Origin of the sequence: Janthinobacterium sp. GW456P, from assembly GCF_002127655.1 — a bacterium.
GTDB lineage: Bacteria > Pseudomonadota > Gammaproteobacteria > Burkholderiales > Burkholderiaceae_D > Janthinobacterium.
In genome coordinates, this window is the sequence record NZ_NEHB01000029.1 from 1 (window position 1) to 57671 (window position 57671).

The window sequence follows — 57671 nt, forward strand, 5'->3', positions numbered from 1 at the left end:
GAAGTGGCGCGCGGCGCGCTGGCGCCGGTCCAGCGCCATGCCACCGGGCGCCGGCGCGCCTTGCAGCTGCTGGGCCTGATCGCGGCGGGCGGCGGCACGGCCCTGCTGGCGCACGAAGCGGGCCTGTGGCAAAGCACGGGCATGGGCATGGGCATGGGCATGGGCAGCGACTACCGCACCGCCGTGGGCGACACGCGCGCCATCGTGCTGGCCGATGGTACGCGCGTGGTACTGGACACGGCCAGCGCCATTGATGTGCGCTACAGCGCCGGCGAGCGGCGCATCGTGCTGCGCGCCGGCGCCATCCTCGTCACCAGCGCGCACGAACACGCGGCCGCGTACCGTCCGCTGCTGGTGGCAACGCCGCACGGCACGGCCACGGCGCTGGGCACGCGCTTTTCCGTGCGCCTCGACGATGACGCCAGCCAGGTCGCCGTGTTCCAGGGCGCCGTCGCGCTGCAGCCTGCCCGCACCAGGGCGGAATCGCTGCATCTGCAGGCGGGCCAGCGCGCCGGCTACACGCGCCATGCCGTGCAGGACGTCGGCCAGGTGGAAGACAGCGCCGACGCCTGGGCGCACGGCAGCCTGGTGGCCGAACGCATGCGCCTCGATGACTTGCTGGCGGAGCTGGCCCGCTACCGCCACGGCGTGCTGCGCTGCGACGAGTCCATCGGCGGCCTGCGCGTGACGGGCGTGTACTCGCTGCGCGACACGGACCGCTCGCTGGCCAACCTGGCCCTGAGCCTGCCCGTGCAATTGCGCTACCGCACGCGCTACTGGGTCAGCGTGGGGCCGCGCCAGGCGTCCTGAAAAATACCTGCAAAATAAGTGAAAAAAACTTGAGGGTTTTGGCTTGTCGTTCGGAATACGGGAAGAACGAATTTTTTCCCGCCACTTTCCAAGGATTTGCACCATGCCTGCTCGCCTGACCGCTGCCGCACCCAAGCTGCGCCCGTTTCCCCTTGCCGCCGCCATCCAGGCCCTGTTCCTCGCTGGCGCCGCCGTGGGCACCATGGCCGTCACGGCCCCTGCCGCCCACGCCCAGGCCGCCGGCAACGCGCAGGCGCAGCGCCAGTACGCCATTCCCGCCGGACCGCTGGAACGTGCGCTGACCAGTTTCGCCAGCGCGGCCGGCGTGGAACTGTCGGCCGATGCGACGCTCCTGCAGGGCAAGCGCAGCGGCGGCCTGGCGGGCAGCTACACGGTGCGCCAGGGCTTCGAGGAACTGCTGCGCGGCCAGGGCCTGCGCCTGGTGGCGGGCGCGAATGGCGCGTATGCGCTGCGCGCGGATGCCTCCGCGGCACAGACGCCTGCGCCGGCCCAGGCCAGCGCCACCCTGCCCGCGATCACCATCAGTGCCAGCAGCGAACGCGAGACGGCCACCGGCCCCGTGCGCGGCTATGTGGCGCGGCGCGCCGCCTCGGCCACCAAGACCGACACGGCGCTCAATGAAAATCCGCAATCCGTCTCGGTCGTCACGGCCGATGAAATCAGCGACCGCAATGCCGAATCGCTCGACGAAACCCTGCGCTACACGGCGGGCGTGACGCCGAACCAGCGCCCGCTGGGCAGCGACGATTCCTCGCTGCTGCGCGGCTTCACCATCGAGACGAACGGCATCCTGCAGGATGGCTTGCGCAATTCGGGCCGCACCTTTGGCGCCTCGATCGAACCGTATGGCCTGGAACGCCTGGAAGTGCTGCGCGGCCCCGCGTCCGTGCTGTACGGGCAGATTCCGCCCGGCGGCATGGTCAACGCCGTCAGCAAGCGTCCCAGCGCGGATGCCGTGCGCGAAGTGGGCGTGGAATACGGCAGCTACCAGCGCCGCCAGCTGAAAGCCGACGTGGGCGGCGCGCTCGACGCGCACGGCGCCTGGACCTACCGGGTCGTCATGCTGGGCCGCGAAGCCCAGACGCGGCTGGCCCACGACCGCGACAACCGGCTGTACTTCGCCCCCTCGCTCACGTGGCAGGCGGGACCGGCCACGCGTCTGACCCTGCTGGCGCGCCACGAGCAGGATAACCAGCAGTACGCGTTTCCCAACCAGCTGCTGCAGCCTGGCCCGCGCGGCCAGGTCGATCCGAAAATCAACCTGATGGGCGACGATAACCGCTTCAAGCGCAGCAATACCATGCTGGGCTACGAGTTCGAACACCAGTTCAACGACACCTGGTCGCTGCGCCAGAATCTGCGTTACACGCGCCTGGACAACGAGCGCACGGACATGTTCCCCCTGGGCTTGAACGGCGATGGCACGGTGGAGCGCTACTTCCGGCCCGTCGATACGGCATCGAAAAGCCTGTTCGCCGATACCCAGCTGCAGGCGCGCTTCGCCACGGGCGCCCTGGCGCACCAGGTGCTGCTGGGAGTGGACTACGCGAATATCCGCAATACCGACGACTACATTTACCAGGTCGGCTTCGTCGCGCCGCTCGACCTGTACCAGCCCGTGTACGACAAACAGCTGCGGAAGCCATCGAAAAATCCCACGCGCGCCTACGCGCCCTCGCGCCAGCTGGGCCTGTACGCGCAGGACCAGCTGAAATGGGACCACTGGGTGGTCACCGCCGGCGTGCGCCACGACAAGGCCACGCAATCGCAAACGACGACCAATGTGCTGACCGGTGCCGTGCGGCCCGACTATGCACAGTCGCCATCGGCCACCACGGGCCGCCTGGGCGCCGTCTACCTGTTCGACAGCGGCTGGGCGCCCTACGTCAGCTACGCCACCTCGTTCTCGCCCGAGCTGGGCAAGGCGGTCGGCGGCGGCGCCCTGACGCCCTCGCGCGGCAAGCAGCTGGAAGCGGGCGTGCGCTACGAACCCGTGGGCCGGCGCGCCAGCTACACGGCCGCCGTGTTCGATCTGGTGCGCGACAATGTCTCCACGTCCGCCATCGGCAATCCGGGCTTCCTGCTGCAGACGGGGCAGGTCAAGTCGCGCGGCGTGGAACTGGAAGCGCGCACGGAGCCGACTGACCGCCTGAGTCTGATCGCGCAATACACCTATCTCGATACGCGCATCGAGAAGAGCAATAACGGCGACCAGGGCTTGCAGCAGCCGGGCGCGCCGCGCCACAGCGCCTCGGCGTGGGCGCGCCAGTCGTTCAGCGCCGGCACGGGGCTGCCCGCGTATGCGGCGCTGGGCATGCGCTTTCTCGGCGCCATGCGCTCGAACTCCGACGGCGAGAACCTGAACATCCGCAATGGCGGCATCACGCAGTGGGATGCGGCGCTGGGCGTGTCGCGCGGACCGTGGCAGTTTTCCCTCAACGTCAACAATGTGCTGAACAAGCAGACCCTGTATGACTGCGGCTACCTGCCCGGCCTGTGCTACCGCAATGCCGAACGTACGGCCAACGCCAGCGCCATGTACCGCTTCTGATGCGCCCTGCATTGGCGGCGCTGCACCGCTACGCCGGCCTGCTGATGGCCGGCTTCCTCATCGTGGCCGGCGTCACGGGCAGCGCGCTGGCGTGGAAGGATGAACTGGAGGCGGCCATGCTGCCCGCCGTCTTCCGCGTGGCGCCGCCAACGCCCGGCGCCGCGCCGCTCGATCCGCTGCTGCTGCGCGAGTCCATCGCCGCGCGCTTTCCGCAGGCGCAGGTCAGCTACGCGCCGCTATCGGCGCCGCCCGGCCACAGCATGGTGTTCTACCTGCGCCCGGCGGCCGGCGCGGTGCCGGCCGATAATGAAGTCTTCGTCGATCCCTACACGGGCGCGATCCTGGGCCAGCGCGCCTGGGGCGACATACGCCAGGGCGCCATCAACCTGCTGCCCTTCATCGAGCGCCTGCATTACGCGCTGGCGCTGGGCGACACGGGCTTGCTGATTTTCGGCCTGATCGCCATCGTCTGGACCATCGACTGCTTCATCGGCGCCACCCTGACCTTCCCCGCGCGCCTGAAAAAACGCTCGCCGACCAGCAAACCATGGCTGCTGCGCTGGCGCCCGTCGTGGCTGCTGCGCCGCCATGGCGGCAGCTATAAGCTGGTATTCGACCTGCACCGCGCGGGCGGCCTGTGGCTGTGGCCCATGCTGCTGGTCTTCGCCTGGAGCGGCGTCGCCTTCAATCTGTATGGCGCGTATGCGGCCGTGATGCGGCCGCTGTTCCCCCATCAGCCAGCCGAGGAAGTGGTGGCGCGGCACACGCCATCGACGGCGCCGCACATGGACTGGCACGCCGCGCGCACGCAAGCGCGCGTGCTGATGGCGCAGCTGGCGCGCAGCGAGCACTTTGCCATCCTCGAGGAAAACGCGCTGGCCTACGAACGCGAACTGGGCGTGTACAGTTATAAAGTGCGCAGCAGCCGCGACGTGCGCGCGCAATATGGCTTGACCACCGTGTACTTCGATGCGGCCAGCGGCACGCAGCTGGCCGCCTGGCTGCCCACAGGCGCTGCCAGCGGCGACAGCATCCGCAGCTGGATCAGCGCCCTGCACATGGCATCGATGTGGGGCTGGCCCTATAAACTGTTCGTCTGCATCCTGGGCGTGCTGGTGGCCGGCCTGAGCGTGACGGGCGTGCTGGTCTGGCGGCGCAAGCGCCTGGGACAAGCCAAGGCCAGGGCGTTAAGCCACTAGTCAGGGAAAACCGATGAACGCCTGCGGCACGGCCTGCGTCAACCACACGCCATTGGCCGACACATAAAACACGTGACCCCGCGCCTGCATGGCGGCAGCATCGACCGTCAGCACGACGGGCTTGCCGTGGCGCGCCCCCACGGCCACGGCCGTTTCGCGGTTGCTGGACAAGTGCACGTGATTGCGCGACCCGGGCAGCAGGCCGGCCGCGCGGATGGCCTCGACGAAGCGGCTGGCCGTGCCGTGGTACAGCATGGCGGGCGGCATGGCGGGCGGCAGATCGATATCGACGGCGGGCAGCGAGTGCCCCTGGTTGGCGCGGATGCGCAAGCCGTCGTCGCTGATCGCATAGCGCGTCTTGCCGTCGCGCGCCACGACCTCGTTCAAATCTTCGCGGGAAAGGGAGCGGCCATGCCGGGCGGCCTGCGCCAGCAACTGGCCGATGTCGGCCCAGCCATTGGCATCGAGCGCGAGGCCGATCTTTTCAGGCGCGTGGCGCAAGATAAGGGAGAGGAATTTACTGGTTTGTACTAAGTTATCGGTCATGCCCCAGTTTACCGTTGTCAGAACACATACGACAAGGTCAACCGCGCGGAACGCGGCTCCACTGGATGAAAATGCCGGTCGTTCACCCCCTCTTGCGCCTCGCCGGGCAGGCGCGACGCATAATAGTAATCGATGTCGCTGGCGCGTTTGTTCAACAGGTTGAAGACGTCGAGCGACAGCCGCGTCCTGCGGTTGAGCTGGTAGGCGAGGCGCGCATACGCCAGCGTGGTCGAGGCCGAGCGCACGCTATTGTCCTCGATCAAGGGACGCGGGCCGAAATAGCGTAATTGAAAAGCGCCCGACCACGGCCCCCGGTCCGTCACGGTCACGCCAAACGACGCCACCTTGCCGATGGCGCCCGGAATATGGTTGCCGGCCGGATCGTTTTGCGTGTAGCGCGAGCGCGAGGCGGCCAGGTCCAGGTCGAATAGCAGCCACGGCGCGGCAACATAATGGTTGTTCCACTCGATGCCGTGGCGGCGGCTGGCGCGGCTGGGCTGCGTTTCGCCCGCGTCGCCGACGAACAGCAGTTCCGACGCGAGATCGAGGCGCCACACGGCCAGCGAGCTTTGCAGGCCCGGCAGCCATTCCGTGCGCGCACCCAGTTCCAGGCCCCTGGTCGGCACCAGGGGCGTGACGGGCGCCGATGGCGTGCCATCGGGCAAGCGCGTCTGCGTCGCGCCGCGCGCATCGTTGCTATGAAAACCCTTGCCGTAATTCACGAAAAACTCCGTCTTGCTCCATGGCCCGAGGATCAAGGACAACTTGGGCGATACCACGTGATCCTGCGCCGTGCCGCTGTTGCCGGCTATGCTGCTGGCGACATTGAAACGGTAGGCGTCGTAGCGCACGCCCGCCACGGAACGCAGCCAGGGCAGCCATTGCACCGTGTTTTCGCCGTACAGGCCGACGCTGGCCTCGCGCACCTTGTCTTCGCGCAGCGTGCCTTGCCGCACGCTGTCCACCGTGTTGTACAGGCCCACAGGCGACAGGCGGTCGTAGCGGGCCTGCACGCCCAGCTTGTTGCGCAGGGGAAGACCTGACAGCTGCGTGGTCCAGCTTTCACTGGCGTTGACACCGGCCACCGTGCGCCGCTCGCTTTGCTGGAACTGGTCGCCGGTGGCCGGATTGGCCAGGAAATACGTGAAATCGCTGTTCAGTTCCAGTTGCGAGCGGATCAGGTACGCGTCGAAGTCGAACAGCCGGTTCTCCGTGCGGCGGCGCATCGCATACGACAGGCTGGTGCGCGAGGTGTCGCCGCCATCGCTGGGCGCCAGCGAGCCGAAACGGCCGATCTGGCCCCCTTCCACGGCCCGCAGCGGCACCTGGTCCGTGGCATTCCAGCTGTTCTTGTAGGCCATGGCCGTCACGCTGAAGCCGTCATCTTGCGTGCCCTGGCTGTAGCGCAGCACGCCGCTATATTTACGCACGCGCTCCGGCACGTCCCAGGGGCCATTGTTGCGGTTCACTTCCAGCCCGTACAGCAAGGTGCCTTGTCCTGCACCAAAGGAATCGGCCACGACGGCGCGCACATAGCCATGCTGGCCGACCGACACGCTGGCCTGGCCTTGCGGCAATTTATCGGCCAGGCGGATGCGCGCGCTGCCTGCCGAGGCAAAATCGCCTTCGCCGGCGAAATACGGCCCCTTCTTGTAGTCGATGCGCTGCACCAGTTCGGGAATGAGGAAATTGAGGTCGGAATAGCCTTGTCCATGCGCATGCGTGCGCATGTTGACGGGCATGCCGTCGACGTAGGTGGCGAAATCCGTGCCATGGTCCAGGTTGAAGCCGCGCAGAAAATACTGGTTGGCCTTGCCGTCGCCGCTGTGCTGGGTGACGATCAGGCCCGGCACGAATTCCAGCAATTCGCCCGTACGCAAGGCGGGCCGGTTGACGATCAGCTCATTGGTGATGACGCCCTGGCTGGCCGCGTCCGAGGTGCCGACGGCGTTGTCGTAGTGGCCCGTCACGCGCACGATGCGCGACTCGTCAGCAGACGATGCGGCCTGCGGCGCAGCGGCCTTGCCGGCGCCGGAGAGCAGCAACAGCGCACAAGCTGCCAGCTGTTTGCGTTTTATCAATCGCATCGCGTCTCCCCTTTTTATGATGTCAGTACAGGCTCCTACGGGATATATACGCGCAGGCTGGCGGCCTGGATTCAGCCTTTTTCAAGGAGCGACCGTGGACCTGAGCGACGGCAGCGGCAAGGCGAGCAAAAGCGTCACCGCGGCCGTGCGCAAGCGCGACGTGCTGCCCTACATCCTGCTGTTCATCCTGCTCGCGGGCTTGCTGGCCGTACTGGCGGGCGCCCTGCTGCCGCCCTACTATCACGCCGTGCCGGCCCTGCTGTGGAGCCTGGGCTTTTGCGTCAGCGGCATGCTGCTGGGCTTTTTGTTCGGCATCCCGCGCACCCTGCCGTCGGGCACCGTCAACATGGCGCCGCCCGACGAAAGGGCCAATGGCAAGAGCCGCCCCGACGACGCGCCACCGGCAGGCGCCGAGGCGGCGGCCGGCACGCCCAGCAATACCCTGTTCCTGGGCACGCCCACGCCCATGGAAATCAATTCGAATCTGGTGGAAGTGTCGGACTGGCTGACGAAAATCATCGTCGGCGTGGGTTTGATCGAGCTCAAAAGCCTGCCCGGCAGCGCGCGCAGCATGGCCGCCTTCATCGCGCCCAGCCTGGCGACCGATACGGCCACGGCGATGGCGGTGGTGGGCGGCATCATGCTGTTCTTTTCCGTGCATGGCTTTTTGATCGGCTATTTGCTCACGCGCATTTACCTGTCCATCATGATCAAACGGGCCGACAGCCTCGTCAAGAACGAGTCCGTGCGGCTCGAAAGCGGCAAGGAAATCGAAGTGACGGAATTGAGCCGCTTGCAGCAAAAGTCGCTCGACGACATGCAGGAAGCCGTCACGCAACTGCTGCTGGCCCATCCGCCCGATGGCGGCGCCGCCGTCACGGCCTTGGCCGGCGTGCCGACGGCGCAAAAGCCTGCCAGCCTCGTGCTGTGGCTGGACGACCATCCGCGCAACAATACCTTGCTGGTGGAACAGCTGGAACGGGAAAACATCAAGGTGGACCAAGCGGTGTCGACGCGGCAGGCGCTGGCCATGCTGCAACAGAAACACTACGCGCTATTCATCACGGACATGGCGCGGGTGGAAAACGGCCGCAGGCTCAAGGATGCAGGCGTGCGCACGGTGCGCGAAGTGCGCCAGACCTTGCCGGACCTGCCCATCGTCGTGTATTGCAGCAAGGATACGGTTACCAGTTATGGCACGGAAGCGCAGGCGGCGGGCGCCCGCTTCATCACCACCTCGGGCACCAGCCTGCTGGCGGCAATCAACAAGTTATTGCATGAACAACGGGAGGATGGCACTCAGCCACCGTCGTAGGCGTAGCTGCCCACATGGTGCAGCGCGCTGCGCCGCGGATACGCCAGCTGATTCGGCGCAAACACGCAGACGACCGTATCGGCCAGCACGCCCTGCGCGTCCGCGCAGGCTTGCGCCAGCCAGCTGTCGCCATACGACATGCCATCGAGCAGCTCTGCCAGCGGCGCGGGCGAGGCCAGCAGCGCGCTCTCGATGCAGGCCGGTTCGTAGCACGTCAGGCCCGTTTCCATGAAGAATGGCGACGGCACAACATCGCCATCCTCCGTGTACGCGGGCGCCAGGTAAGCCTGCAGCGCTTCCCAGCTGGGAAAGCGGCCGCTGCAGGTGAAGACGTGGACCATGGGCAAGCTGTCAGGCACGCTTACAGCTTCTCCATCTTTTGCCGCACGGCCGGCGCCGTCGAGGCCGTCGGCGCCAGTTCCAGATAGGTTTTATAAGCCGCTTTCGCCTTGGCCGCATCGCCGGCCTTGGCATACGCGTCGCCCAGGTTCAGGTAGGCGATGGCGCGCGACGGGTCCATCTTGACCGTGTTTTCAAACCAGCGTGCCGCTTCGCGGTATTTTTCCTGCTTGTAGAAAACAAAACCCAGGTTGTTGGCCGCCAGTGCGAAATCGGGACGCAATTTCAGCGCTTCCGTAAATTGCGCTTCCGCTTGCGCATACTGTTTCTCCTTGTACAATTGCAAGCCGCGGTCGTTGGCCCGCTGCGCCAGCTGGCGCGTCGAGGTGGGCACGGCGCCCGGGGTGACGATCTTCTGCTCGCCGCCCTGCAAATCTTTCACCGTCACGCTGGCCGCTGCCGGCTTGGCGTCGAGCTTGCTGTTCAAGGCAATGGCTTCCGTCGACAGCTGCGTCGTGTTCGGGCTGAGGAATTCCGTCTCGCCCGGCAATTCGAAGACGAAATCGCCCCCTTCCGAACCGGGCAGGCTGCCGAACGCGGGCGTCTGGTTCGACACGCTGGAGACGGCCGGCGCCACATACGCCGCCAGTTCCGTCGCCGTGATGAGGCCGTCGCCGTTCAGGTCGCCCTTGCCCGCCAGGCCTTGCAGCAGAGTCCACGTGAACACGGAATGGCCGTTCGGTCCGCCATCGGCCACCAGCTGGTCGCCGCCGCCGGCCGTCAGCATTTGCCGGCCGATGCGCTTGGCGTTGTCGCGCAGGAAGGAACTGGAACCGGCGCCGCGCGTCAGGCCCAGGCCGCTGTAGCAGGCATCCATGACAAAGAACGCATGCTTGGCCGTGAGGGACTCGGCGATATTCTGGATTTCCGTCATCGGGATCGCATCCGTGGCAAACTGCGCCGGATCGGAATCGGCGGGCACGATGTAGCCGAGGTCGCGCCCCGAGCTGAGCTTGCGCGTGGCGCCGTGGCCCGCGAAGAAGACGAAGATGCGGTCATTCTTTTGCACGCCGCCATGGGCCAGCTTGTCGTGGAAGGCGGCCAGGATGTTGTTGCGCGTCGCTTCGCCATTTTTCAGGGTCACGACGCGTTCGGGCGCAAACGCGAACTTTTCGATCAGGGTTTCGCGGATGCCTTGCGCATCGCGCACCGCATATTGCAGTTTCGGCCATTTCGCATAATCATCGATGCCGATCACGACGGCCCAGGAATTGGCGTAACCCGTGGTGACGGGCACTTTTTCCGGCGCCGGGACCGTGCTTTTCGCCACCTGGAAACTCGTGCCATCCCAGCCTGCGAATTGATAGCCTTCGGCGATCAGCTTGTCGAGCACGGCCGGCAAGGCTTTCACCGTGCGTTCATGGATGTCGTGGAACAGGACGATGCCGCGACCCGCCTTGTCGACGGACGCCAGCACCCGGTTGGTGATCGAGCTGGGCACGGGGTCGGCCCAGTCCAGTGAGTCGATATTCCACATCACGGATTTCAAATGCGCATCGGCCAGCGCAGCCATGCCTTCGCTATTGCGCGCGCCATACGGAAAGCGGAACAGCGCGGCCCGCTCGGGGCTGATGGCCTTTAATAAAGTGTCGGTGCCGAGGATTTCGCCTTTCAGCTTGTCGCCCGTCTGCTTCGACAACTGTGCGTGGCTGAAACTGTGGTTGCCCACGGCATAGCCCTCTTTCATCAGCTTGCGGCTCACTTCCGCGCCCGCGCCCAGCTTGGCATGGCCTTGCGCATCGAGCGAACCGAGATTGCGGCCCACGTTGAAGAACACGGCCGGCACGCCATACTGTTTCAGGATGGCGCTGATTTCTTCCGTGTAGCGGCGGTGCGGGCCGTCGTCGAAGGTCAGCACGATGGTTTTCTTGGGCAAGCCCAGGCCGAAGATTTCCGCCTCATCTTTCTTGGGCACGGGCTTGGCTTCGGGCATGGCACCGGCCGGCGGCACCGTATAAGGCACGACGATACCGTTTTCCTTGAGGATCTGTTCACGGCTGTAGAGCTTTTTCAGCTGCGCCACGTAATCGTCCCAGCGTTCACGCTTGAGTTCGATGGCGCGCTGGCCCAGGTTGCCGAAGATTTGCCGGATTTCCTTCTCGTAATTGCGCTCAATCTCGCCCAGCGCGTCGAGGTCTTCGGAAATGCGCTTGTGCAGCTTGATCGCCGGCAAGGACGAATCCTTGGCCACGTCGGCCAGCATGCTTTGCAGCAGTTCGCGGAAAGCCAGGCGGTCCGCGTCGTACAGGCTGGGGTCGGATTCGATATACGTCAATAAACTGTCGAGCGCTTCGAAACGGCCCGGATTGGTCGGTGCCGTCAACTGATCCAGCGCCGCATCGAGCTTGGCGATGCGTTCCTGGTTTTCATGGAACAGCGCCTGCCCCACTTTACGGGCTTCGTCGCGTGCGGCTTCGGGCAAGCTTTGCTCGTCGGCCAGCAGCACGATAATCTTGCGGAAATTGCCCAGCAAGTCGCGGAACTGGCTGGCCACGGCGGCCGTATCGACGGTCGATTGCGGCGCGGCGGCCGGGCTGCCCGATGCGGGTGCGCCGGGCGTGGCGGTGGCGGCCGGTCGGGTGTAGCTATAAATGCCGGCCCCAGCGGCGAGAGCCACGACAACGGTGGCGGCGATCTTGATCGGCTTGGAAGTCACAGGCTTGTCATTCCCTTCACATACTATGCATACAATTCAGATGGCGCGGATGCGCAAGATGCATAATTGTAAAGCACGCTTGGCACTTGCTCAGCCCGCACGATGAATTTCGGCAATAATATCGCTGCACACCTTCATTGAACGTAAAAAAACAGGAAAGACGATGCACAAGAAACTCTGCGCTGCGGCGCTGATGCTGGGCGTGGCACTGATGCTGCTGCAATTGCGCGCGCATGCGGGCGACGACGTGGTCAATGTGGCGGGGCGCGTGTGCCTGCCGCACTGAGCCACGTCCCACGCTAGCACTACACCTTGGCCGGTTCCCAGTAATTGACCAGGCCCAGCTTTTTCAAGCCGGCCGCCACGAAACGCGGTTCCAGCAACTCTTCCGCCGTCAATGGGTGGCGGATCAGCTTTTGCTCCTGCGCAAACGCCAGCACCCGGCGGTAATGGCGGTAGACGGCGTCGTCGTACAGCGGCGACCAGCGCTCCTTCCACTGCAAGCCCGGATCGTCGTAGCTGCGCCGCACCACGCCGTCGGGCGTGCCGTTACGCGTGCCATCCTTGATGATCGCCTCGCGGTTGCTATCGAGCGCCGCCCAATGCTGGGCCCGCAGCCAGGCCGTGGCCACCAGTTCGGCGATATCGGGATGGGCTTGCGTAAAGTCGCGCCGCGCCCACAGTTCCGCCCGCATTTTTCTCTCCGACAAGCCCTTGCTGGACCAGATGATGCGGCCGATGCCCTTGTCTTCCAGCGGATAACCATTGATCATGAACAAGGCGTCGACGGCCCCCGTGGCCAGCGCGGCCGTGCCCGGTTGGAGGTCCATATTAATCAGGCGAAAATCCGTGGGCGACATGCGCTGGTCGGCGATCAGCTGGCGCAGGCCCAGTTCCCACGGCCGGCCCCGGTGCACGCTGATGCGCTTGCCCTTCAGCTCGGCCAATGAAGTGGCGCGCGAACCGGTGGGCACCAGCAGGAACTGGTCCGTGCCCCGCCCCGCCGGCACGATCACCTGCGTGCGCACGCCGCCCGCGTTCAGGATAACGGACGGCAAGTCGCCATACGCGGCCATGTCGATGCGCCCGCTGGCGAACGCCTCGTTCATGGTCGCGCCCGTGTCGCCCGTGACGGGCAGCCATTCCAGCCGCACGCCGCGCAGCCTGAGTTCGCGGGCCAGCCAGCCTTCCTGCTGCACGCGGTAAGCGATGCCGCCCAGTTCCGCCTTGCCGTTTTCCGCAAAGCCCGTCGAGGCGATGCGCAGGGCCGCCGGCGGCGCCCCCGTTCCTTTCGCCGCCGAGGCCGCTTTTCCCGCCAGGGGCAGCAAGGCCAGCCCGCCCATCACCGTGCGTCGCCGCATCGCATTCTCCTCATCATCGAACATGGCCACCGTTGACGTGCTTCCCGCTCAGGCTGCGCGGCGCGTTTGCGCCAGCGCCGCGTCGAATGGACGGGGATCGATCCAGGCGCGCACGTCGACCTTGCTGGGCAGGAAGTTCCAGCGGAACAAAAAGTCGCTGAAATCCTGCAAGCCCGCGACCGACGTTTCCGCCAAATCCGTGTCCAGGCGCAGATGGGCATCCTTGCCGTAGGCCACTTGGACCCAGTGCTCGCTGGCATTCGATTCGCGTGCCAGGAAGCGCCGCGTCTCGTCCGCATGACCGCGTGCCCACGCTTCGGCCCGCAGCACCTGCTCCACCAGGGTGACGGCCGAGCTGAAATGGTGGTCGAGCAGGTGCGCATCGACGCTCAGGGTGCGCGGCGTGCCGTTGTTGGCGCGGATCAAGGGTTCCGGATGGCTGCCCGTGTCGATCACCGTGTGCAAGCCGAACTGCTGCGCCAGCTGGGCAGCCGAGGCCCCTTTCAGGAAGATGGCGTCCACTTCGCCCCGCAGCAGCCCCAGCAATTCCGGGCTTTGCCCGCCGCGCCGTGCGCCGCTGAACAGATTCGTTGCCGCGCCCGGCTCCGGCGCCGTTTCGCTCTGGCCCGCCTGGATGACATAATCGACCAGTTCCACGTCGGCAACCGTCAAACCTTCCAGGCTCAGCGCGTTTTCCAGTCCGCGCAAGGCTTGCGCGCGCGCAAAGTCGATCTGCGCCCTGGCCCACAGGGGCAAGCCGAAGCGCCGGCCCTTCAAGTCGCGCACCGTCTCGATGCCGCTGTTTGGCAGGGTCAGGATCAGCTGCGTCTCGTCCGACCACGACAGGCCGATCACGCGCGTCTCGCGCCCCGCCGCGCGCGCCCACAGGGCCGGAATATTGCCGCCGTGGCGCACGGAGTTTTGCAAGGTGTGGTCGAAATGCGATTCGCGCACGGCTTCCTGCTCCGATTCGCGCAAGGAGCGCAAGCTGGTGCCGGCTGCGCGCAAGGCCTCTTCCAGCCAGCCTTGCTGCAGGGAAATACCCAAGCCCGTGGGGACGGGGCAGCGCGTGTACCACAGGGTGTCGAGTGCGTTGTTATTGCTCATCTTGTATCTCCAGAGTGGGTGGACCGGTCAAAAAGGAAACTACAGCGCCATCCTGCGCGCCCATTCATTGCCATCCCACAGGCTGCTGGGATCCACTTCCTGCGCCACGGGCGCGTGCGTGTCGTCGAGGTCGCTGAAATCCGCATGCAAGCCATCGCGGATGGCAACGAAACCCGACGACCCGCGCTGGCGCGGGTGAGCCAGCGGCACGTCCTGCACCCGGCGCACCGTGCCCGGCCGCGCATCCAGCACGACGATGCGGTCGGCCAGGTAGACGGCTTCATCAATGTCATGCGTGACCATCACCATGGTGATGCCCTCCTCCTGCCACAGGCGGCGCAATTCCTGCTGCAGACGCAAGCGGGTCAACGCGTCGAGCGCGCCGAGCGGCTCGTCCAGCAGCAGCACGTCGGGCCGCCCGACGAGCGCGCGCGCGATGGCCGCCCGTTGCGACATGCCGCCCGACAATTGATGCGGATAGGCATCCGCATAGCCGTCGAGGCCCACGCGCGTGATTTCCGCCGCCGCGCGCGCATCGCGCTCGGCCAGCGGTACACGGGTATTGCTGAACGCCACGGCCACGTTCTCCTGCACCGTCAGCCACGGAAACAAACGGTGATCCTGGAACACGAGGCCCCGGCGCAGATCCGTGCCGCGGATCGGCACGCCGTCGTGCAGCAGCAAGCCCGTGTAATCCGTATCGAGGCCCGCCAGCAGGCGCAGCAAGGTGGATTTACCGCAACCGGAGGCGCCCACGATGGCGACGAATTCGCCGGGCGCAATCGTCAGGGAAATATCATCGAGCACCGGCAGCGGCGCGCCTTTCAGCGAAAATGACTTGCTCACGTGCTGCACTTGCAAGCCGCCGCTCAGGTGCTGCTTTTGCGGTGACAAGGCCAAAGGGGAAACAACATCATTCATGGCGCACTCTCTGCGGTGGGGGATAGGGAAGGAATCGCGGCGGGCGGCGCCCGGCGCAGCCAGCGGCTGCCGTGGAAACAGAGCCAGGCGGCCAGCCAGGGAAATAGCCAGATCAAAAACACATTGCGCAAGCCCGTCACGTCCGCCAGATGGCCGGCCGCCAGTGCGCCGGCCGTGCCCCCGACCATGCCGAACAGGGTCAAATGGGCCGAGACCCTGGCCTTGTCGACGGGCGCGCGGGCGATATTGTCCGTATTGACAAGGTTATTCACGCCCAGGCCCAGGCCCAGCAGCACGGAGGCTGCCAGGTAGGCGATGCTGGACGGCCACAGGCCCAGAATCAGCAAGGCCGCCATGATGGCCAGGTGCGCGCCGCCATACCATTGCTCGCGATGACGGCTGGCCAGCACGAAACGCCCCAGTAACAGCAGCACGAGCACGCAGCTGAGTCCCTGCACGGCCATCAACCAGACGGAGTGGTGCGCAGGCCAGTGCAGCACGCGGATGGCCAGCAAGATGGAAAATACGCCCACGCTCGATGCCGTGAAGCTGGCGAGGATTTCAAACAGATACGTGCTGCGCACGATGGGCAGGCGCAGCAGTTCAAGCAGGCTGGCCGCAGCGGGCAGCGCCCCCTGTCCCCCCGGCTTGCGCGGTGCCGTATTGTCAGGCAGCACTTGCCAGCCCAGCACGGCGAGGATGGCGAACATCAGGGCGGAAATCAAAAAGCCCGCCTTCAAGCCCAACTGCGCGATCAGGTAATTGCCGCACAAGGGGCCCAGGAACTGCATACCGAGGATTAATGTTCCCTTGTACCAGCCCGCCTTGCCCTGCCCCAGTTCCGGCAGGCGCACGAGAAACACCGTGCTCATGGCCACGATGCGCAGCGAGATGCACAGCCCCACGAGAAACATCAGCAGGGCCACCCATTGCCAGCCGGGCAGCCACGGCAATACACAAAAGGCCAGCGCCAGGCTCAGGCTCACTCCCGCATACAAATGCTTCGGATTACCGCGCGACAAGATATAGCCGGCCGGTATGGTACCGAGCGCCATGGCCAGGGTTTCCGCGCTGCTGATCGCGGCCAGCTGGAAATTGCTCACGTGCAGGTGCAAGCCCAGCAAGGTGGCCAGCACCTTGTTCATGCCGATGGTCACGCCCGACAGCAGGGTCAAGCCGATAAAGCGCAGCAAGAAGGCGCGCAACTCCCCTTCACGGGCGCTGGCGGCAGCGTCTGGCTGGAATGGCGGGGATTTACTCACTGCTGCGCCCCTTCACCAGCAGACGCGCGAGCCGCGCAAACGCCACGTTCATCGCCTGCGCCAGCAAGGCGATCACGAGCACGGCCAGCAGCACGACGTCCATGCGGCCCGACACTTCGCCATTGAGCAACAATGCCCCCATGCCGGGGCCGGCCGCAAACAGCAGTTCGCCGCCCAGGCAAGCGAGCCAGGCAAACGCCAGCGCATGCGTGACACCGGTGACGATGGCCGGCATGGCGCCTGGCAACAGAATCTGGCGCAAGGTTTGCCAGCGCGTCAGGGTCAGCACCTGCCCCACTTCGCGCAAGCGCCCCTCCACCTGGCGCATGCCCGCATACGTGTTGAGCACGGTAGGATAAAAAGCGGCGATGGCGATCACCAGCAGCTTGGCGCCGTCGCCATTGCCCACCCACAAGCCCAGCAAGGGGATCAGCCCCAGCAAGGGGACTTGGCGGATGCTGTGGAACAGGGGGCCGATCAGGCGGTCCGCCAGCGGCGACTGCGCCATCAGCGCGCCCGTGACGATGCCGGCGCTGCCGCCCAGCAGCAAGCCGGCCAGGGTACGGCCCAGGCTGGCGCGCAGATGCACCCACAGTTCGCCCGTCAAGACCAGGTCGCGCAAGCTGTGCGCCAGATCGTCCAGCGACACGAAGATGTAGGCGGCCGCCGCGCCCTGGCTCGAGGCCCATTGCCAGGCGCCCAGCAAGGCCAGCGGCAACATCGCGCCCTTGATAATCTGCATTAACCGTTGCTTCATGAGTTCTCCCCACTCCGCTTCCAGCGCATCAGCCGTGCTTCCAGCGCATGGCAAGCCCGGTCCAGGGCGAAGCCGATCACGCCCGTCAGCACCACGCCCACCATCACCACATCGAGGCGGAACATTTGCCGGCCCATTTCCATCATCTGGCCCAGACCGCTGTCGGCGGCCAGCAATTCCGCGCCCACCAGGACCATCCACGAGCGCGACAGCGCGATGCGCATGCCCGTCAGCGCGGCCGGCACGATGGCGGGCAGGACGATCAAACGGATGCGCTGCCAGCGCGAAAAGCAATACACTTGCGCCACCTCAAAGTAGCGCTGCGACAAGTTGCGGATGGCGTCATGCACGGCCAGCGCGACGATGAAGAAACTGGCCTTGGCCACGATAAACACCTTGAAACTCTCGCCTATGCCGAACAGCAAGATAAACAGAGGAATCAGGGCGACGGTCGGCAGCTGGCGCAAGACATTGAACGTGGGGTCGACATAGCTGCGCAAGCCTGGCGACAGGCCCAGCACGACGCCGAACGCCAGGCCCGCGCCGGCGCCCAGGCCGAAACCGGCCAGCAGGCGGAACAGGCTGATGCCCAGGTGCTGGCCCAGTTCGCCGCTCGCGGCCAGATCGCGCGCCGTCAGCAGCACTTGCCACGGCGACATCAAGATGTGCGCAGGCATCCATTCGAAAGTGGTGGCGACGCTCCAGAGCAGCAGCAAGGCCAGCGGCGACGCCCACACGGACCAGCGCGAGCGCACAAAGCGCCGCAGCCAGGGAATGGACGCCGCATGCGCTGGCGCGGGAGAACGCGGCAAGGCGATAGCGAGGGAAGTCATGGCGTCCAGTACGTTTGCAGCTTCAGCTGCGCCAGCGCCTGGTTGACGAACTGGGGCGCGAACAGGCTGTCGACTTGCAGGGGCCGCCCGATCAGGCCCGCGCTCTTCGCATACGCCGCCTCGCCCAGGTAATGCTGGCGCAGGCTGGCCGTAAACAGTGGCGACCAGCGCGCCTGCCACGGCGTATGGTCGCCCGCCAGTTCGCGCCGCACCACGCTTTCCACCTGGCCCGCCGACGCCTCGGTGCGCACATACTCGTCTTCGCCGCCGGCGCCGGCGGCCCGGTGGTGCTCGCGCACATACGCCGTCACCACCAGCTGGGCCAGCTGCGGCCAGCGTTGCAGGAAGCCGCTGTCGGCCCACAGTTCGGCGCGCATCTTCCAATCCTGCGGCGGCGCCTTGCTGGACCAGATGATCTTGCCCACCTTTTTATCTTCCAGCAAAAAGGCGTCGCTGAGGGTAAAGAAGGCGTCCGCGCCGCCCGTGGCCACGGCCGCCGCGCCCGCCTGCGGGTTCAGGTTGAGGATTTTCACGTCGCGCAAGCTCATGCCGCTCGCTTCCAGCAGGCGGGCGAACGGGTATTCCCATGGCCGGCCCCGGTGCAGAGCGATCTTCTTGCCTTTCAAGTCCTTGATCGAGCGGGCCGTGGAGCCGTTCGGCACCACCAGATACGTGTTGCTGAAGCTGCCGCCCGGCAAGATCAGCCGCGTCTGCAAACCCGAGGCATTGGCGATGATCGATGGCAGGTCGCCATACTGAGCCAGGTCGATCGAATGGTTGGCAAACGCCTCGTTGACTTGCGTCGCCACGGAATTGGTGGTGACGGGCACCCATTCCAGCTTCACGCCCAGCTTGCCCAGTTCGGCCGCCAGCCAGCCTTGCGCGGCCACCTGGGCGGCCGAACCGGCAAACACGGTCTTGCCGGACGGCGCCGTGCGGGCCACGACGGCGATGCGCACGGCGGCCGGCAACGGCTCGGCGGCTGCCGCGATGGCTGGCGCCAGCAGGCTGGCCGCCACGGCGGCGGCGAGTAGCTTGCGCCAGCTCAAACGTAAGAATTTCAATGACATTGCGGGCCTGTTCTTGAAAGGGTTACACCAGGTCGGTGGCAGGAAGCAAGGAGAGCGCGCGCGCCGTGTCGATCAGCTTGCTCATCTTCCATTGCTGCAGCAGCACGCCGGGACCGAAATCGCGCGAACCGCCGATGGCTTCGGCCGCGATCTGGATCTGCGCGCCCTCTTCCAGCAGCAGGATGAACTCGGCCAGCTTCAGCAAGCCCTGCTTGCCCCACACGGTGGCGCCGCCGTTCGCTTCCAGGATCGCCGTGACATGCGTGTTGCGGGCGATTTCGCCGAGGATGAAATCGACTTCGGGCTGGCGGCGGTCGATATAGATGGGAATTTCGCGGATCAGCTGGAAGCGCTGCACGGGCACGTAGCGGATGGGCAGGGTGCGGTGCGTCTGCGCCCACGCGCCCAAGGAGGGCGAATGCACGTGCGAGATCGACGTGACCTCAGGCCGCTCGCGAAACAGTTTTAGGTAGCGCGCGCCGCCGTTGTTGGCGTCGCCGAGCAGCACCGTGCCGTCCAGCGCCAGCACGGCCGCCTTCAAGGGCTGGCCGCGGCGGAACGGACCGGGATCGTTGACCACCACGACCTTGTCGCCGCCAGGGGTGCGCTCGACGAAGCCCACCGTGCCATTGGCCGTCAGGCTGCCCGTCTCGCGCAAACCATCGAAGGCGATTTGCGCATCGCGCCGCACCTCTTCCACGAAGGCCAGTTCGGCCGCCGTCAGATCCTGCGCCTGTACTTGTTGTGCTGCCGCTTGTGCCACGTCCGTCATGTCATGCTCCATTCTTGAGGTTGAGGTAGGAATCAGTCATGCCTGTACTTTCGCAAGACGCGTGCCAGCGCCGGGGCCGCACAAATGGCGGAGCGCTGCTGCCTGCGCAACAGCGGCTGCTGGCGCGGCAGCAGCGTTGCGCGCGGCAGCTGTCGGCAAGCCAGCAAGCGGCGCGGGCACGGTTCCTGCACGGTTCCAGACTCCACCCACCACCAAGGAAATCCATGACCACCGCAACTTCCCCCGCCGTCGATACCGTCTGGTTCACCCGCTGCCCCGTGCCCACGGCCACGGGCCTGGCCTATAAACTGGGCTGGCTGGACGAGGAATTCGCCCGCGACGGGATCGCCTTGAAGACGCTGCAGGAAGTGGGCGGCGAACTGGCGCGCCACCATTACGACCACGGCTTGTCCACGCTCGTGCGCGAAGGCGGCAACCTGCTGGCCCTGCCCGCGCGCGCGCAAGGGGCGCCCACGCGCCTGATCGGCCTGACCTGGATCGATGAATGGCAAGCCATCCTCGTGCGCCCCGGTTCCGGCATCGCCACGCCCGCGCAGTTGCAGGGTAAGCGTCTGGCGCTGCCCGTGTTCCGCGCCGAAGACTTGCGCGAGAACCGGCGCGGGCGCAGTATCGCGCGCGGCATGAGCCTGGCCGGCTACAAGGGCGTGCTGGCGTCGGCCGGCCTCACCTTGGACGATGTGCAGCTGGTGGAAGTGGGGGCCGACGCCCAGGCATCGGCCGATCCGGGTGCGGGCCTGTGGCAAGGCATCGGCCCGCTCTTGCGCGGCGAAGTCGATGCCGTCTACGTGAAAGGCGCGGCGGCGGCCGAGGCGGCCCGCGCGGCGGGGCTGGAAGTGGGCATAGCCATCGACGCCCTGCCCGACCGGCGCTTCCGCGTGAATAACGGCACGCCGCGCCCGATCACCGTGCATGCAACCATGCTGGAGCAGCATTTCGAGTTGGTCGTGCGCTTCCTGACGCAGACCTTGCGCGCCGCCCACTGGGCGCGCAGCCACAAAGAAGATGTGCTGGCCATCCTGCAGGGCGAGACGCGGGCCGGCGCCGACGCCGTGGCCGAAGCCTACCGCGACGGTTTTCATTTGACGCTGGCGCCCGACCTGTCGGAAGAAAAAGTGGCGCTGTTCCGTCAGCAAAAGGATTTTCAATTGCAGCACGGCTTCCTCGACCGCGACGTCGATATCGACGGCTGGATCGACCGCCGGCCGTTGGAAGAGGCGCAGCGGCGGCTGGAGTCGCTGCTGCGGGTGGCGGCTTGATGCTGGCGTATTGGTATTGTCGGCTTACGCTGCGCTAAGCCGACCTACGGGAAAACGCAAAGGCCGGCGCATGTGCCGGCCTTTTACATCAGGCAGTCACGCTCAGAACTGCACCGTGTACAACGCCCCCACCGTGCGGCCCTGGCCGATGATGACGGTGTCGCCGTTGACGGCGCCGGGCACGAAGCTGGTGAGCGTATGGTTGCGGTAAACCTTGTCGGCCAGGTTGTTCGCATATGCGGTGATCCGCTGCTTGCCGCCCGGGAACACATACGACAGGCGCGCATTGGCCAGTGAGAAGCCGCCCTGGTTCAACAGGCCGCGCGCGTCGCTTTGCGGGTCCACATAATAGTACTGCTTCGACGTATAGCGTACGTCGCCGCTGAAGACCAGCTGCGCGCCATTGCCCAGCGGGTAGCGGTAGTCGGCCGCCAGCAGGGCCGTCACGTGCGGCGAGCGCACGAATTCGTTGCCGGAGCGGTCGCCGCCATTGTTCTGGATGGCGAAGTCGTCGAATTCCGTGCGCAGCAGGCCCAGGTTGGCGTTGACGTGCAGATTGTCCGTCGGCTGCGCCTCGATCTCGAATTCCGCGCCGTTCACGTGGGCGTTGCGCACGTTCTGCAGGTAATTCACGCTTTGCGTGGGGTCGCCGTTGTACACGCCCGTGATATTCACCTGCACGTTCTTGTAATCATAGTGAAAAACGTTGGCGTTGAAATTCAAACGCCCGTCCAGCCATTCGGACTTGATGCCCGCCTCGAACGAGTTCAGGGTTTCCGGCTTGACCGTGTTCAGCGCCCGCACGTCCGTGGCGCTCGTGTTGTAGCCGCCCGACTTGATGCCGTGCGCGTACTTCAAATAGCCGCGCAGGGTACGGCTGAAGCGGTATTCGGGCGTCACGTCATACGTCAGCGCGTTCCACGTGGTCGATGGATTCGACGTGAAGTTATTGTTGGCGACGGATGCGGCCGTGTAATTGCCGCCCTGGACCGTGTTCCACCAGTTGGCCGCGTCGCCAAACGCCACAGTGTTCGAGACGGCCTGCACGCGCCGCAAGTCGAGGTCCTTGGTTTCCGTGGTCCAGCGCAGGCCGAAGGTGGACCGCAGCTGCTCGCTGAAGTTGACGGTGGTGCTGCCGAAAATGGCCGCGCTGCGCGCCTTGTGCTGGTAGATGGTGCGGTTGTAGCCGACGGGCTGCGTGCTGCCCGCCAGCGCCGGCACGGTGCCGTTGGGCAGGCGCGCGCCGGCCGAATCGGCATCGATCTTTTCATTGAAGTAGAACAGCCCCGCCACCCAGCTCACGGCGCCGTTCTGCGGCGACGTCAATCGCAGCTCCTGCGACACTTGCCGGCTGCTGGCCTTGGCGCGGCTGCGGCCCACTTCCAGCGGCGTGTTGTCGCTGTCGCCCGTGGCCTCGTTCCTGAAATTTTCATAGCCGGTGATGGACGTGAGGGTCAGCTCGCCCAGCGCATATTCGAGGTTCAGCTGGGCGCCGCCCTGTTTCACGTCGCTGTCGGCCGGGGCGTTCGTGCTGACGTCGTCGGGATTCGTGCCGGGGACATAGCCGTTGCGGTACACGCCATTGGCGCCGTAGCTGGCCACGGTGGTGGTGGCGCCTCTGGTCGTGTAGTCGCGGTAATGGAGGTTCAGGTTCGCCGTCAGGTCGCGCCCGATCAGGGCCTTGAGCTGGCCGCGGATGGCGCTGTCCTTGAGTTTTCCATCGCGCTCGCCCGTAAACTGGTTGCGGAAGCGGCCCTTGTCCTGCTGCTCCGTGTGGAAGGACAAGCGCCCCGCCAGCACCTCGTCGACCAGCGCACCGCCGACGGCGCCTTCGGCCAGAGTGGTGTCGTAGCTGCCGTAATCGAGCTTGGCGTAGCCGCTGGACTTGAACGAGGGCTTGCGCGAAATGACGTTGATGGCGCCACCCGTCGTATTCTTGCCCCACAAGGTGCCTTGCGGGCCGCGCAGCACTTCCACACGGTCCAGGTCGAACAGGGGAAAGCCCGTGGCGCTGGAATTGCTGATGTAGACGTCATCGAGATAGAAGCCGACGGGATTCGGGAAATCCACCTGCTGCTGGCCCGCCCCGACGCCGCGTATCCACCAGCGCGGGCGGCCGTGCTGCTGCGTGCCGGCGGAGGCGTTCGGCACGTAATTGAGGATTTCACTGGCCGAGCGGCCGATACCCGTGTCGAGCAGCTCCTTGCCGCCCAACACCGTGATCGCGCTGGGCACCTTCTGTGCCGATTCCTCGCGCTTTTGCGCCGTCACCGTCACCGATTGCAGCGAGGCGCCCTCGCCGGCGCCATTCGCGTCGGCCGCGGCAATGACATCGGCGCCAGGCGTTTCCGCCTGGGCCAAACCTGGAACGAGCATCAGGCCGCCGATGGCGAAGGCCGAGCGCAGCGCGCGGCGCACTGGGGTCAGGTGGAAAGGAAATGGGGAAGAGTCGGCAGAGGCAGTCGAACGGCGCATGGGTGATTATCCTTGAGTAAAGTCAAAACGCGAGATGGTGATGACCAGGATTGCAAGGGGCATGCCCGCTGCCGCAGCGCAGAAAAATTGAACTTAAGTGCTTGATTTCAAAGGAAGACTATCATGATGATAGTGCTGTTGATTTGGCAGCAGCGGCGCTGCCGCGTGCTGCCTGCGCGACAGCAGGCGGTGGCGCTGCTGTCGCGGCAACAGGGGAAGGGATCAGGCGGCGCGCAGCAGTGCCGCCGTGTGGCCGCGCACGAGGGGCAGCACTTCCTCGCCCACCCTGTACGCTTCTTCCAGGTGCGGCGTGCTGGCCAGGATGAAGGCGTCGGCGCCCAGCTGCACCAGCTCGTCCAGGCGTTCGGCCACCTGCTGGTAGCTGCCGACGATGCCCTGCGTCTGCCCGCCGCGCAGCAGATTGAAGCCGGACCAGATATTCGGCGCCGTGATCAGGTCCTTGTAGCTGTTCAAGGTGGCCGGGCGGTTGCCCCGCTGGCGCGCCGCGCCCACGGAATCGCCGCCATCGGCGCCGAGGAACTGGCGCAGGGTGGCGGCATCGACGGCGTCAAAACCCTTGCGCACCTCGTCCCACGCCTCTTCTTCCGTGGCGCGGGCGACGATGTCGACGCGCACGGCGCACTTGATCTTGCGCCCCAGCAGCGCCGTCTTTTCCTGCACGCGGGCGAATTTCTCGCGCAGCTGCTCGAACGGTTCCAGCCACGTCAGGTAGTAATCAGCGTGCTTCGAGGCCGAACCAAGGGCCGCGTCGGACGAACCGGAAAAATAGATCTCGGGGAAGTCCTGCTCCGACAACGGCGTGGCCAGGCCCGCGTCTTCCACCTGGTAGAACTTGCCCTGGTAGGAAAACGGTCCGCCGCGCCACACGCCGCGCACCACGTCGAGAAATTCCGTCGTGCGCGTGTAGCGGTCGTCGTGGCCGGCCGCATCGCCCCACCACAGCTGCGCCGGACCGCCGCCGCCCGTGATGACGTTGTACAGGGCGCGGCCGCCCGTGGCCCGCTGCAGGCTGGCCGTCATGCGCGCGGCCACCACGGGATTCAGAAAGCCGGGCTGGAACGGGATCATGAAGCGGAAGGTGCGCGTTTCGCGCGCCAGCAGCGCGGAAATGGCCCACGGTTCGTCCGTCATGGGAAACGACGGAATCAGGCCGCCCTGAAAGCCCGATAGCTCGGCGGCGCGGGCGATCTCGGCCAGGTAGTCGATATACGTAAAACCGTCGGCGCCGCCGCCACCGAGGCCGGCCTGGCGCAGGTTGTCATTGCCGGGAAACCAGTCGCCGCGAAACGGCGTGCGGGCGCGGTGCGAACTCGGTTCGCCATGCGTGGGGATGCGCCAGAAAAAATCGATTGCCATGTGGGGTACTCCTTAGTAAGTTGGATTCAGGCCGCTTGCAGCTGGGCGCTCAACGCTGCCCGCACGCAAGGCAGCACGTGCTCGCCGATGCGGTAGGCTTCCTCGAAATGGGGGATGGCCGCCAGCACGAAGCTCGACACGCCCGCCTGCGCGTACGCTTCGAGCGCGGCGGCCACCTGCGCATGGCTGCCGACCAGGGCGCCGTGGGCGCCCGTCTGCGCTTGCGCAAAGCCGGGCCAGAACGCGGCAGTGCTGCCGTCGGACGGCAATTCGTCGGGTAGCCCCGCCCCGCTGCGGTAACGGCGAGCGTCGCGCAAGGCTTCGTCGAGCGTTTCACGGGCCAGTACGTCGATGCGCAGGCCCGCCGCCACGGCGCGGCCCAGCTGGCGCGCCTGCGTTTGCAGGCTGTCGATGGCGGGCCGCAAATCCGCCACGGGTGCCGCGTCGAACACGTGCACGTCGGCCTGGCGCGCCGACAGGGCCAGCGCTTCGGCGGTATCGCCGGTCAGATAGATGCTGTTGACACGATGGTTCGCCAGCGGCCCCTTGAAGCCGCCGTCCTGCACTTCGAAAAACTTGCCCTTGAAGCTGAACGGCGACGCGTTCTGCACGCCGCGCGCCACCGTGATGAATTCATCGATGCGGGGCAGGATATCGGCGTCCGGCGCCGCATCGCCCTGGCGCCGGCGCGCGGCCGCATCGCCGCCCTGCCCGATCTGCCACGCGAAGCGTCCGCCCGTGAAGCGCTGGAAGCTGACGGCGTTCTTCGCCGCGTACACGGCCGAACCCCAGGCGGCGTCGAATTCGGCGATCAGTTTCAGGTACCGCGTGCCGCGGGCCAGGTAGCCGGCGACGATCCAGCTTTCATCGCCCTGCGTATCGTGGTGTATCTGAATGCCGTCGAAGCCGGACAGGTCGGCCGCGCGGGCGATCTGGTGCAGGTAGTCGAAATAATTGAATGGCGGACGCGCGCCGCGCGGGTCGCTCACGCCCGCCTGCAGGGGACTGGGGGCGCCGGCGTTTCGCTCGCCCCGGCGCGTGACGCCGGGCGCCGCGTAACGGCCGTCGCCGCTGGTGGGCAATTGCCAGATGAATTCAATGGTCATGCATGGACTCCTGTCGTGGGTCGAAGAAAACACCGCTGCACATTGGCGCGGCGGCCTGCCCTTCCCTCCTCGCAGAAAGCATGCCATGCGCTGGAGCCCCATCGACGTCCGAAGCTGCTGCTTGCGCAGCAAGCGGCTGCACCCATCGCAGCAATGTGCTGCGCGCGCAGCAGCCATGAAAAAAGCCGGAGCCGCAGCGCTGCGGGTCCGGCTTCAGGATTGAAGATGCAGGACTAATCGATGGCGCCCGCCTTTTTCAAAAAGGTGCGCAGGATGTTGCGGCTCAGGTTCAGGTGTTTCGCCGTGCGTACCTGGTTGCGCTCATTGCGCTCCCACGCGGCGCGCACCAGTTCCTGCTGCATCGCTTCGAATTCCACGGCCTCGCCCGAGTCGAGCAAGGCTTGCCAGGCGCGGGCAAAGCGCTCGGCGGCCAATAAATCGTCCTGGCCGGCCGTGCCGTGGGCCGCGTAGGCGATGTCGGCGCCGCCGGCCCAGGCGTCCGGCACGGGCACAGGGGTGGATACCGGCGCCGGAGCGCGGTGCCAGCCAGACAAACTCAGGTCGTCGGCCCGCACCACGCCGCTGCGGCAGACGAGCAGCGCCCGGTGGATGACGTTTTCCAGTTCGCGGATATTGCCCGGCCATGGATAAGCGAGCAAGGCCTGCTGCGCATCGAGGTCCAGCTCCACCTCGCCCAGGTGCAGGCGCTGCGCATAGATGGCCATGAAGTGGCGCGTCAGCGGCATGATGTCGCCCGGGCGTTCGCGCAGGGGGCGCAGCGGCAGGCCGATCACCTGCAGACGGTAATACAGGTCTTCGCGGAAGCGCCCGGCCCGCACGGCTTCGGCCAGGTCGACATTCGTGGCGGCGATCAGGCGTACGTCGATGGGGATGGCGCGCCGCGCGCCCAGGCGCACCACTTCGCGCTCCTGCAGCACGCGCAGCAGCTTGACCTGCATCGCCAGCGGCAAGTCGCCGATTTCATCGAGGAACAGGGTGCCGCCGCTGGCCGTCTCGAACCAGCCCGGCTTGCCCTGCTGCGCGCCCGTAAACGCGCCTTTTTCATAGCCAAACAGTTCGCTCTCGACGAGGGTTTCGGAAAACGCGCCGCAGTTGATCGCCACAAAGGTCTGCTCGGCGCGCCCGCTCAAGCCGTGCACGTGGCGCGCGATCAGCTCTTTTCCCGTTCCCGTCTCGCCCGTGATCAGCACGGTCGCCTCGCTGGGGGCGATGCGTTCGATCAGTTCATGCAACTGGCGCGAACGGGGGTCGGCAAAGACAAAGGCCGTGGCGCGCACCAGCAAGCTCATTTGCTGCGGGTCGCGGAAGGCGACCAGCGCCTCGCTGTCGCCGTCATCGCCGGCGCCGCGGGCAAGGTGGGCGCTGCGCGCGAAATCGCTGCTGAAGTTGTGGGCTAAGAGTTCCATGGACCGACTATACCGCGCGCCATCTGCCGGCGTGAACGAATGGTGCCGCGCTAGCTTATCCGGATTTTGCATATGCGGAGCGCTGGCGCGGACTGCGTGACCAGCGTTTGACTAAGCCTGGTCCGGATCGAAATGCTTGCGCAAGCCTTGCCAGCATTCGAAATAATCGGGTTGCAGCAGGCCGCCGTCCAGCGCGAACGGCGTGGGCTTGAGGATGGTGCGCGTCTCGAACATGAAGGCCATCGTGTCGGCCACCTTCGCGGGCGTGGACGTGTCGCTATGCGAGGCTTTTTCGAAGGTCTGCGCATCGGGGCCGTGGCCGGACATGCAATTGTGCAGGCTGGCGCCGCCCGGCACGAAACCGGCCGCCTTGGCGTCGTACACGCCGTGGATCAAGCCCATGAATTCGCTGGCCACGTTGCGGTGGAACCAGGGCGGCCGGAACGTGTGTTCGGCAGCCAGCCAGCGGGGCGGGAAAATGGCGAAGTCGATGGCGCCGAACAGCGGATTTTCGCTCGGCGCCTGCAGCACGAGGAAGATCGACGGGTCCGGATGGTCGTAGCTGATCGAGCCGATGACATTAAAGCGGCGCAAATCGTATTTGTACGGCGCGTAATTGCCATGCCAGGCCACCACGTCCAGCGGCGAATGGTCGAGGGTGGTGCGCCACAGATGACCGCCGAACTTGGCCAGCAGTTCGCAATCGCCCTCGATATCCTCGTAGGCCGCGTGCGGCGTGAGGAAATCGCGGCTGTTGGCCAGGCCATTCGAACCGATGGGCCCCATGTCGGGCAGGCGGAATGCCGTGCCGAAGTTTTCGCAGACATAGCCGCGCGCCTTGCCGTCCGGCAGGGTGACGCGGAAGCGCACGCCGCGGGGAATCACGGCGATTTCCTGCGGCTCGAGCTCGACCAGCCCCAGTTCCGTGGCAATGGCCAGCCGCCCTTCCTGCGGCACGACCAGCAATTCGCCGTCGGCCGAATAAAAGAAGCGCTGCATGGAGCGGTTGGCCGCATACACGTGGATGGCGCAGCCGCTCATCGCTTCGGCGCTGCCGTTTCCCGCCATCGTTTGCCAGCCGTCGATGAAGTCCACCGGCGTGCCGGCATCGGGCAGCGGCAGCGGGTCCCAGCGCAGCTGGTTCGGCGGCGTGGGCGGCATGGCGTGGAAATCGCTGACGATGCGGGTGTTTTCAGCAAGGGTAAACGGTGGATGCTGGCTGGCGGGACGGATGCGGTACAGCCAGGAGCGGCGGTTCTGCGCGCGCGGCGCCGTGAAGGCCGTGCCCGACAGCTGCTCCGCGTACAGGCCCAGGGGCGAGCGCTGCGGCGAATTCTGCCCTTGCGGCAAGGCGCCGGCGATGGCTTCCGTGGCAAATTCGTTGCCGAAGCCGCTTTGGTAGCCGGCGCCTATCATGCGTTCTCCGCCAGGCCGTCGGCCGCGTCGCGCAGCAAGCCCTGCACCACGTCGGCCTTGCCGATGGCGCCCATGGCCAGCAAGGCGAAGCGGGCCAGGAACAAGGGCGAGCGCTGTTCGCCCAGGCCGCCCATGGTGTGGCACAGCTCGGTATAAAGATTGTCCAGTTCGATGTCGGTCATATTCTCTCCTTGTTACTGTGATTGGACGATGCCGGCTTGCGCCAACGCTGCCGCCACCTGCCCCGCCCGCACTTGCCGCCAGCGGCCCAGCACGTGGCCATCCGGACGCACGAGATAAAACGTGCCTGGCTGCGCGTCGAACAGCGAGCATACCTGCGCCGTGTGGTCCCAGGCGCTCCCTTGCGCGCCGCTGCGGGAAATCGCCACGGTGCTCAAGGGCAAGGTGTCGCCCAGCGCCAGCAGTTCCGCGGGCACGGCGCCATCCTCGCTGAAGTACAGCCCCGTGAAATGGCTATCGTCGCGCTTGAGCAAATCGGTAATATACCGCGCTTTTTGCGCGCCGTCGTGCGCCAGCGCCAGCGGACATTCGGGCAAGACCGTGCCGGGCGCGGGACCGGCGGCGAACGTGTCGCCATCGGCCGCATTCAAGGCCGACTGGGCATACGCGATGGCGCTGGTCTGGCGCGGGTTGATCAGCGAGCGCACATGCGCATGCTTGCCTGCCAGGCCCAGCACGGCCGTGCGCATCAGCTCGAAGGCGAACGTGGGCGGCGCCATGAATTCCGTGCTTTTCGTGCCGTGACGCAGGTTTTCACGGGCGGCGAACACGCGCTCGTCCGAATAGCTGTCGAGCAAGGCATGCGGCGCCTGCCCCTTGACGACATAGGCGAGCTTCCAGGCCAGATTGTCGGCGTCGTCGATGCCGGAATTGGCCCCGCGCACGCCGAAGATGGGCACCAGGTGGGCCGCATCGCCGGCGAACAGCACGCGGCCATGCCGGTATTTGTCCAGGGTCAGGGCATTCGCTTTATAAATGGTGATCCACACGGGATGCCAGGGGGCCGTTTCCCCCATCATGGCCAGCAGGCTGTCGACGCGCGGCGCCACGTTTTCCAGCAGCACGGCCGATTGCGCATCCTCGTCGTCGCGCAACTGGTAATCGATGCGCCAGATATCGTCGGGCTGCTTGTGCACCAGCACGGTCGAACCCGGGTTCGACGGCGGGTCAAAATACGCAAGGCGCTCCGTCGGGCGCTCGCTCTTCAGGTGGATGTCGACGATCACATAGCGCCCTTCATAGCTGGTGCCCTGCAATTTCAAGCCCAGCGCCTCGCGCACGGCGCTGCGCCCGCCATCGGCCGCCACCAGCCAGTCCGTGTCGATCCGGTAAGTGTCATCCGGCGTGGCCACCGTGACGGTGGCGCCGTCGGCGCGCTGCTGCACGCCCGTGACCCGGGTTTGCCAGCGGATATCGATCAGTTCCAGCAGGCGTTCGGCCGCATCGAGCAGGAATTGCTCGATATGGTATTGCGCCAGGTTGACCATGGGCGGCAGCTTCTGCTTGGCATCCTGCGGCATCGTGAAGTGCAGTACTTCCTCGTCGCGGTAAAAGCTGCGTCCGCCCGCCCACGGCAAGCCTTTGCTGATAAAACCGTCGAGCGCGCCCAGGCGTTCGATGATTTCCAGGCTGCGCCGCGAGATGCAGATGGCGCGGCTGCCCGTGCAGACGCCATCGTCCGCCTCGACCAGCACGGAGCGCACGCCGTGGCGCGCCAGGCCCAGCGCCGTTGCCAGGCCCACGGGGCCGCCGCCGACGATCAGGACGGGCACATGCTGCGTGCCGGCGCCAACAGCCTTGCCGGGCGGATACACCTTCGGCACATGGGGATAAGGGTGAAACGTGTCGCGCATGATGGTGTCCTTTCAAGAATGTGTTTTGCCGCCGCGCGCGATGGGCAGGGTCAGCACGATGGCCGCGCCGGCCACCAGCAGCACGCTCGCGTACAGCAAGCCCGTGGCAAAGCTGTGCGTGAAATCCTTCAGCCAGCCCACGACGACGGGGTTCAGGGCCGAGCCGATATTGCCCGTGGCATTGATGACGGCGATGCCGATGGCGCGCGCCCCCAGGCTCAGGGCCCGGTCCGGCGTGGTCCAGAAGACGGACATGGCCGTGTAGGCGCCCGTCGAAGCCATGCACACGCCCAGCAGTTGCAGCACGGGGTTGCCCGAGTACGCGGTCAACAGCCAGCCGCCGGCCGACAGCAGCATGGGCCAGACGATATGCCAGCGGCGCTCCTGCAGGCGGTCCGAGCGGCGGCCCCAGACGATCATGCCGATGACGGTGCACACCTGCGGTATCGCCGCCAGCAGACCGATTTGCGTGTTACTGGCGTTGCCACTAAAACTTTTCACGATCAGCGGCGTCCACACGGCCACCATCGCCAGGGTGTTGACCAGGCAGAAATAGGCGATGCCGAATTTCAATACCGTGGGCGACAGCATTTCCGCCAGCACCGAGGTTTTCTGTTGCTGCCCGATGTGCACTACGGCCGGCTTGTGCTCGGCCGCCAGCATGCGCGCCAGCACCTGCTGTTCCAGCTTGCCCAGCCAGTTTGCCTTGTTGGGCGAGTCATCGAGGTAGCCATACACCGCCAGGCCCAGCAGCACGGACGGCATGCCTTCGAGCAAGAACAGCCATTGCCAGCCCGTCAGGCCCCATTGGCCGTCCAGTCCCAGGATCAGGCCCGACAGGGCCGAACCGATGGCGGCCGTGACGGGCATGGCGATCATGAACAGGGCATTGGCGCGTGCCCGGTAGGCGCTGGGAAACCAGTACGTCAGGTACAGCAGCATGCCGGGCAGGAAGCCCGCCTCCGTCACGCCCACTAAAAAGCGCAGCGCATACAGGCTGGCCGGACCGCTGGCGAACAGGGTCGCCGTCGAGGCCAGGCCCCACGCGATCATCATGCTGCCGATCCACTTGCGCGCGCCGATGCGCGCCAGCACGATATTGCTGGGGATGCTGCAAGCGATATAGGCGATGTAGAACAGCGTGGTGGCAAAGCCGAACTGGGTGCCGGACAGGCCCAGGTCTTGCATCATGGTCAGGCCGGCAAAGCCGATGTTGATGCGGTCAAGAAAGGAAAACACGAACAGCAGGAATAGAAAACCCAGCAGGTGGCGCGATACCTTGCGCATCACCTGCTGTTCCAGCTGATGGGTGGCCGCGTCGGGGACGGGCGCGGAACTAAGGGGCGTAGCGGGGGTGGCCGCTTGGGCGATGGTCATGCTGGTCTCCATAAAGTGTCGCCCTCCCCTTGTGGTTTTTATTGGGTGAGAGCGGCCGGATGCTCCGGCTTGAAACACAGTATGCAGACGACGATGCCGGCGGCTGTCCCCATTTTGGGGACATTTCAGGGGCAAAACCGTCAAAAAGGCGGAGCCGTCCCTACGTCCAAGGGACTAGACAGGCGCCGGCCCCATGCACAGCGCAAACAGCTGGCGCTGGCTGGAAATGCCCAGGCGCTTGTAGGCGCGTTTCTGGTACGTCGTCACGCTGGACGGTTGCACGCCCATGATGTCGGCGATCTCGGCGGCCGTGAGGCCTTCGAGCACGCAGCGCAGCACGTCCAGTTCGCGCTTGCTCAGGGCGGGACAATGTTGGCGCAACCTTGCCAGCATCATCGGCGCGACGCCTTGCGCGGCCTGGCCATTCAAGCTGTAGTGATGCTTGACGGCATGGGCGAACAGCGGCGACAGGGTCTCGATGCCCGCCACTTCGCCGGGCAGGAACTGCCCCTGGCTGCTGTCGCGGTAGAAATTGACGGACAGCCAGATATCGCCGGCCGGCTGCAGCAGCAGCGATAGCCGGTCCGAGACATTCGGTTTCTGATAGCAGGCAGCGCGGTAGCCGGGGTGGTCGATCTCGTCGCTGGCTTGCTGGTGCAGCACGATGGAGGGATCGATCTTCCGCCCCGGCGCCGGCGCGATCACGCGCTGGTTGCCATCGAGCGCATAGTAGTGGCGCGCGTAGCTGTCCGCGATATCTTGCAGGAAGCGTCCGCCGCGCCGGTCGGCCACAGCCACCGTCCGGGGGCGGTTGCCGAATTCATAGGCAAAGATCGTGCACTGGGCAATGGGCGCGACCGTGCTGACCGTCTTCAGGATGGCCCCGGCGACGGCATTCACGTCGGCATGGCCGATGGCAGCCATCAGCTCCAGGGTACGCCCGAAGTCCAGCTGCCCTTCCGCCTGCCGCCGCTCCACGCGCCAGTAACGCATGCCGAGCTCTTTACTGCGCGCGCTGCGGCAAGACCCAGTCCGGCCGGATGTAATGGCAGGTGTAGCCGTGCGGCAAGCGCTGCAGATAATCCTGGTGCTCCGGCTCCGCTTCCCAGAACGGGCCGGCCGGAGCCACTTCCGTCACCACCTTGCCGGGCCACAGGCCGGACGCGTCGACGTCGCGGATGGTCTCTTCGGCCACGCGCTTTTGCGCGTCGTTCGTGTAGAAGATGGCCGAACGGTAGCTCGTGCCGCGGTCGTTGCCCTGGCGGTTTTCCGTGCTGGGATCGTGGATCTGGAAGAAGAATTCCAGGATCTTGCGGTAGCTGATGACCTTTGGGTCGAAGATGATCTCGATCGCTTCCGCATGCGTGCCGTGGTTGCGGTAGGTGGCGTTGGCCACGTCGCCGCCGCTGTAGCCCACGCGCGTGGCGAGCACGCCCGGATAGCGGCGCAGCAGGTCTTGCACGCCCCAGAAGCAGCCGCCGGCCAGGATCGCGGTTTCATTGTCTTGTGCCATGGTGTCTTTCCCGTTCTAGTCAGAAGCCACCATCTTACCGCGTCGCGCCAATTCCTTCAGGGCGCGCCCGCAGGCGCTTGAGTTGCGCCGCCTGGTAGGCGCCGATGGCGTCGTTGAACAGGCAGCGGATCAGCGGGTCGTCGACGATGTCGGCCTCCTCCAGTGCGGCCCGCGTGGCCGCATCGAAAGGTCCATCGTTGATGCGCATGTACATCGACGTCAGCGATTCGCCCAGCACCAGCGCCGCATGGCATTTCACCAGCGGCACTTCCGTCGTCCAGCCGGGCGCCTCGCCGGTGGCGGGCACGAGGTCGATCAAGTCGCCCTGCGTGCGGTAATGCAGGACCGTGGCGGCGCCGTCATGGCCGTACAGCGACAAGCGCCACAGGCGCGGTTGCTGGAAGTAGCTGTCATCGGGCAGCTCCATGTCGCGGTAGCGTTCAAGTAAACCGTTCTGGCAGAAATCAAGCACCAGCGCCGTATCGGCGGCGTTCAAGGGGGCGAAACGCCGGGCGATGTCCGCCGTGGCGGGCGCAAGCGCCTCGGGGCGGTAGTCGAAATCCACGTCCTGCGGCCCCACAGGCAGTACCCAGGGCAAGGGGTCGGCGCTGCTCACGCCGTGGGCGTCGAGCAGCACGGCCGTCGACGGGTCGAGACGGAAAATATGCGTCCCGGGCAGCGCGGCGCCGATTTCATCGGCAAAGCGGCGGTAAGTAATCGGGAACATCGCGTGGTTGTACCACGACCAGTCTTCCTGCACGAACTGGCAGGAACTGGGCACGAGGTAACGGGGCGCCAGCGCGCGCAGCTGCGGCACCCAGTCGTCGGGAAGCTCGACCGGGCCCTGCGCCGCCAGCGACGGCGCGATGACGGCGATCTCGCGCATGGTCTGGAACGGCCACAAGACCATGTCCCAGGGCGCGAACGCGGCCAGCTGTTCGAGCGTTTCGGGGCCGATCCACGAATCGACGACGTTGAGCACATTCAAGCCGGCCGCGCGCACCTGGAACAGCGAGTCGACGTCGTCGTCCAGCGCCCGGCGCGGGATCACTTCGATGGCGCCCACCTGCACCGGCACGTCCACGTGCAGCCGCTCCACCTGCGTAAAACCGAGCGCGCGGATCATCGCGAACAGTTCGTCGAAGACGCAGTACAGATAGATGGGCGTGGCGCGGTCGAGCACATCGAGGCTGTCGAGCGAGCAGTGGTCGTCGTGGAAGTGCGAAATGAAGACGGCATCCCAGCGCAGCCGGCGCACGGCATCGAGGTCGAAGCGCACGGAAGGAAAGGCGTGGCAGTTGCGGCTGAACGGATTTTCAACGATGGGGTCGAAGGCGATGGCCGTGCCTTCGCATTCGAAGACATAGCCGGCGTGCAGGATGCGGGAGATTTTCAGGGGCATAAGAGACGACAAAGCGACAAATCGCGGCTTCGGATTGGGCAGCGCGCCATCATACTGGAACGCCACTGCCCTAACCGACTTAATACGGATTATTCAGCACATCCATCGCGAAATACGTAAAAATCATGTCCGCGCCCGCGCGCTTGATGGCGCCCAGGGTTTCCTGCACCACGCGGCGCTCGTCGATGGCGCCCGCCTGGGCGGCGAACTTGATCATCGCGTATTCGCCGCTGACCTGGTAGGCGCCGATCGGCAGGCGCGTAACTTCGCGCAGGTCGCGGATGATGTCCAGATACGCCCCGGCCGGTTTCACCATCAGCGCGTCGGCGCCTTCGGCTTCGTCGATAAGAGATTCGCGCACCGCTTCGCGGCGGTTCATCGGGTCCATCTGGTAGGTCTTGCGGTCGCCCTTCAGGGTGCTGCCGGCCGCGTCGCGGAACGGGCCATACAGGCCGGAGGCGAACTTGGTCGAATAGGCCATCACGGGCGTGTCGTGGAAGCCGGCAGAGTCGAGCGCGCTGCGGATGGCCGCCACCTGGCCATCCATGGCGGCCGATGGCGCGATGATGTCGGCGCCCGCCTGGGCCGCGATGACGGCCTGCTTGCCCAGATTCAGCACCGTGCTGTCATTGTCGACCGTGTCGCCATGCAGGATGCCGCAATGGCCGTGGTCCGTGTATTCGCAGAAGCAAGTGTCGGACATGACCACCATTTCCGGCACGGCGTCCTTGATGATGCGCGACATGCGCGCCACCAGGCCGTCCGGGTTCAGGGTGTCCGTGCCGTGGCTGTCCTTGTGGTGCGAAATGCCGAAGGTCATGACGGAGCGCAGGCCGGCGCGCGCGTAGCGTTCGACTTCCTGCGCCAGCTTCGCTTCGGGAATGCGGCGCACGCCGGGCATGGACTTGATGTCGATGAAATCGCTGCTGCCTTCGTCGACGAAGATCGGCAGGACCAGGTCGCGCGGATTGATCTCGGTTTCGCGGAACAGCTCGCGCAGCTGCGGGGTCGCGCGCAGGCGGCGCATGCGCGAAGTGGGGAATTGTGCTGGCATGGGGTGACTGGCTTCAGGTTAAGAACGCCAGCAAGTATACGCCGATCGCGCCGCTTGCGCCGGGCAGCCCGGCAAAAAAGCCGCGCAGGTCAAAAAAAAACGCCCCGCGCCTTCATTGCGGCTGCAACAGGGCCGCCACTTGCCAGCGCATGTCCGCCGCCAGCTGCACCAGCATGGCGCCGCGGCGGCGCGCATCGGCGCGCTTTTTCGACGGCACCAGCTCCAGCTCCGGCATCCGGCAAGGGCCGCATGGCAGGCGGTAGTTGCCGTCGCTGGTGGGCAGCGCATGCAGTTCGCGCCACGCCAGGTCGTAGTCGCACGAGATGTGGCGGCGCCGGCGCCAGTTCAGCGCGATGCGGTTGGCGTTGCTGACCAGATCCAGGTGGACGCAGCCGAAAAAATCGCCCAGGTCGCGCAAGGCGGCCACCATCAGGTTCTTCGGCCGGCAGCCGTGCAGCGCCCGCGTAGCGTCCTTCACCGCCTGCGCGCCCGCCTGCGAGCGCAGTCCCTGCAAGGCGCCCAGCTGGATGACGGCGCCGCCGGGCTGGGGACAGAACAGGAAACTGGCCAGGTACAGCGATACGCCGTCGCGCGTCAGGCGCAGGCATAGGTCCCCCTCGCGGTGGCTGTCGTGGATGGCCGTCAGCTGCAGGCGGTAGGTGGCGCCATCCTTGCCCTCGATGGCGGCCAGCACCAGCGCGCGGCGCGCCGCGTATTCCACCAGCGGCCGCGCTCCCGCCTGCCACAGGAAGCGGTAATGCCCGCACAGCAGGTCCACCCTGGCCGCGCAGCCAAACTGGCGGCTGGCGTAGGGACGATAAATCTTGTACAGCAGGCTGGGATGGGCGTGCGCCAGCGCCGCCAGGCCAGGCGTGCCAGCGACAAAGGCTTGCCAGCGCGCGCGCTGCAGGGGAAAGACGATGGCGCCCAGCGCGGCCTTGATATGGTGGCCATGCTGGCGCAGTGCCGGCTGCTGCGGCGCGGCGTTGTCGCCGGTGGCGGTAAAAGTAGGCATGCGAACGGCTCTGGGACGGGTCTAAACAGGGCCGATGATAGGAGGAGGCTATAACAAAGGGGGTTACAAGTTGGTAATGTGCAGCCCTGCCACCTTAGTGCGGCAGGCTCAGCCGCAAACGCAAGCCCGGCGCCGCGTCCTCGATCTCCAGGCTGCCCCCATGCAGGGCCGCGATGGCCGCCACGATGGACAGGCCCAGGCCATTGCCGGGCAAATGGCGGCTCTTGTCGAGCCGGTAAAAACGCTGCGTCAGTTTCGGCAATTCCTCGGCAGGCACGCCGGGGCCGTTGTCGCGCACGGCCAGCCAGCTGCCCTGCTCATCGCTGCCGGCCGACACTTCCACCGTGGCGCCCTGCCCCGCGTACTTGATGGCATTGTCGACCAGGCTGGCCAGCGCGCTGCCCAGCAGGTTGCGGTCGCCGCGCGCCGGCACGGCCTCGCCATACATCTGCACCAGCAGCACGCCCTGCTCGTCGGCCGTCGCTTCATACATTTCCACGATGTCGGCGCCGATCCGGTGCAGGTCGATGTCGTCGAAATTCTCGGGGCGCATGCCCGATTCGGCCGCCGCGATCTGCAGCAGCTTGTCGAACACGCGCGTCAGGTCGTCGATGTCGTCGATGGCCGCCTGCGCCGCGCTTTCGTAGCCGGCCACGCCCTGCTGCTGGCGCAAGGCGCCATCGAGCTTGTTGCGGATGCGCGCCAGCGGCGTGCGCAAGTCGTGCGCGATGGCGTTCGACACGTGGCGCACGCCTTCCATCAGGTGTTCGATGCGGTCGAGCATGCGGTTGATGTCGCGGCTCAGCAAGCCGAATTCATCCTCGCTGGACACGGGAATGCGCCGGCTCAGGTCGCCCGCCTCGATCTCGCCCGCCGTGCGGCGGATTTGCCCGATGCGCGCCTCGAGCTGGCGGCGGAACAGCCAGGCGCCCGCCGCCACCAGCACGATGGCCACCCCGCCGCCATAGGCCAGCGAGCGCAGCACCAGGGTGCGGATCGACCTGCCCTCCTCCATGTCGCGCCCGACGAACAGGCGCGCGCCGCCCGCCAGGTCGCGGATCAGCATGCGCGCGGGCACCCGGCGCCCTTCGCGCGTGACGTCGCGGTGCAGCAGGCGGCCCACGGGGCTGCCCACGTCGGGCCAGGACGACAGGTTGCCCGCCACCCGGCGGCCATCGGCATCGACCAGCAAAAAAATCTCCGTGTCGCTGTCGGTGCGGTCGGTCAGCAGATGGGCGATTTCCGCCGTCGTGCGGCTGCTGCCGCCCTGCTCATACAGCGCGGCGAGGCGCTCGGAAAGCAAGGCCAGCTTGCGGTCCACGCTGCGATCGAGCACGCCGATGGTGCCGAAATAGAACACGGCGCAGACGATGCTGATCGACACGACCACCAGCACGCCATAGCCGAGCGCCAACCGGGCCGCGATCGAGCGGTGCAGCTTACGCACCGTCGAGCACGCCCAGGGTGTAGCCGACGCCGCGCACCGTGTGGATCAGCGGCGGCGCAAATTCCTTGTCCACCTTGGTGCGCAAACGGCTCACCTGCACGTCGATGACGTTGGTCTGCGGGTCGAAATGGTAGTCCCACACGGCTTCGAGCAGCATGGCGCGCGTGACGGACTGGCCCTGATGACGCATCAGGTATTCGAGCAGGCGAAATTCGCGCGGCTGCAGCGCGATTTGCCGGTTGGCGCGCGTTACGCGCATGGTGCGCATATCGAGCACCAGGTCGGCCACCTGCAGCTGCGTCGATTCGGGCACGGGCGCGGCGCGCCGCAGCAGCGCCTCGATGCGCGCCAGCAGTTCGGCGATGGCGAACGGCTTCGACAGGTAGTCGTCGCCGCCGCTGCGCAAGCCGCGCACGCGTTCGTCGACGCTGGACAGGGCCGACAGCACCAGCACGGGCGTGTTGCGGCCCATGCCGCGCAAGCGCGCGACGATGGCCAGGCCGTCGATTTCGCCGGGCAGCAGGCGGTCGAGCACCAGCGCATCCCAGTCTTCGCCGCAGGCCAGGCGCATGCCGTCGATGCCATTGTCGCAAGCGGTCACGTCGTGGCCCGCCTCGCGCAGGCCGGCACAGATATAGCGGGAAGTTTCGGCTTCGTCTTCGATGACCAGGCAGCGCACGGGAGTTCCTTAATCAGGCAGCAAATAGGCGCAGCATACGCCAGCCGCGCGCCACTTGCCAGCCCCGCCGCGCAGGCATGCCGCCCGGCGGCTGGCGCCAGCTATCAAGTTGGCAAGATTGCAGCGGCCATGCCGCCTGCGGCGCGCCGCCGCGTGCGGCGAACCATCACAGGGTCGGGTACAATACAGCCTCGACAATGTTTGGCCGCGCCCGCGCGCCCTGTTTTCAGGCGCCATGCGGATCGCCGCGGCCTGCACCGACACCGATGCCACCAACGAACAGCAGGCGCGCCTGGCGCGCGCCACAGACCAATACAGCCATGAAATCGACCCACTCTCTCGCACTGGCGCTGGCCACGGCCATCACTTGCGGCAGCGCCGCCGCCGCCGACACCAAGCAAAGCATGCTGTTCGATGAAATCCCCATCGGCAGCTGGAGCACTTCCGCCGAACTGGGCGCCATCACCACCTCGGGCAACACGGTCGGCACCTCCGTCACGGGCAAGATCGACGCGCGCCAGGAACTCGATGACTGGAGCAACCAGTACATCTTCAGCGGCTACTTCAAGGAAGACGAGACAACGAACGACGAGGGACAAAAGGTCCGCGAACGCTCGGCCGAACGCTTTTCCGCCTCCGCCAAGGCCGCCTACAAGCTGATGGCCGACCATGAAAAACTGTTCGTGCTGGCCTCGCACGTGAACGACAAGTTCGGCGCCTACACCAAGTACTCGACCCTGGCCGTCGGTCACGGCTCGCGCTGGTACCAGTCCAGTGACAAGAGCGTCGACGTGGAAATCGGTCCTGGCTATTTCAGCGGCACCAACGACGAAGGCATATCGGAGCACGGCCTGACGGTGCGCGGCGCGGCCGCGATGAAGTGGAAGATCAGCCAGTCGGCCATGTTCACGCAGACGGTCAGCGTGGAACGGGGCACCTCGAACACCCACTCGATCGCCGAGACGGCCCTGAGCACGAAGATCAACGGCACCATGCAGATGAAGGCCGCCTTCAGCGCCCGCAACGACACGCGCGTACCGGACGACAAGAAGAACACGGATACGCAAACCTCGCTGACCCTGGTTTATTCGTTCTGAGATGCGGGCCACGCTGACGCGGCGCCTGCGCCTGGGCGCCCTCCTGTGCGCGGCGGCGCTGCTGAGCGGCTGCGCCGCCGTCACCGTCAGCGCCATTTCTCCGGCCGACTACCTGCAGCAGCGGCGCGGCGACATTCTCACCACGGGCAAACTCAGCGCCTCGGCCAGCGAAGTGCTGCGCATCATCGGCAGCGACATCGCCGCCTGCGAAGCCAATACGGGCAGCTGCCGCGCCGACCTGGCCCGCTCCGAGCTGCTCAGCGACGAGCAGCGCCTGGCGACGCTGTCCGAATTGTGGCTGGAAACGGCGCTGGCGGAAGAAAAACAGGGCGGCCACGCCAGCGCAGAACTGCTGGCCGCCTGGCTGGAATCGGCCCGCTATGCGTATGCCTACCTGTTCTACACGACGCGCACGCCGGGCCAGCGCGCCTTCGAGGAACGCCAGACGCAGATCCGCGATTACTATAACTACGCCGTGCAAAAAGCCGTCGGCAACCTGTTCCGCCACCACGGCGAATACCGGCCGGACGGCAATGTGATCCGCGTGGCCGGCTGGCAGATCGACAGCGAATTGTCGGCCCTGCGCCTGCCCGACGACGGCACCCTGCCCGACGAACTGCTGCCGGCCACCTCGCTGTCGTTTTCCGGCCTGCGCAATGTGTACCGTCGCGACGGCTTCGGCGCCGACCTGGTGGCCGTCATGCCCAGGCCCCCGGCGTCGACAGGCGACTATGTGCCGTACCAGGAGACGCGTTTTCCCGTCGTCACGGCGCTGATCCGCTTCGACGGCAACAGCCTGCAAGAAGTACTGGCCACGCAGCAACTGCTGGTGATGCTGGTCGACCCGACGCGCAGCGAATCGACGCGCATGGCGGGCCAGGAACTGCCCGTGGCCGCCAATTTCACGGCCGGCTATGGCCTGTGGCTGGCCCGTTCCGGCTTCGGCGTGCAGGCGCTGCGCACCCTGTTCGGCCGCGCCGACGGCATTTCGCGCCCGCAGGTGCACCTGATGCAGCCCTACGACCCGAACAAGCGCACCATCGTCATGCTGCACGGCCTGGCCAGCAGCCCGGAAGCGTGGATCAATGTGGCCAATGAACTGATGGGCGACGAACAGCTGCGCCGCCGCTACCAGATCTGGCAGGTGTACTACCCGAGCAACGCGCCGCTGGCCGCCAACAATGCGGCCATCCGCAAGGCGCTCGCCGCCACACTGGCGCAATTCGACCCGGCTGGCAAGGCGATGGCCGCGAACGACATGGTCTTGATCGGCCACAGCATGGGCGGCGTGCTGGCGCGCCTGATGGTGTCCGACGCCAGCAACACCCTGCTCGATGCCATCACGGAAGAATACAATTTGAAGGGCAAGAAGGCGGAAAAAGTGCGCGCCGGCCTGGCGCCCTACCTCAATTTCACGGCCATGCCGCAGGTCAACCGCGCCATCTTCATCGCCGCGCCGCACCGCGGCACCTCGTTCGCCAACCACAAGGTGGCGCGCTGGATCGCCAATCTGGTGACCCTGCCCATCAACATGCTCGACCAGCTGTCCGACGCGGCCGGCAGCCTGGCGCAGCTCGACACGGGCAGCAGCGAACCGCTGCGCATCCCCAACAGCATCGATAACCTCAGCGACAAGGACCCGTTCGTGCGCCTGGTGGCCGACTTGCCCATCAGCCCGAAAGTGCGCTACTACTCCATCATGGGCAACGACACGCCGGAGCTGCCCCTGGCGGACTCCAGCGACGGCGTGGTGCCGTATGCCAGCGCCCACCTCGACGGCGCCCAGTCGGAAAAAGTCATTCCGTCCTGGCACAGCGTGCAGGAAAGCCCGCAGGCGATTCTGGAGATACGGCGGATCTTGCGGTTGCCTGACACCTTGCCCTGATGCACTTGGCATTCTTCCTCATCGATGAGTGCTGGACAAGACAATTTTCTCGTGTGATAAAGTTGCGAAACATGAGAATTTTGTATATGATGTTCTTTAGTACGCTACTGCAAAGGAATCATCATGACAGTGCATCTGCATCCCGCCACTTTGGTGCCCGATCGGCAGGCATTCACCGATAGCGACCTTCGGGCGGTGGAGCAATTCTCGCAGCTCGTCAGCTCACAGCTCGACATCCTGGCGCAAGGGCCCGAGCGCCAGCGCCTGATCGACCTGGCCACGCGCGCGCTCCATCAAGCGCGTGCCTCGCTGGGCGCCCCGCCGCCGCGCGCGCCGCTCCAGCTTCCCGTGTCAAAACTCAAGGTGTCCGATGTCATTGGGCAAGGATGGGTGGAACTGTCGCAAGCATCGCTGTATCGCGCGGTGGAAAGCCAGCGGTTCTATTGCGTGACGCCAAAAGGACGCAGTATCGGCAAGGAGTTTCCGGCTTGGCAATTTGTCCAGCCCGTGCCGGAACTGATCGCACCCGTGCTGGCCATCCTCGCCGGCCAGCCCAGCAGTGACATTCACGCCTTCTGGGTCAGCCGTGTTGACGAATTCAACGAACTGTCGCCAGCGGAGCTGCTTGCAGGCAAATCGTTCGAAACGCGGGCCGAGATCCACCCCAGCCAGCAGGCGCTGCTGGATCTGCCGGCAAACGAGAGATTGCGCAAGGTGCTTGCGGTGGCGAAGTGGCAGCATGGAGGGATGGCTGACATCGTAGGTTAACATGCCCCGCCCTGAGCTGAAACGCCCTACGCCGGCTCGCGCCACTTGTCCTTGATCGCAAGCATGGCCGGCAACTGCTCGATGAACAGCGCCAGCAGCGCGGGATCGAAATGCCTGCCGCTGTCGCGCTGCATGGCGGCGATGGCCTCTTCGACCGTCCAGGCGCGCTTGTACGGACGTTCGCTGGTGAGCGCGTCGAAGACGTCGGCGATGGCGACGATGCGGCCTTCGTGCGGGATGTCCTCGCCCTTCAAGCCTTGCGGATAGCCGCTGCCATCCCATTTTTCATGGTGCGTCAGGGCGATGGTGCGCGCCATTTTCAAGAGGCCGCCCGCATGCTCGCCGATAATGGCCGCGCCGATTTCCGCGTGGCGGCGCATGACATTCCATTCATCGACATCGAGCTTGCCCGGTTTTTGCAGGATGGCGTCGGGGATGCCGATCTTGCCCACGTCGTGCATGGGCGCCGCGTTCAATAAATCTTCCGCCCTGGCCGCGCTGTAGCCGGCCGCCAGCGCCAGCTGGCGCGCGTAATAGCTCATGCGGATGACGTGCATGCCCGTCTCGTTGTCCTTGTATTCGGCCGCCTGGCCCAGCGTCTGGATCACCTGCAGGCGCGAACGGCGCAATTCCTCGGCGGCCACCAGAGACAAATGCGTGCGCACGCGGGCGCGCACGATGGGCGGGCTGACCGGCTTGATGATGTAGTCGACGGCGCCGGCGTCGAAGCCGTCCGCCTCGTCCTTCACGTCGCACAGCGCGGTGACGAAAATGACGGGGATGGCGGCCGTCGATGGCATGGCTTTCAGCCGGCGGCAGACTTCATAGCCCGTCATGGCCGGCATCATGATATCGAGCAGGATCAGTTCAACGGGGTTGTTCTGCGCCAGTTCCAGCGCCTTCTCGCCATCCTTGGCGTACAGCAGGCGGTAATCGTCCTGCAGGATCTGGCGCAGCACCTGCAGATTCGTCGCTTCGTCGTCGACCAGCAGCAGGATAGGTTTGTCTTCTTGTAAGGTCATCGTTAGCCCAATATCAGGAAAGGTCGGCAGCCGTCGGCTCCTCGAGCCACGCCAGCAGCTGGCGCAGCACGCCCACGGCATGCGCAAATTCAAAGTCGTCGATGGCGCTGGCCAGCGCCTGCAGGCGCTGCTGCTGGCCGTGCGGCGCCAGCATACCGGCGATCTGCGCCATCAGGGAATCGTCGAGCTGCCCGCCCTCCAGGCTGGCGATGGCTTGCCGCAGCAAGACGCCGGCAGCTGGCGCATCGAGGGGCGCGCTGGCGGCCGTCGCGTCCATGGCCACAGCCGGCATATTCACCTCTTCCAGTTCACCGGCCAGCGCCATGAAGGCGGCGGCCAGCTGCACCAGCAATTCGGTGGCCGGCAACTGGCGCGCGATCGCTTGTTCGATGCGTCCCAGCAGGCTTTCGACCTGCACCAGGCACAAATTGCCCGCCGCGCCCTTGATACGGTGCAGCAGGTGGCCGGCCACGCTGGCGCCGCCGCGCTCCAGTTCCGCCGCCAGCATGGCGGCACAATCGCCATTGGCCTGCACGAAGCGGCCGATCGCCCGCTGCAAGGCTACACGTCCGCCCCACAGGGCGATGCCGCGCTGCCAGTCGACCTGGCCGGCGGCCACGCGCGCCGCCGCGCCGGCGGCCGGCGGCGGCATGGTCACGGCGATATCGAGCAGACGGGCGATTTCCGCCGTCAGCTTGTGCATTTCCAGCGGCTTCGAGGCAAAGCCGTTCATGCCGGCCATCTGCGCGGCGCGGCGGTCCTGTTCCAGCACGCTGGCCGTCAGGGCGATGATGGGCGTCGCCTTCAGACCCTGCTCGCGCTCGTACACACGGATCAAACGCGTCGCTTCCAGTCCATCCATGCGCGGCATCTGCACGTCCATCAGGACGATGTCGAAGCTGCCCTTGCTGAACTCGCGCACGGCGCTCTCGCCATCGCTGGCGGCGATCACCTGGTGACCGGCCGCGCCCAGGCTGATCAGGAGCAGCTCCACGTTCTGCGGCACGTCGTCTGCCGCCAGGATGCGCAGCGGCGGCAAGGCCGCCACGGGCTGCTCGCTACGGCGCGCCACGGCCTTGCCCGGCGCCAGCGGCAGCAGCACGTGGAACACGCTGCCCACGCCCAGGGTGCTTTCCACCGTGATGCTGCCTTTCATCAGTTCGACCAGCTGCAGCGAAATCGTCGTGCCCAGGCCCGTGCCGCCAAAGCGGCGGCTCATCGAGGAATCGGCTTGCGTGAATGGGGCGAAGATCTTGTCCAGGCGGTCGGCGGGGATGCCGATGCCCGTGTCGTGCACGGCGATATGCACTTGCTCGCCCTGCATGCCGACGGCGACGCGCACATGGCCCACTTCCGTAAACTTGACGGCGTTGCCGATCAGATTCGTCAGCACCTGCTGCACACGGCGCGCGTCGCCCAGGAAGAACTGGCCCATGCCGGGATCGACATCGACATGCAGCACCAGGTCGCGCGCATGTGCCGTGACGCGCAGCGACGCGGCCACATGATCAACCAGGTCGGGCAGCGAAAAGTCCACCAGTTCCAGCTCGGTGGCGCCTTTTTCCAGCTTGGCCATGTCGAGGATATCGTTGAGCAGTTCGAGCAGGGATCGCGCGGACTGGCGCACGGTGCCCAGGTGGCGGCGCTGCAGGCTGTCCAGGGCCGTCCCCAGCAGCACTTCCGTGAAACCGATAATGGCGTTCATCGGCGTGCGGATTTCATGGCTCATGTTGGCCAGGAAGCTGGTCTTCGATTCGGCGGCCAGCTCGGCGCGGTCTTTCGCCGCGCGCAGGTTTTCCTGCATGGCGCGCCGCTCGCTCACGTCGGTGGCCAGCTTGACCACCTTGAACGGCTTGCCGTCCGTGTTGAAGATCGGATTGTACGACGCCTGTATCCACACTTCGCGGCCATCCTTGCCGATGCGCTTGTACTCGCCCGTGTTGAATTCGCCGCCCGCCAGGTGCTGCCAGAACGCGATGTAGTCGGGCGATGTCACGTGGGCGGGTTCGCAGAAAATGCTGTGGTGCAAGCCCAGCACGTCGTCGAGCTGGTAGCCGACCAGGTCCAGGAAGTTCTGATTGGCCGCCAGGATGCGCCCCTGCAGGTCGAATTCCGCGACGGCCGTCGCGCGCGAGATGGCCGTCACCTTGCCCTCGTATTCGGCGTTGCGCAATTCGCTTTCCGTGATGTCGAGGATGACGCCGTCGATCCAGCGCACCACGCCGTCGTTGTCGAGCACGGGGCCGCTGCTTTCGCGCACCCAGCGCTCGCGCCCGTCGCGGTGGATCAGGCGGTAGACGTTCTCGAAGTCGCGCTGTTCGCCGGCCGCCTGCACGCAGGTATCGTTCACGCGCTGGCGGTCATCGGGATGCACGAGGTCGAACAGCCTGACCCGCCCTTCGATGAAGTCCTGCGGTGTCCAGCCCGTCAGGTTGAAGACGGCGTCGCTGATGAAAATCATCTTCCATTCGGGCGCGAAGCTGCAGTGGAAAGACACGCCGGGAATATTGCGGATCAGGGTACGGTACTGGCGCTCGCTGTCCTTGAGCGCCTGCTCCATGCTGCGCGACGAGCGCATGTCCGTGACGAAGGCCACGAACAGGGGCTGGCCCGGCGTATCGATCTTGCCGATCGCCACGCGCATGGGCAGCACGGCGCCGTCCTTGTGGCAGCCATCGAGTTCGCGTCCGCTGTCGAGGATGCGCGAAGCGCCCTTTTCCAGATAGTCGCGCAGATAGCCCTCGTATTCGGCCGCGTCGGACGGTTGCAGCAGCACGCTGGCGTCGCGCCCGACGATTTCCGCTTCGCGCCAGCCGAACAGCTTTTCCGCGGCAGGATTGAAGGAGCGCACCTTGCCCTGGCCATCGATGGTGATCAAGCCATCGGCAGCCGTGTCGACGATGGCGCGCAGGCGCGATTCGCCGGCGCTGGCGTGGCGCAGCAGCTGGCGGTAGCGCAGCAAGCCGTTCGCGGCGGCCACAAAGACGGTCAAGGTGACGGTGATCAGGGCCACGGCAAGCGCCACGAACGAAGCTTGCACGGTAATCGTGTTCTCGCCTGCCGTGGGCGTGCCCGAAAAGCGCGCCGCCAGCATGCCCGTGTAGTGCATGCCAGAAATGGCCAGGCCCATCACCACGCTGCTGGCCAACAAGGATGCCAGCGGACTGAGGCGCTGGCGCATCGCGTTCAGGCCGAAGCGCACCCACAGCGCCAGCATGGCCATGGTGACGGCCACCAGCAGCGATAGCACGAACAGCCAGGGTTCGTAGCGCAGGACCAGCGACGTCTGCATGGCGGCCATGCCGCTGTAATGCATGGAGCCGATCCCAACTCCGACGAGCACGCCGCCGACCACCAATTGCCGCCAGTTGATGCTCGGACGCGCCAGCAGGTGCAGCGCCACCCACGAGGCGGCCATGCCGGGCAGCATCGACAGCAGGGTCAGGCCGGGCGCGAAGGACACGCGCGTGCAGATATCAAAGGCCAGCATGCCGATGAAGTGCATCGACCAGATGCCGCCGCCGAGCGCGATGGCGCCCGTGATGATGGCCGTCTGGCGCTGGAAGCCGCGCTCGCTGCTGCGTGCCATGCCGGCGATCTGCAAGGCCATGAACGAGGCAAAAATGGCGATGCCGATAGAAAACAGCACCAGCCAGGCATTGTGCGTGCCATAGATGTACGGCAAGGTATCGTTCGATACGGCAAAGAGGGAACTCAGCATACTGTCGTGAACCGAATAGAGTGAAACGTGACGTCGCAAAACATGACGGCGCACCGCGCGCCGGCGCCGGGCTTTTTGGTAAAGCGGCAACACAGCAAAAATGACAACGGCAGCAGTCGACCAGGGCAAGGCTCGGTCATCACGCCCGCGCCTGCCGCGCGGGGGAAAGGCGCTTTTTTTTACAGAGCGAAAAAGCGGAATGCGTACGAACTCTGGCGCGGATATCTGGCCGCCAGCGTGACGATGATTTTTTAAAGAATTCTGAGTATAGTTGCTTTGCGAACATATTCATAGGACTTCAGCAATATAGTTGCCAAAAGAAAAATGTTCCGCAGCCGTGATGCGACAATTCCCGGCCGCTCAGCCTGGCGGCCACTGCGCGCGTATCACGGAAGATTCCTGACAGGCGGGCCCGGCCCGCACGGCGACAGGAATACCGGCCAGCTTGCAACGGCGGCTCAACTCGTCCTTGACCTGCCGCAACGACCAGCGCTGCGGCACGGGCAGATCCATGCCAATCACGCGAATCAGCGGGCAGTCGTCGAGTGTCGTGTGCAGCAACAGCTCCAGGCGCGCCATCGGTGGCCCGCCCCGGTAGACACTTACCGCGCCCGCGTAGGCGACCACCTCGGGCATGCGTATCTGCTGCGGCGCCAGCTGCAGCGTCTTCTCATGGCCGGGCAGGCGCCGCGCCACCCGGCGCAGCAACAGGCGGCGTCGTTGATTTCGACATGAAAAGACAGCTTCGGCCCCGGCAACAGGAACAGGCCGACGACCCAGGCGGCCAGCGCCGGCAGGAGCAGCAGCACGGCCTCGCCCGCGTATGGCACGTCGCGCCAGACGGCTTGCAGCACAAAGGCGAGGATCAGGGCGCAGCCGCCCAGCAGCACGCCGCGCCACAGCACGGGACGCAGATTGGCCATCATCGCCGCCTGGGAACTTGCATCGTCGGCCGGCGCAAAACGTATCCATTCGGCGCGCGCCGGTTTCAGCTTGCGCACCGCCTTTCCGCTCAGGCGTTTTGCGCCAGCATGCCGCGGAACCACGCCAGCTGTTCGCGCGTCAGGTAATTGGCGCCATCGCCATGCAGGATGACGATCTCGATCTCGGGAGGAATCGACGCGATCAGTTGCGCGCCCGTGACGGGGATCTTGGGAAAATTGATGCCGGCCAGGAAGGCCGGGTCTTCCGCTACCGTCACGCACTGGCGCTCGGGATTCGGCGACGGCACGAGGAACAGGTCGATCTGCTCGCTCTGCCCGCCGATCACGACGTGCAATTGCGCGGCCAGCAGTTCGGGCAGGATCAGTTCGATGTTATTTTCGGTGCGCGATTGCTGGAAAGCGCTTTTCAGGGGCGTGAGGACAGGCGTGGCGGACATGGGAACCGTGTAAAAGTGAAGACGGCGGCAGTGTAGCAGAGGCGCCCGGCCGGGCGCGCTCCGCTGGCATCACCCCTACAGCTTGTAGTTCAGCGACAGCAGCACGCTGCGCGGCGCGCCGTAGCGTTCCAGCCCGCCCGACCACGCATAGCCGAGGCCCTGGTAGTAGCGGCGGTCCAGCACGTTGTCGACGCTGACGCGCAGCTGCACCTGCTCGCTCAGGCGGTAGCCGGCCGTCAAGCCGACGATGGCGTAGCCGCCCTGTTGCGTCAAATAGCCCGTGTCGCGGCGGTAGATCTTGTCCTGCGCGTACACGGAGCCGCCCAGATTCCACCGCGCCAGGCTGCCGCGCAGCTGTACATTCGTGTACAGCTTGAACAACTGCTTCGGCTCATCCGTGGCGATGCGCTGGCCGATGTTCGCCGCCACGCCGTCTTTCGTGTATTTGGCCAGCACATAGGTGTAGCCGCCCGCGATCTGCCAGCCCGGCAGTGGCGAGCCCGACAATTGCAGATCAACGCCTTCGCTCTGCACCTGCCCGGCCGGGCGGGCGCAATAGATGGCGCCGCCCGTGGGGCAATTGACTTCATCGGCCATCGCGCGGTTATTCTGCTTGATACGGAACAGGGCGCCGCCGGCATTGAGGCGGCCGCCGAAATACTCGCCCTTGACGCCCACTTCCAGGTTGGTGCCGCTCAACGGCGGCAAGGTATTGCCGCGCACGTCCAGCGAGCTTTGCGGCTCGAATATCTGCGTGCCGCTCGCATACACGGAGTGATGCTGGTCCAGGTCGTAGACGAGGCCCGCATACGGCGTAAACTTCGCGTTTTCCGTCAGGCCGCGCCTCCACGTGGGGTTGCTGGCATACCAGCCCGTCACATCCTGCGCATACCAGCCGAAGCGCCCGCCCAGCACCAGGCGCAGTGGATCGGCCAGGCTGAAGTTGCCGGCCGCATAAACTCCCTTCTCATCCGTCTTACGGCCCCAGTTGTACGGCTCGAACGGCGCGCCGTGCATGCGATAGGCATGGGGATTCCAGTGGCGGATGTCGATCACGTGCGTCCCGGCGCCCTCCCAGCTCTGACCCGCATCCGAATCGTCGTGGCGGTAGCTGGCGCCGATGAGAAGATCGTGCTGGCGGCCGAACCAGGTGACGGGGCCGCTCAGGCGCCAGTCAGCCACCACCTGTTCCGTGCTGTACTTCCAGCCCGTTTCCGACTGGCTGAAGCGATAGATCTCGCCATCGATGCGGCTATTGGTGGTGTTGCGCGTGCTGGAAGAAGCCTCGATGCGCGTGATGGCAAAGCGGCTGCGCCAGCCCTTCTCCAGCTTGGTTTCCAGGTTGGCGAAAACGACGTTGTTGTCGCGTTTCTGGAACGAGTCGGCATTATTCAGAAAGGTCGGGCGCGGCAAGTCCATGTGGCGTCCATCGGCAAACGTCGGCAAGCCGACAAACACGCCATCGGTGCGGCTGTGCTGGCGCGAGAAACCGATGCCGGCCGTGGTGGACGGCGTCAGGTCCGCTTCGACGATCGCATACACGGTGCCATTGGTGTTGTTGACCACGTCGACGAAACTGTCGCTGTCGCGCCAGCTGGCCGCCACCCTGCCGCGCACGCTGCCCGAGGCGTTCAAGGCATTGCTGGCGTCCACCGTCAATTGCCGGTCCTTCCAGCTACCCAGGTGAGCGGATGCGTTCAGCAGCGGCGTGGCTGTGGGGCGCTTGCGTATCATGTTGATGCTGCCCGACGGCGCGCCCGCCCCTTCCATCAAACCCGTGGCGCCGCGCACCACTTCCACCCGGTCGTACATCAGCATGTCGGCCGAGACGTTGCGTTCATTGAAACCCGTGACGTCCAGAGGCAAGCCATCGACGTTAACGTGGCTCAAGGCAAACCCGCGCGCAAAATACGTGGTTTCCTGGTCGGACACGCCCTGGGTCTTGCCATAGATGCCAGGCGTGGCGCGCGCGACGTCCTGCAAGGTGGTCAAATCGAAATCTTCCATCTGCTGGCGCGAAATCACGCTGACCGTTTGCGGCGTGTGGCGTTGCGACAGGTTCAAGCCCGTGGCCGTCGACATGGCGCGCGCCGTATATAAACCCGTGCCTTCCGTGGCGCCGTCCGCCTCGGCGCTGACGACCACGGCGGGCATGCTGGCCAGGCCGCCATCGGCCGCGCTGGCATTCATTTTGCGCAACAGATAATTGCCGCTGTTGCTGGCTATCACCTCCAGGCCGCTGCCTTGCAGCAACGTTTGCAGCCCGGCCGCGACGCCATAACGGCCCTGCAAGCCCGGCGTCATGAGGCCGTCGAGCGCCACGCCTTGCGTGGACAGGTTCACGCCGGCGGCGATGGCAAACGAGGCCAGCGCATCGCGCAGGTTGCCGGCGGGAATGCTGTAGTCGCGTGTGCTGGCGGCCTGGCTGGCCTCGGCCGCCAGCGCCATGTGCGGCAACGTGGCGCCGGCCCCGCCCACGGCGAGAAACAAGACCAGCGCGGCGCGCACGGCGCCGGTGGTGGGATGGAGCGTCATGCGTGCTGCTGTCAAAGTGCGGTGCTGCAAAGCCATGTAAACCCTTTCGATGGTTCGGATTGTTCGTTCTCTACCTTGTATGACGAAGCAATCCGAAAAAAGGGACAGGGAAAATGCACATGGCGGCGCTTGGCGGGGATAACAGTATCTTCGAGTCGTAGGTCGGCTTAGCCCACAGGGCGTAAGCCGACACACTCAAGCCGCCTCGACACTGATCCAGTAGCGCGTGCGGCGCGCCAGCCGGATCGGCAAGGCGCGCTGCAGCAAGAGCAGGATGTTCTCCGGATCGTGCAACTGGAAGATGCCGTCCACGGGCATGGCAGCGAGCACCGGATCGCAGCGCAGCACGCCATAGCGGTAGCGGGCCACCTGCGCAAGCACCTCGCCCAGCGGCATCTGCTCGGCGATCAGCACGCCCCGCAACCAGGCGTCCGCATGCGGCACCAGTGGCGTCAAGGCAGAAACGGCACGCTCATCGAAACTGCCCTGCTGGCCCGCATTGACCCTGCGCAAGGCATCGGGCGCTTGCGATGGCCGGATCTCGACGGCACCCTCGCTGACGCTCACCCGCGTGCGCGGTGCCAGCACGCTGCCGCCCTGGCGCACGCTGAAGTGCGTGCCCAGCGCGCGCACCACGCCATTGCTGCTGCGCACGAGGAACGGGCGCGCTGGCACGGCCCCGTCGTGTGCCGTGGCAACGTGGACTTCCCCGGCATGCAAGGCCACCAGCCGCGCCGCCCCGTCAAAGCGCACGTCGATGGCCGTGTCCGTATTGAGCACCAGTTGCGTACCATCGGGCAAGTTCATGTGACGGATTTCCCCCCGGGCCGTGCGGATGGCCGCGTGCCACGCCTGCCAGGGCGCCGATTCGCTGGCCAGCCACAGCGCCGGCCCGGCTACGATCAGCCCCGCCAGACCGTAGAGCACGGCACGCCTGTGCGGCGACTGCGGCGGCGTCTCCGCCGTCTGGCGCAGCGCGGGCGGCACGCTGGCCAGGGTGCCGCATACCAGCTCGGCCCGTTTCCACGCCGCCTCATGCGCGGGATCGCTGGCGCGCCAGGCCCGGAAGGCTTGCTGTTCGTCAACGTTCAACGGGCCCGCATGCAGGCGCACCAGCCATTGCGCCGCCGCGCGGGCGGCGCGCGGGTCGATGGCAGCCATGCTGGCGTTCACAGGATCAAGAGGATGCAGTGCTCGAAAGCCTGCACCATGTAACGCTTGATGCTGCGCTCGCTCACGGCCAGGCGCCGGGCGATTTCCCCATACGCGAGGCCATCGACATGCGCCAGCAGAAAGGCGTTGCGCACCAGCGGCGGCAAGCCGTCGAGCATGGCATCGATGCGCTGCAAGGCTTCCAGTACCAGCAAACGCTCTTCCGGCGACTGCATCAGCAATTCAGGCTGCTGCGCCAGGGTTTCCAGCCACGCCTGCTCCAGCGACAGGCGCCGGTAATGGTCGATCAGCAGACGCTGTGCCACGGTGGTCAGGTAGGCGCGCGGTTCGCGCAAGGTTTGCCGGCCCTCGGGCGGCGCCGTCAGCAGGCGCACGAAGGTATCCTGCGCCAGGTCGGCCGCATGGTCGGTGCACTGCAGCTTGGCGCGCAGCCAGCGCATCAGCCAGCCGTGATGATTGCCATAGATGGCTGCGATCGATTCGCCGGACTGCGCAATGTTCACTAGGGACTCCGATGCGCTCAAGGCAAGGCGCGGCCACGCTGACGGCCGGCCGCAAGGCAAGCGACTCAATTGATAATAATTCTCATTATCACAAATCATTGCCGCCTGCGTCAATGCCGGCGCCTGCCTATCTCTGGAAACCGTTGTTTCAGCGCGGCGCCTGGCGATTCACATACAGGCTCTTCATGATCATGCCGCCACGCATTTTCTTCGCGCCCGGCGCCAGCCCAGCGGGACAGGCACCGAGGAACACGCCCGCCAGTTCCGTGCGCTGCACCTCGGTCTTGCCGTTCAGTTCCACGGTCGTGTCGGCGATCAGGGTGTACGCCTTGGCCAGGTCGCCCTTGAAGGTGCCCGCCAGCCTGGCGCCCGGGCAGCTGGACTGGAAGGTATAGCTGTCGCCCTCGCGGCTTTGCGACGCCATCGTGCACTCCTGCTCGAAGTCGCTCCACAAGTCGTCATCGATCAGGCGGTCGCGCTGCTGGTCGACGCAGATTTCCCAGGAAAACGGCGAGGTGGCGGGCGTCACCTTCCACAGCCCCGTGGCGCGCTGCAGGCGCTGCGCAGGCTCGGCCGCTGTGGCGAACGTGGCGGCGCACAGGGGAAGAATAGTCATCAGGAACAAGGTCGCGCTGCGCTTCATGGGTATGCCCTCTGCTAAAAGGTGAAAATATAGCAAAGGGACAAGCGTAGCGGCCACACGTTTAGCGGCGCCTGAGTCAAGCCAGCTTGCGTTGATCCGGTTTTGCGGCCAGCACGAAGGGAATGGCAAGCGGCCCCAGCAAAGTTACCAGGATGGCCCGGACAGCCGTTGTTTTCAAGCTGCGGCATTTGGCAATGAAGAGACAGGCGAAAGCCGACAGCGACCAGATCAAGGCAGGCAGGTATTCAGTCATCATGCACTCCGTATGCGCCTTATGAGGCAAGGAACCATGCTGACACGAAAAAGCGCCCACCGCAATGGCAGATTGGGCATCTGCCATTGCGCCTGGCGGCCGGCGATACGGTCAATGCTGGCCGATCTTCATGATTTTCAGCGCGTTCGTGCCGCCGACCTTGCCCATAGGCTCGCCCCAGGTCAACACGACGGTATCGCCCTTGGCCACGACTTTATGTTCCAGTAGCAAGTCTTCCGCCTGCTGCAAGACCTTGTCGCGGTCGGTGCCGGACGTCAGTTCCAGGGTGCTGACGTTGCGGTACAGGGCGAGTTTACGGCGCGTGCCCACGCTCGGGGTCAGCGCGACGATGGGGATATCGATGTTGCAACGGCTCATCCACAGGGCCGTGGAACCCGATTCCGTCAGGGTGGCGATGGCTTTCACGCGCAGGTGGTGGGCCGTAAACAGCGCGCCATAGGCGATCGACTGGTCGATGCGCGAGAACGTGGCATTGAGGAAATCGGCATCGAGCTTGCAGGTATCCCATTTTTCCGCGTCCAGGCAGATGGCGGCCATCGCTTCGACCGTTTCGATCGGGTAGCGGCCCGAGGCCGTTTCCGCCGAGGTCATGACGGCGTCCGTACCGTCGAGCACGGCATTGGCGACGTCGGACACTTCCGCGCGCGTCGGCACGGCGTTGACGATCATCGACTCCATCATCTGCGTGGCCGTGATGGCCAATTTATTCGACGCGCGCGCCATCTTGATCATGCGCTTTTGCAGGGCCGGCACGGCCGCGTTGCCCACTTCGACGGCCAGGTCGCCGCGCGCCACCATGATGCCGTCGGAAGCATCGAGAATTTCCTGCAGGGCGGGAATGGCTTCCGCCCGTTCGATCTTGGCGATCATCATCGGCTTGTGGTCCCACGCTTCGCCTGCGATATTGGCCAACTGGCGCGCCATGACCATGTCGGTGGCGTTTTTCGGGAACGATACGGCCACGTAATCGGCCTGGAAGCTCATCGCCGTTTTCACGTCTTCCATGTCTTTCGCCGTCAGCGCCGGCGCGGACAAGCCGCCGCCCTGGCGGTTGATACCCTTGTTGTTCGACAATTCGCCGCCGATCTTGACGGTCGTGTGGATTTCGCTGCCGACGACTTTATCGACCGTCAGGACGATGAGGCCGTCGTTCAGCAGCAGCACGTCGGCCGTGCGCAAGTCGCGCGGCAATTCCTTGTAGTCGAGGCCGCAGCGCTCGATATTGCCCAGCTCGCCGTTTTCGCCCCATTTCGCGTCGAGGATGAAGGAAGCGCCGTTGACGAGGAAAATCTTGCCTTCTTCAAACTTGCCGACGCGGATTTTCGGACCTTGCAAGTCGGCCATGATGGCCACTTCGCGGCCGCACAGCGCTGCCGCTTCGCGCACCATGCGGGCACGGTCGATATGGTCTTGCGCCTTGCCATGCGAGAAGTTCAGGCGCACGACGTCGACGCCGGCCTTGAACATGCGGACCAGGGTATCGATATCGTTCGAAGCGGGGCCGATGGTGGAAACGATCTTGGTGGCGCGTTGCTGTACTTGCATGGTCATGGTGTGCTGCTTTCTATAAGGTGCGTGCTACTACAAGGGCCGGCCTTGTGGGCCGGCCGTCCTGGTGCGCTGATCAGCGCAGATACTGTGTGCTTACTTGGCCGCCATCAGGGCGACGGTCGTGTCGAGCATGCGGTTCGAGAAACCCCACTCATTGTCGTACCACGACGATACTTTCACGAGGCGGCCCGACACCTTGGTCAGGGTCGCATCGAAGTTCGACGAAGCCGGGTTGTGGTTGAAATCGATGGAAACGAGCGGTTCCGTCTGGTACGTCAAAATACCTTTCAGCGCGCCTTCCGACGCCGCTTTCAGCAAGGCGTTGACTTCCTCGACGCTGGTATCGCGCTTGGCGATGAACGACAGGTCGACCAAGGAGACGTTGATCGTCGGCACGCGGATGGCGAAACCATCGAGCTTGCCATTGAGTTCCGGCAAGACCAGGCCCACAGCGGCAGCCGCGCCCGTCTTGGTGGGGATCATCGAATGCGTGGCCGAGCGGGCGCGGCGCAGGTCTTCATGCATCACGTCGGACAATACCTGGTCGTTCGTGTAGGCGTGCACGGTGGTCATCAAGCCCGATTCGATGCCGATGGCGTCGTTGAGCGGTTTCACCAGCGGCGCCAGGCAATTCGTCGTGCACGAGGCATTCGAAATCACGGTGTCCGATGCCTTCAAGACATGCTGGTTGACGCCGAACACGATGGTGGCGTCCACGTCCTTGCCGCCCGGCGCGGAAATGATGACTTTCTTTGCCCCGCCCTTCAGGTGGGCCGAGGCTTTTTCCTTGGTGGTGAAGAAACCCGTGCATTCGAGCACGACGTCCACGCCCAGTTCGCCCCACGGAATCAGGGCCGGGTCGCGCTGCGCGAAGACGCGGATGCGGTCGCCGTTGACGAGCATGTTCTCGCCATCGATGGTGACGACGCCGGGAAACTTGCCGTGCACCGTGTCGTAGCGCGTCAAATGCGCATTCGACTTGGCGTCGCCCAGGTCGTTGATGGCGACGATCTCGATATCCTGCCGCTTGCCGCCTTCATAGAATGCGCGCAACACATTGCGGCCGATGCGGCCATAGCCGTTGATGGCAACTTTGATGGTCATGCTGTCTCCTCGAATTTGTTTAAATGATTCACCTGACACTTACAGCGCCGAACAAAACCGTAGCGAGCGGAAGGGAGTTGTGGCTGAGAAGCGGAACTGTGCTATAGCACAGTGAGCATCGCAGGCCGCAAATCACGACGCGCAGTAGGTTTGGTTCGGTGCCATCTAACCGCTATTGCGCAACCCCGCCGCGATCCCGTTGATCGACAAATGGATGCCCGTGCGCGCCGCCGCATCCTGCTTACCCTCGCGGAAGCGTTTCAACAGCTCCACCTGCACATGGTTGAGCGGATCGATGTAGGGGAAACGATTGCGTATCGAGCGCTGCATCAGCGGGTTGGCCTGCTGCAACTCTTCCTGGCCCGTGATCAGCTTCAGGGCATCCAAAGTGGCCGCATATTCGGCGCGGATGCGGGTAAAGATGGCGTCGCGCAAGGCCTTGTCCTTGACCAATTCCGCATACTTGCCGGCGATGGCGATGTCGCTCTTGGCCAGCACCATATCCATGTTCGACAGCAGGGACGTGAAGAAGGGCCAGTCCGTGTACATGCCGCGCAGCACGTCCGCGCCATCGGCCGGATGGGCGGCCAGGTAGGCTTGCACGGCGGAACCGAAACCGAACCAGCCCGGCAGCATCAAGCGGCATTGCGCCCAGCTCAAGACCCAGGGAATCGCGCGCAAATCCTCGATCGAGGTCGATTTCTTGCGCGAGGCGGGACGGCTGCCGATATTCAGGGCGGCGATTTCCGCGATCACCGTCGATTCCCAGAAATACTGTTCGAAGCCCTCGGTGCCATACACGAGGTCACGGTAGGCGTTCAGGGCCGTGCCGGACAGCTCTTCCATCGCGGCCAGGTGGCCCGCGCCGGCCGACGCTTTCGGTTGCAGCTGCGCCTGCGGCAGCAGGG

At 65.5% G+C, this 57671-nt stretch carries 50 protein-coding genes (1 of these 50 running past the window's edge); 10 read left to right on the top strand and 40 right to left on the bottom strand.

Going from position 1 to position 57671, the window contains the following annotated elements:
* The 3 genes from CBW66_RS22245 to CBW66_RS22255 form a co-directional block, all read left to right on the top strand.
* Positions 1–810 (top strand): FecR domain-containing protein (locus CBW66_RS22245; protein ID WP_086153670.1); only part of this gene is annotated, 810 nt, incomplete at its 5' end.
* A gap of 103 nt (positions 811–913) precedes the next feature.
* Positions 914–3382: a TonB-dependent siderophore receptor gene (locus CBW66_RS22250; RefSeq protein WP_086139197.1), complete on the top strand. Its 2469-nt coding sequence runs from the start codon at positions 914–916 to the stop codon at positions 3380–3382.
* The gene (locus CBW66_RS22255; protein WP_086139198.1) at positions 3382–4581 is read left to right on the top strand and encodes a PepSY domain-containing protein; all 1200 of its coding nucleotides are present in this window, start codon (positions 3382–3384) and stop codon (positions 4579–4581) included. Before CBW66_RS22250 ends, CBW66_RS22255 begins: the two co-directional genes overlap by 1 nt.
* On the opposite strand, the gene CBW66_RS22260 is transcribed toward CBW66_RS22255, so the two are convergent.
* Both CBW66_RS22260 and CBW66_RS22265 read right to left on the bottom strand, forming a co-directional pair.
* Positions 4582–5127 (bottom strand): RNA 2'-phosphotransferase, encoded by a 546-nt coding sequence (locus CBW66_RS22260; protein WP_086139199.1) that lies wholly within the window; start codon positions 5125–5127, stop codon positions 4582–4584.
* Between the two features lie 17 nt (positions 5128–5144).
* The gene (locus CBW66_RS22265; protein ID WP_170932946.1) at positions 5145–7214 is read right to left on the bottom strand and encodes a TonB-dependent receptor; all 2070 of its coding nucleotides are present in this window, start codon (positions 7212–7214) and stop codon (positions 5145–5147) included.
* A gap of 94 nt (positions 7215–7308) precedes the next feature.
* Between CBW66_RS22265 and CBW66_RS22270 the strand changes: the two genes are divergently transcribed.
* A complete protein-coding gene (locus CBW66_RS22270) occupies positions 7309–8529 on the top strand; it encodes a response regulator (RefSeq protein ID WP_170932947.1) in 1221 nt (406 codons plus the stop codon).
* Here the strand turns inward: CBW66_RS22270 and CBW66_RS22275 are convergent.
* Positions 8514–8888, bottom strand: coding sequence for an immunity 22 family protein (locus CBW66_RS22275; protein WP_139841704.1), 375 nt, complete (start codon positions 8886–8888; stop codon positions 8514–8516). The genes CBW66_RS22270 and CBW66_RS22275 overlap by 16 nt on opposite strands.
* Before the next feature lie 2 nt (positions 8889–8890).
* Complete coding sequence (locus tag CBW66_RS22280; RefSeq protein ID WP_086139201.1) at positions 8891–11584, bottom strand: polysaccharide deacetylase family protein; 2694 nt, start codon at positions 11582–11584, stop codon at positions 8891–8893.
* 163 nt (positions 11585–11747) lie between these two features.
* Between CBW66_RS22280 and CBW66_RS29725 the strand changes: the two genes are divergently transcribed.
* Positions 11748–11870 (top strand): hypothetical protein, encoded by a 123-nt coding sequence (locus tag CBW66_RS29725; protein ID WP_256267169.1) that lies wholly within the window; start codon positions 11748–11750, stop codon positions 11868–11870.
* A gap of 19 nt (positions 11871–11889) precedes the next feature.
* Here the strand turns inward: CBW66_RS29725 and CBW66_RS22285 are convergent, their stop codons facing one another.
* From CBW66_RS22285 to CBW66_RS22320, 8 genes are read right to left on the bottom strand one after another with little or no spacing between them, the layout of a single operon-like run.
* Positions 11890–12945, bottom strand: a complete 1056-nt coding sequence (locus tag CBW66_RS22285) for an ABC transporter substrate-binding protein (protein ID WP_170932948.1) — start codon at positions 12943–12945, stop codon at positions 11890–11892.
* Between the two features lie 48 nt (positions 12946–12993).
* A complete protein-coding gene (locus tag CBW66_RS22290; RefSeq protein ID WP_086139203.1) occupies positions 12994–14052 on the bottom strand; it encodes an ABC transporter substrate-binding protein in 1059 nt (352 codons plus the stop codon).
* Positions 14053–14091: 39 nt separating this feature from the next.
* Positions 14092–14973, bottom strand: coding sequence for an ABC transporter ATP-binding protein (locus tag CBW66_RS22295; RefSeq protein WP_086139204.1), 882 nt, complete (start codon positions 14971–14973; stop codon positions 14092–14094).
* Positions 14970–16235, bottom strand: coding sequence for an MFS transporter (locus CBW66_RS22300; RefSeq protein ID WP_139841705.1), 1266 nt, complete (start codon positions 16233–16235; stop codon positions 14970–14972). Before CBW66_RS22300 ends, CBW66_RS22295 begins: the two co-directional genes overlap by 4 nt.
* Positions 16228–16992 carry an ABC transporter permease gene (locus tag CBW66_RS22305; RefSeq protein WP_086139206.1) on the bottom strand — a complete coding sequence of 255 codons (765 nt, stop codon included), beginning with the start codon at positions 16990–16992 and terminating at the stop codon, positions 16228–16230. Before CBW66_RS22305 ends, CBW66_RS22300 begins: the two co-directional genes overlap by 8 nt.
* The gene (locus CBW66_RS22310; RefSeq protein ID WP_086139207.1) at positions 16989–17825 is read right to left on the bottom strand and encodes an ABC transporter permease; all 837 of its coding nucleotides are present in this window, start codon (positions 17823–17825) and stop codon (positions 16989–16991) included. Before CBW66_RS22310 ends, CBW66_RS22305 begins: the two co-directional genes overlap by 4 nt.
* Complete coding sequence (locus tag CBW66_RS22315; protein WP_086139208.1) at positions 17822–18895, bottom strand: PhnD/SsuA/transferrin family substrate-binding protein; 1074 nt, start codon at positions 18893–18895, stop codon at positions 17822–17824. Before CBW66_RS22315 ends, CBW66_RS22310 begins: the two co-directional genes overlap by 4 nt.
* A gap of 22 nt (positions 18896–18917) precedes the next feature.
* Positions 18918–19667: a class II aldolase/adducin family protein gene (locus CBW66_RS22320; RefSeq protein ID WP_086139260.1), complete on the bottom strand. Its 750-nt coding sequence runs from the start codon at positions 19665–19667 to the stop codon at positions 18918–18920.
* 224 nt (positions 19668–19891) lie between these two features.
* On the opposite strand from CBW66_RS22320, the gene CBW66_RS22325 reads away from it, so the two are divergent.
* Complete coding sequence (locus CBW66_RS22325; protein ID WP_086139209.1) at positions 19892–20944, top strand: ABC transporter substrate-binding protein; 1053 nt, start codon at positions 19892–19894, stop codon at positions 20942–20944.
* Between the two features lie 102 nt (positions 20945–21046).
* On the opposite strand, the gene CBW66_RS22330 is transcribed toward CBW66_RS22325, so the two are convergent.
* From CBW66_RS22330 to CBW66_RS22400, 15 genes are all read right to left on the bottom strand, one after another.
* Positions 21047–23419 (bottom strand): TonB-dependent receptor, encoded by a 2373-nt coding sequence (locus tag CBW66_RS22330; RefSeq protein ID WP_086139210.1) that lies wholly within the window; start codon positions 23417–23419, stop codon positions 21047–21049.
* A 222-nt stretch (positions 23420–23641) separates the two neighbouring features.
* Entirely contained in the window at positions 23642–24796 is a 1155-nt protein-coding gene (locus CBW66_RS22335) for an LLM class flavin-dependent oxidoreductase (protein WP_086139211.1), read from the bottom strand.
* A gap of 26 nt (positions 24797–24822) precedes the next feature.
* Positions 24823–25902 (bottom strand): LLM class flavin-dependent oxidoreductase, encoded by a 1080-nt coding sequence (locus tag CBW66_RS22340; RefSeq protein WP_086139212.1) that lies wholly within the window; start codon positions 25900–25902, stop codon positions 24823–24825.
* A gap of 233 nt (positions 25903–26135) precedes the next feature.
* The gene (locus CBW66_RS22345; protein WP_230492144.1) at positions 26136–27212 is read right to left on the bottom strand and encodes a sigma-54-dependent Fis family transcriptional regulator; all 1077 of its coding nucleotides are present in this window, start codon (positions 27210–27212) and stop codon (positions 26136–26138) included.
* Positions 27213–27440: 228 nt separating this feature from the next.
* Complete coding sequence (gene hmgA / locus CBW66_RS22350) at positions 27441–28745, bottom strand: homogentisate 1,2-dioxygenase (protein ID WP_086139214.1); 1305 nt, start codon at positions 28743–28745, stop codon at positions 27441–27443.
* Positions 28742–28927: a DUF2783 domain-containing protein gene (locus CBW66_RS22355; RefSeq protein WP_071077132.1), complete on the bottom strand. Its 186-nt coding sequence runs from the start codon at positions 28925–28927 to the stop codon at positions 28742–28744. The genes hmgA and CBW66_RS22355 overlap by 4 nt, the downstream gene beginning before the upstream one ends.
* 12 nt (positions 28928–28939) lie before the next feature.
* On the bottom strand, positions 28940–30619 hold the full coding sequence (locus tag CBW66_RS22360) for an FAD-dependent oxidoreductase (protein WP_086139215.1): 1680 nt from the start codon (positions 30617–30619) through the stop codon (positions 28940–28942).
* Between the two features lie 12 nt (positions 30620–30631).
* Positions 30632–31996 carry an MFS transporter gene (locus CBW66_RS22365; RefSeq protein ID WP_170932949.1) on the bottom strand — a complete coding sequence of 455 codons (1365 nt, stop codon included), beginning with the start codon at positions 31994–31996 and terminating at the stop codon, positions 30632–30634.
* A 174-nt stretch (positions 31997–32170) separates the two neighbouring features.
* Positions 32171–32989 carry a helix-turn-helix transcriptional regulator gene (locus CBW66_RS22370; protein ID WP_086139216.1) on the bottom strand — a complete coding sequence of 273 codons (819 nt, stop codon included), beginning with the start codon at positions 32987–32989 and terminating at the stop codon, positions 32171–32173.
* A 10-nt stretch (positions 32990–32999) separates the two neighbouring features.
* The gene (gene msrA / locus CBW66_RS22375) at positions 33000–33509 is read right to left on the bottom strand and encodes a peptide-methionine (S)-S-oxide reductase MsrA (RefSeq protein ID WP_086139217.1); all 510 of its coding nucleotides are present in this window, start codon (positions 33507–33509) and stop codon (positions 33000–33002) included.
* Between the two features lie 34 nt (positions 33510–33543).
* Positions 33544–34911, bottom strand: a complete 1368-nt coding sequence (locus tag CBW66_RS22380; RefSeq protein ID WP_086139218.1) for an MBL fold metallo-hydrolase — start codon at positions 34909–34911, stop codon at positions 33544–33546.
* Positions 34912–34990: 79 nt separating this feature from the next.
* The gene (gene hemB, locus CBW66_RS22385) at positions 34991–35965 is read right to left on the bottom strand and encodes a porphobilinogen synthase (protein WP_086139219.1); all 975 of its coding nucleotides are present in this window, start codon (positions 35963–35965) and stop codon (positions 34991–34993) included.
* Between the two features lie 112 nt (positions 35966–36077).
* On the bottom strand, positions 36078–36980 hold the full coding sequence (locus CBW66_RS22390) for a DUF535 family protein (RefSeq protein WP_086139220.1): 903 nt from the start codon (positions 36978–36980) through the stop codon (positions 36078–36080).
* Positions 36981–37074: 94 nt separating this feature from the next.
* Positions 37075–38427 (bottom strand): HAMP domain-containing sensor histidine kinase, encoded by a 1353-nt coding sequence (locus CBW66_RS22395; protein ID WP_086139221.1) that lies wholly within the window; start codon positions 38425–38427, stop codon positions 37075–37077.
* Positions 38420–39106: a winged helix-turn-helix domain-containing protein gene (locus CBW66_RS22400; RefSeq protein WP_086139222.1), complete on the bottom strand. Its 687-nt coding sequence runs from the start codon at positions 39104–39106 to the stop codon at positions 38420–38422. The genes CBW66_RS22395 and CBW66_RS22400 overlap by 8 nt, the downstream gene beginning before the upstream one ends.
* 320 nt (positions 39107–39426) lie before the next feature.
* On the opposite strand from CBW66_RS22400, the gene CBW66_RS22405 reads away from it, so the two are divergent.
* The 3 genes from CBW66_RS22405 to CBW66_RS29505 all read left to right on the top strand — a co-directional run bounded on the left by CBW66_RS22405 (position 39427) and on the right by CBW66_RS29505 (position 42856).
* Positions 39427–40203: a YdiY family protein gene (locus CBW66_RS22405; protein WP_086139223.1), complete on the top strand. Its 777-nt coding sequence runs from the start codon at positions 39427–39429 to the stop codon at positions 40201–40203.
* A 1-nt stretch (position 40204) separates the two neighbouring features.
* Complete coding sequence (locus CBW66_RS22410; protein ID WP_086139224.1) at positions 40205–42088, top strand: triacylglycerol lipase; 1884 nt, start codon at positions 40205–40207, stop codon at positions 42086–42088.
* A gap of 123 nt (positions 42089–42211) precedes the next feature.
* Complete coding sequence (locus tag CBW66_RS29505) at positions 42212–42856, top strand: hypothetical protein (RefSeq protein WP_230492124.1); 645 nt, start codon at positions 42212–42214, stop codon at positions 42854–42856.
* 26 nt (positions 42857–42882) lie between these two features.
* On the opposite strand, the gene CBW66_RS22420 is transcribed toward CBW66_RS29505, so the two are convergent.
* Positions 42883–43878 carry an HD domain-containing phosphohydrolase gene (locus CBW66_RS22420; protein WP_086139225.1) on the bottom strand — a complete coding sequence of 332 codons (996 nt, stop codon included), beginning with the start codon at positions 43876–43878 and terminating at the stop codon, positions 42883–42885.
* A gap of 13 nt (positions 43879–43891) precedes the next feature.
* Complete coding sequence (locus CBW66_RS22425) at positions 43892–47599, bottom strand: PAS domain S-box protein (RefSeq protein WP_086139226.1); 3708 nt, start codon at positions 47597–47599, stop codon at positions 43892–43894.
* 27 nt (positions 47600–47626) lie between these two features.
* Between CBW66_RS22425 and CBW66_RS22430 the strand changes: the two genes are divergently transcribed.
* The gene (locus CBW66_RS22430) at positions 47627–47854 is read left to right on the top strand and encodes a hypothetical protein (protein WP_086142936.1); all 228 of its coding nucleotides are present in this window, start codon (positions 47627–47629) and stop codon (positions 47852–47854) included.
* 105 nt (positions 47855–47959) lie between these two features.
* On the opposite strand, the gene CBW66_RS22435 is transcribed toward CBW66_RS22430, so the two are convergent.
* The 11 genes from CBW66_RS22435 to ppc all read right to left on the bottom strand — a co-directional run.
* A complete protein-coding gene (locus CBW66_RS22435; protein WP_086139228.1) occupies positions 47960–48235 on the bottom strand; it encodes a hypothetical protein in 276 nt (91 codons plus the stop codon).
* Positions 48202–48600 carry a hypothetical protein gene (locus tag CBW66_RS22440; RefSeq protein ID WP_086139229.1) on the bottom strand — a complete coding sequence of 133 codons (399 nt, stop codon included), beginning with the start codon at positions 48598–48600 and terminating at the stop codon, positions 48202–48204. The genes CBW66_RS22435 and CBW66_RS22440 overlap by 34 nt, the downstream gene beginning before the upstream one ends.
* An 11-nt stretch (positions 48601–48611) precedes the next feature.
* Positions 48612–48980 (bottom strand): hypothetical protein, encoded by a 369-nt coding sequence (locus CBW66_RS22445; protein ID WP_086139230.1) that lies wholly within the window; start codon positions 48978–48980, stop codon positions 48612–48614.
* A gap of 75 nt (positions 48981–49055) precedes the next feature.
* On the bottom strand, positions 49056–51515 hold the full coding sequence (locus CBW66_RS22450) for a TonB-dependent receptor (RefSeq protein ID WP_230492123.1): 2460 nt from the start codon (positions 51513–51515) through the stop codon (positions 49056–49058).
* Positions 51516–51710: 195 nt separating this feature from the next.
* Entirely contained in the window at positions 51711–52676 is a 966-nt protein-coding gene (locus CBW66_RS22455) for a FecR domain-containing protein (protein ID WP_139841706.1), read from the bottom strand.
* Positions 52677–52684: 8 nt separating this feature from the next.
* A complete protein-coding gene (locus tag CBW66_RS22460) occupies positions 52685–53191 on the bottom strand; it encodes a sigma-70 family RNA polymerase sigma factor (RefSeq protein ID WP_276206270.1) in 507 nt (168 codons plus the stop codon).
* Positions 53192–53339: 148 nt separating this feature from the next.
* Complete coding sequence (locus CBW66_RS22465; RefSeq protein WP_086139233.1) at positions 53340–53834, bottom strand: DUF3617 family protein; 495 nt, start codon at positions 53832–53834, stop codon at positions 53340–53342.
* Between the two features lie 76 nt (positions 53835–53910).
* Positions 53911–54090, bottom strand: a complete 180-nt coding sequence (locus CBW66_RS22470; protein ID WP_086139234.1) for a hypothetical protein — start codon at positions 54088–54090, stop codon at positions 53911–53913.
* A gap of 108 nt (positions 54091–54198) precedes the next feature.
* A complete protein-coding gene (pyk, locus tag CBW66_RS22475) occupies positions 54199–55659 on the bottom strand; it encodes a pyruvate kinase (RefSeq protein ID WP_086139235.1) in 1461 nt (486 codons plus the stop codon).
* 93 nt (positions 55660–55752) lie between these two features.
* Positions 55753–56763 carry a type I glyceraldehyde-3-phosphate dehydrogenase gene (gene gap / locus CBW66_RS22480; RefSeq protein WP_086139236.1) on the bottom strand — a complete coding sequence of 337 codons (1011 nt, stop codon included), beginning with the start codon at positions 56761–56763 and terminating at the stop codon, positions 55753–55755.
* A 165-nt stretch (positions 56764–56928) separates the two neighbouring features.
* On the bottom strand, positions 56929–57671 hold the end of the coding sequence (ppc, locus tag CBW66_RS22485; protein WP_205701165.1) for a phosphoenolpyruvate carboxylase. It continues 2011 nt past the right edge of the window; only the last 743 of its 2754 coding nucleotides appear in the window; the start codon falls outside the window, past its right edge; the stop codon is at positions 56929–56931.

What these genes read in the sequence shown, in the direction of transcription:
- CBW66_RS22250 (WP_086139197.1), top strand. Translation starts at nt 914, where the DNA reads ATGCCTGCTCGCCTGACCGCTGCCGCACCCAAGCTGCGCCCGTTTCCC.
- CBW66_RS22255 (WP_086139198.1), top strand. Translation starts at nt 3,382, where the DNA reads ATGCGCCCTGCATTGGCGGCGCTGCACCGCTACGCCGGCCTGCTGATG.
- CBW66_RS22260 (WP_086139199.1), bottom strand. Translation starts at nt 5,127, where the DNA reads ATGACCGATAACTTAGTACAAACCAGTAAATTCCTCTCCCTTATCTTG.
- CBW66_RS22265 (WP_170932946.1), bottom strand. Translation starts at nt 7,214, where the DNA reads ATGCGATTGATAAAACGCAAACAGCTGGCAGCTTGTGCGCTGTTGCTG.
- CBW66_RS29725 (WP_256267169.1), top strand. Translation starts at nt 11,748, where the DNA reads ATGCACAAGAAACTCTGCGCTGCGGCGCTGATGCTGGGCGTGGCACTG.
- CBW66_RS22285 (WP_170932948.1), bottom strand. Translation starts at nt 12,945, where the DNA reads ATGCGGCGACGCACGGTGATGGGCGGGCTGGCCTTGCTGCCCCTGGCG.
- CBW66_RS22290 (WP_086139203.1), bottom strand. Translation starts at nt 14,052, where the DNA reads ATGAGCAATAACAACGCACTCGACACCCTGTGGTACACGCGCTGCCCC.
- CBW66_RS22295 (WP_086139204.1), bottom strand. Translation starts at nt 14,973, where the DNA reads ATGAATGATGTTGTTTCCCCTTTGGCCTTGTCACCGCAAAAGCAGCAC.
- CBW66_RS22305 (WP_086139206.1), bottom strand. Translation starts at nt 16,992, where the DNA reads ATGAAGCAACGGTTAATGCAGATTATCAAGGGCGCGATGTTGCCGCTG.
- CBW66_RS22310 (WP_086139207.1), bottom strand. Translation starts at nt 17,825, where the DNA reads ATGACTTCCCTCGCTATCGCCTTGCCGCGTTCTCCCGCGCCAGCGCAT.
- CBW66_RS22315 (WP_086139208.1), bottom strand. Translation starts at nt 18,895, where the DNA reads ATGTCATTGAAATTCTTACGTTTGAGCTGGCGCAAGCTACTCGCCGCC.
- CBW66_RS22320 (WP_086139260.1), bottom strand. Translation starts at nt 19,667, where the DNA reads ATGACGGACGTGGCACAAGCGGCAGCACAACAAGTACAGGCGCAGGAT.
- CBW66_RS22325 (WP_086139209.1), top strand. Translation starts at nt 19,892, where the DNA reads ATGACCACCGCAACTTCCCCCGCCGTCGATACCGTCTGGTTCACCCGC.
- CBW66_RS22330 (WP_086139210.1), bottom strand. Translation starts at nt 23,419, where the DNA reads ATGCGCCGTTCGACTGCCTCTGCCGACTCTTCCCCATTTCCTTTCCAC.
- CBW66_RS22335 (WP_086139211.1), bottom strand. Translation starts at nt 24,796, where the DNA reads ATGGCAATCGATTTTTTCTGGCGCATCCCCACGCATGGCGAACCGAGT.
- CBW66_RS22340 (WP_086139212.1), bottom strand. Translation starts at nt 25,902, where the DNA reads ATGACCATTGAATTCATCTGGCAATTGCCCACCAGCGGCGACGGCCGT.
- CBW66_RS22345 (WP_230492144.1), bottom strand. Translation starts at nt 27,212, where the DNA reads ATGAGCTTGCTGGTGCGCGCCACGGCCTTTGTCTTTGCCGACCCCCGT.
- hmgA (WP_086139214.1), bottom strand. Translation starts at nt 28,745, where the DNA reads ATGATAGGCGCCGGCTACCAAAGCGGCTTCGGCAACGAATTTGCCACG.
- CBW66_RS22355 (WP_071077132.1), bottom strand. Translation starts at nt 28,927, where the DNA reads ATGACCGACATCGAACTGGACAATCTTTATACCGAGCTGTGCCACACC.
- CBW66_RS22360 (WP_086139215.1), bottom strand. Translation starts at nt 30,619, where the DNA reads ATGCGCGACACGTTTCACCCTTATCCCCATGTGCCGAAGGTGTATCCG.
- CBW66_RS22365 (WP_170932949.1), bottom strand. Translation starts at nt 31,996, where the DNA reads ATGACCATCGCCCAAGCGGCCACCCCCGCTACGCCCCTTAGTTCCGCG.
- CBW66_RS22370 (WP_086139216.1), bottom strand. Translation starts at nt 32,989, where the DNA reads ATGCGTTACTGGCGCGTGGAGCGGCGGCAGGCGGAAGGGCAGCTGGAC.
- msrA (WP_086139217.1), bottom strand. Translation starts at nt 33,509, where the DNA reads ATGGCACAAGACAATGAAACCGCGATCCTGGCCGGCGGCTGCTTCTGG.
- CBW66_RS22380 (WP_086139218.1), bottom strand. Translation starts at nt 34,911, where the DNA reads ATGCCCCTGAAAATCTCCCGCATCCTGCACGCCGGCTATGTCTTCGAA.
- hemB (WP_086139219.1), bottom strand. Translation starts at nt 35,965, where the DNA reads ATGCCAGCACAATTCCCCACTTCGCGCATGCGCCGCCTGCGCGCGACC.
- CBW66_RS22390 (WP_086139220.1), bottom strand. Translation starts at nt 36,980, where the DNA reads ATGCCTACTTTTACCGCCACCGGCGACAACGCCGCGCCGCAGCAGCCG.
- CBW66_RS22405 (WP_086139223.1), top strand. Translation starts at nt 39,427, where the DNA reads ATGAAATCGACCCACTCTCTCGCACTGGCGCTGGCCACGGCCATCACT.
- CBW66_RS22410 (WP_086139224.1), top strand. Translation starts at nt 40,205, where the DNA reads ATGCGGGCCACGCTGACGCGGCGCCTGCGCCTGGGCGCCCTCCTGTGC.
- CBW66_RS29505 (WP_230492124.1), top strand. Translation starts at nt 42,212, where the DNA reads ATGACAGTGCATCTGCATCCCGCCACTTTGGTGCCCGATCGGCAGGCA.
- CBW66_RS22420 (WP_086139225.1), bottom strand. Translation starts at nt 43,878, where the DNA reads ATGACCTTACAAGAAGACAAACCTATCCTGCTGCTGGTCGACGACGAA.
- CBW66_RS22425 (WP_086139226.1), bottom strand. Translation starts at nt 47,599, where the DNA reads ATGCTGAGTTCCCTCTTTGCCGTATCGAACGATACCTTGCCGTACATC.
- CBW66_RS22435 (WP_086139228.1), bottom strand. Translation starts at nt 48,235, where the DNA reads ATGCCCGAGGTGGTCGCCTACGCGGGCGCGGTAAGTGTCTACCGGGGC.
- CBW66_RS22445 (WP_086139230.1), bottom strand. Translation starts at nt 48,980, where the DNA reads ATGTCCGCCACGCCTGTCCTCACGCCCCTGAAAAGCGCTTTCCAGCAA.
- CBW66_RS22450 (WP_230492123.1), bottom strand. Translation starts at nt 51,515, where the DNA reads ATGACGCTCCATCCCACCACCGGCGCCGTGCGCGCCGCGCTGGTCTTG.
- CBW66_RS22455 (WP_139841706.1), bottom strand. Translation starts at nt 52,676, where the DNA reads ATGGCTGCCATCGACCCGCGCGCCGCCCGCGCGGCGGCGCAATGGCTG.
- CBW66_RS22465 (WP_086139233.1), bottom strand. Translation starts at nt 53,834, where the DNA reads ATGAAGCGCAGCGCGACCTTGTTCCTGATGACTATTCTTCCCCTGTGC.
- CBW66_RS22470 (WP_086139234.1), bottom strand. Translation starts at nt 54,090, where the DNA reads ATGATGACTGAATACCTGCCTGCCTTGATCTGGTCGCTGTCGGCTTTC.
- pyk (WP_086139235.1), bottom strand. Translation starts at nt 55,659, where the DNA reads ATGACCATGCAAGTACAGCAACGCGCCACCAAGATCGTTTCCACCATC.
- gap (WP_086139236.1), bottom strand. Translation starts at nt 56,763, where the DNA reads ATGACCATCAAAGTTGCCATCAACGGCTATGGCCGCATCGGCCGCAAT.